This is a genomic window from Aquabacterium lacunae (assembly GCF_004310865.1).
In the GTDB taxonomy this organism is placed as follows: domain Bacteria; phylum Pseudomonadota; class Gammaproteobacteria; order Burkholderiales; family Burkholderiaceae_C; genus Aquabacterium; species Aquabacterium lacunae.
In genome coordinates, this window is sequence record NZ_SIXI01000003.1 from 399,838 (window position 1) to 456,187 (window position 56,350).

Annotated in this window: 51 protein-coding genes and 1 pseudogene (2 of these 52 running past the window's edge); 24 read left to right on the top strand and 28 right to left on the bottom strand. The window is 67.0% G+C overall.

The genetic code is table 11. The features are described 5' to 3' along the window. Positions 1–86, top strand: the end of a protein-coding gene (locus EYS42_RS09200) for a TetR/AcrR family transcriptional regulator (protein ID WP_130967855.1). 598 nt of this gene lie to the left of the window's left edge; only the last 86 of its 684 coding nucleotides appear in the window; the start codon falls outside the window, past its left edge; its stop codon occupies positions 84–86. 191 nt (positions 87–277) lie between these two features. On the opposite strand, the gene EYS42_RS09205 is transcribed toward EYS42_RS09200, so the two are convergent. From EYS42_RS09205 to EYS42_RS09215, 3 genes are all read right to left on the bottom strand, one after another. Next, a complete protein-coding gene (locus tag EYS42_RS09205) occupies positions 278–463 on the bottom strand; it encodes a hypothetical protein (RefSeq protein ID WP_130967856.1) in 186 nt (61 codons plus the stop codon). Positions 464–649: 186 nt separating this feature from the next. Further along, positions 650–1,636, bottom strand: coding sequence for an alpha/beta hydrolase (locus EYS42_RS09210; RefSeq protein ID WP_130967857.1), 987 nt, complete (start codon positions 1,634–1,636; stop codon positions 650–652). A 37-nt stretch (positions 1,637–1,673) separates the two neighbouring features. Continuing rightward, entirely contained in the window at positions 1,674–2,513 is an 840-nt protein-coding gene (locus tag EYS42_RS09215) for an SDR family NAD(P)-dependent oxidoreductase (RefSeq protein WP_130967858.1), read from the bottom strand. Positions 2,514–2,673: 160 nt separating this feature from the next. On the opposite strand from EYS42_RS09215, the gene EYS42_RS09220 reads away from it, so the two are divergent. Then, positions 2,674–3,420, top strand: coding sequence for a TetR/AcrR family transcriptional regulator (locus tag EYS42_RS09220; protein ID WP_130967859.1), 747 nt, complete (start codon positions 2,674–2,676; stop codon positions 3,418–3,420). 6 nt (positions 3,421–3,426) lie between these two features. On the opposite strand, the gene EYS42_RS09225 is transcribed toward EYS42_RS09220, so the two are convergent. After that, positions 3,427–4,413, bottom strand: a complete 987-nt coding sequence (locus tag EYS42_RS09225; RefSeq protein WP_425358880.1) for an MBL fold metallo-hydrolase — start codon at positions 4,411–4,413, stop codon at positions 3,427–3,429. Positions 4,414–4,626: 213 nt separating this feature from the next. Between EYS42_RS09225 and EYS42_RS09230 the strand changes: the two genes are divergently transcribed. Next, positions 4,627–5,880 carry a hypothetical protein gene (locus EYS42_RS09230; RefSeq protein WP_130967860.1) on the top strand — a complete coding sequence of 418 codons (1,254 nt, stop codon included), beginning with the start codon at positions 4,627–4,629 and terminating at the stop codon, positions 5,878–5,880. A 5-nt stretch (positions 5,881–5,885) separates the two neighbouring features. Here EYS42_RS09230 and EYS42_RS09235 read toward each other — a convergent pair whose 3' ends face one another. The 5 genes from EYS42_RS09235 to EYS42_RS09255 all read right to left on the bottom strand — a co-directional run bounded on the left by EYS42_RS09235 (position 5,886) and on the right by EYS42_RS09255 (position 14,173). After that, positions 5,886–7,286, bottom strand: coding sequence for an L-serine ammonia-lyase (locus tag EYS42_RS09235; RefSeq protein WP_130967861.1), 1,401 nt, complete (start codon positions 7,284–7,286; stop codon positions 5,886–5,888). 81 nt (positions 7,287–7,367) lie between these two features. Continuing rightward, the gene (locus EYS42_RS09240) at positions 7,368–8,795 is read right to left on the bottom strand and encodes an efflux transporter outer membrane subunit (RefSeq protein ID WP_130967862.1); all 1,428 of its coding nucleotides are present in this window, start codon (positions 8,793–8,795) and stop codon (positions 7,368–7,370) included. Further along, positions 8,792–11,980, bottom strand: coding sequence for an efflux RND transporter permease subunit (locus EYS42_RS09245; protein ID WP_130967863.1), 3,189 nt, complete (start codon positions 11,978–11,980; stop codon positions 8,792–8,794). Before EYS42_RS09245 ends, EYS42_RS09240 begins: the two co-directional genes overlap by 4 nt. A 15-nt stretch (positions 11,981–11,995) precedes the next feature. Beyond that, the gene (locus EYS42_RS09250) at positions 11,996–13,216 is read right to left on the bottom strand and encodes an efflux RND transporter periplasmic adaptor subunit (RefSeq protein ID WP_130967864.1); all 1,221 of its coding nucleotides are present in this window, start codon (positions 13,214–13,216) and stop codon (positions 11,996–11,998) included. A 117-nt stretch (positions 13,217–13,333) separates the two neighbouring features. Further along, the gene (locus tag EYS42_RS09255) at positions 13,334–14,173 is read right to left on the bottom strand and encodes an alpha/beta hydrolase fold domain-containing protein (protein ID WP_130967865.1); all 840 of its coding nucleotides are present in this window, start codon (positions 14,171–14,173) and stop codon (positions 13,334–13,336) included. 129 nt (positions 14,174–14,302) lie between these two features. Between EYS42_RS09255 and EYS42_RS09260 the strand changes: the two genes are divergently transcribed. Continuing rightward, positions 14,303–15,208, top strand: a complete 906-nt coding sequence (locus EYS42_RS09260; RefSeq protein ID WP_130967866.1) for a LysR family transcriptional regulator — start codon at positions 14,303–14,305, stop codon at positions 15,206–15,208. Positions 15,209–15,278: 70 nt separating this feature from the next. Further along, positions 15,279–15,935, top strand: a complete 657-nt coding sequence (locus tag EYS42_RS09265; RefSeq protein ID WP_130967867.1) for a nucleotidyltransferase family protein — start codon at positions 15,279–15,281, stop codon at positions 15,933–15,935. Between the two features lie 88 nt (positions 15,936–16,023). On the opposite strand, the gene rbp is transcribed toward EYS42_RS09265, so the two are convergent. The 3 genes from rbp to EYS42_RS09280 all read right to left on the bottom strand — a co-directional run bounded on the left by rbp (position 16,024) and on the right by EYS42_RS09280 (position 17,006). Further along, positions 16,024–16,401 carry an RNA-binding regulator gene (rbp, locus tag EYS42_RS17435; protein WP_130967868.1) on the bottom strand — a complete coding sequence of 126 codons (378 nt, stop codon included), beginning with the start codon at positions 16,399–16,401 and terminating at the stop codon, positions 16,024–16,026. Between the two features lie 91 nt (positions 16,402–16,492). Then, positions 16,493–16,756 (bottom strand): translation initiation factor IF-1, encoded by a 264-nt coding sequence (infA, locus tag EYS42_RS09275; protein ID WP_130967869.1) that lies wholly within the window; start codon positions 16,754–16,756, stop codon positions 16,493–16,495. 43 nt (positions 16,757–16,799) lie between these two features. Further along, positions 16,800–17,006 carry a hypothetical protein gene (locus tag EYS42_RS09280; RefSeq protein ID WP_130968003.1) on the bottom strand — a complete coding sequence of 69 codons (207 nt, stop codon included), beginning with the start codon at positions 17,004–17,006 and terminating at the stop codon, positions 16,800–16,802. Positions 17,007–17,437: 431 nt separating this feature from the next. Between EYS42_RS09280 and EYS42_RS09285 the strand changes: the two genes are divergently transcribed. Beyond that, positions 17,438–18,070 (top strand): cation efflux transmembrane domain-containing protein, encoded by a 633-nt coding sequence (locus EYS42_RS09285; RefSeq protein WP_130967870.1) that lies wholly within the window; start codon positions 17,438–17,440, stop codon positions 18,068–18,070. 146 nt (positions 18,071–18,216) lie between these two features. Then, a complete protein-coding gene (locus EYS42_RS17440; protein WP_130967871.1) occupies positions 18,217–20,142 on the top strand; it encodes a methyl-accepting chemotaxis protein in 1,926 nt (641 codons plus the stop codon). Between the two features lie 15 nt (positions 20,143–20,157). Here the strand turns inward: EYS42_RS17440 and chrA are convergent, their stop codons facing one another. Then, positions 20,158–21,489, bottom strand: a complete 1,332-nt coding sequence (gene chrA, locus EYS42_RS09295; RefSeq protein ID WP_130967872.1) for a chromate efflux transporter — start codon at positions 21,487–21,489, stop codon at positions 20,158–20,160. 74 nt (positions 21,490–21,563) lie between these two features. On the opposite strand from chrA, the gene EYS42_RS09300 reads away from it, so the two are divergent. Genes EYS42_RS09300 through EYS42_RS09320 form a run of 5 tightly spaced genes read left to right on the top strand, consistent with a single transcriptional unit; the run spans position 21,564 to position 24,155 of the window. Beyond that, entirely contained in the window at positions 21,564–21,890 is a 327-nt protein-coding gene (locus tag EYS42_RS09300; RefSeq protein ID WP_130967873.1) for an ArsR/SmtB family transcription factor, read from the top strand. Positions 21,891–21,901: 11 nt separating this feature from the next. Next, positions 21,902–22,438: an ArsI/CadI family heavy metal resistance metalloenzyme gene (locus EYS42_RS09305; protein WP_130967874.1), complete on the top strand. Its 537-nt coding sequence runs from the start codon at positions 21,902–21,904 to the stop codon at positions 22,436–22,438. 18 nt (positions 22,439–22,456) lie between these two features. Then, entirely contained in the window at positions 22,457–22,957 is a 501-nt protein-coding gene (locus tag EYS42_RS09310) for an arsenate reductase ArsC (RefSeq protein WP_130967875.1), read from the top strand. A 34-nt stretch (positions 22,958–22,991) separates the two neighbouring features. Further along, positions 22,992–23,495, top strand: coding sequence for an arsenate reductase ArsC (locus EYS42_RS09315; protein WP_130967876.1), 504 nt, complete (start codon positions 22,992–22,994; stop codon positions 23,493–23,495). A 3-nt stretch (positions 23,496–23,498) separates the two neighbouring features. Further along, positions 23,499–24,155, top strand: a complete 657-nt coding sequence (locus EYS42_RS09320) for an aquaporin (RefSeq protein ID WP_130967877.1) — start codon at positions 23,499–23,501, stop codon at positions 24,153–24,155. On the opposite strand, the gene metE is transcribed toward EYS42_RS09320, so the two are convergent. Then, the gene (gene metE, locus EYS42_RS09325; RefSeq protein WP_130967878.1) at positions 24,140–26,521 is read right to left on the bottom strand and encodes a 5-methyltetrahydropteroyltriglutamate--homocysteine S-methyltransferase; all 2,382 of its coding nucleotides are present in this window, start codon (positions 26,519–26,521) and stop codon (positions 24,140–24,142) included. The two genes, EYS42_RS09320 and metE, sit on opposite strands and share 16 nt — an antisense overlap. Positions 26,522–26,626: 105 nt before the next feature. Between metE and EYS42_RS09330 the strand changes: the two genes are divergently transcribed. Then, positions 26,627–27,523 (top strand): LysR family transcriptional regulator, encoded by an 897-nt coding sequence (locus EYS42_RS09330; protein WP_130967879.1) that lies wholly within the window; start codon positions 26,627–26,629, stop codon positions 27,521–27,523. Here EYS42_RS09330 and EYS42_RS09335 read toward each other — a convergent pair. The 5 genes from EYS42_RS09335 to EYS42_RS09355 all read right to left on the bottom strand — a co-directional run bounded on the left by EYS42_RS09335 (position 27,496) and on the right by EYS42_RS09355 (position 36,260). After that, positions 27,496–30,636 (bottom strand): efflux RND transporter permease subunit, encoded by a 3,141-nt coding sequence (locus EYS42_RS09335; RefSeq protein ID WP_130967880.1) that lies wholly within the window; start codon positions 30,634–30,636, stop codon positions 27,496–27,498. The two genes, EYS42_RS09330 and EYS42_RS09335, sit on opposite strands and share 28 nt — an antisense overlap. An 11-nt stretch (positions 30,637–30,647) precedes the next feature. Then, the gene (locus tag EYS42_RS17315; protein ID WP_245503577.1) at positions 30,648–32,465 is read right to left on the bottom strand and encodes an efflux RND transporter periplasmic adaptor subunit; all 1,818 of its coding nucleotides are present in this window, start codon (positions 32,463–32,465) and stop codon (positions 30,648–30,650) included. Positions 32,466–32,542: 77 nt separating this feature from the next. After that, positions 32,543–33,904 (bottom strand): TolC family protein, encoded by a 1,362-nt coding sequence (locus EYS42_RS09345; protein ID WP_130967881.1) that lies wholly within the window; start codon positions 33,902–33,904, stop codon positions 32,543–32,545. A gap of 107 nt (positions 33,905–34,011) precedes the next feature. Further along, positions 34,012–34,395 (bottom strand): hypothetical protein, encoded by a 384-nt coding sequence (locus EYS42_RS09350; protein ID WP_130967882.1) that lies wholly within the window; start codon positions 34,393–34,395, stop codon positions 34,012–34,014. A 20-nt stretch (positions 34,396–34,415) separates the two neighbouring features. Beyond that, complete coding sequence (locus tag EYS42_RS09355; protein ID WP_165456701.1) at positions 34,416–36,260, bottom strand: DUF4153 domain-containing protein; 1,845 nt, start codon at positions 36,258–36,260, stop codon at positions 34,416–34,418. A gap of 94 nt (positions 36,261–36,354) precedes the next feature. Here EYS42_RS09355 and kefC point away from each other — a divergent pair, with 94 nt between their 5' ends. From kefC to EYS42_RS17070, 4 genes are all read left to right on the top strand, one after another. Beyond that, positions 36,355–38,220 carry a glutathione-regulated potassium-efflux system protein KefC gene (kefC, locus tag EYS42_RS09360; protein WP_130967884.1) on the top strand — a complete coding sequence of 622 codons (1,866 nt, stop codon included), beginning with the start codon at positions 36,355–36,357 and terminating at the stop codon, positions 38,218–38,220. A gap of 99 nt (positions 38,221–38,319) precedes the next feature. Beyond that, the gene (locus EYS42_RS09365; protein WP_130967885.1) at positions 38,320–38,697 is read left to right on the top strand and encodes a thioredoxin family protein; all 378 of its coding nucleotides are present in this window, start codon (positions 38,320–38,322) and stop codon (positions 38,695–38,697) included. A 43-nt stretch (positions 38,698–38,740) separates the two neighbouring features. Continuing rightward, on the top strand, positions 38,741–39,475 hold the full coding sequence (locus EYS42_RS09370) for a cytochrome c biogenesis CcdA family protein (RefSeq protein WP_130967886.1): 735 nt from the start codon (positions 38,741–38,743) through the stop codon (positions 39,473–39,475). Between the two features lie 127 nt (positions 39,476–39,602). After that, positions 39,603–39,755 (top strand): hypothetical protein, encoded by a 153-nt coding sequence (locus EYS42_RS17070; RefSeq protein ID WP_165456702.1) that lies wholly within the window; start codon positions 39,603–39,605, stop codon positions 39,753–39,755. 22 nt (positions 39,756–39,777) lie between these two features. Here EYS42_RS17070 and truD read toward each other — a convergent pair whose 3' ends face one another. The 3 genes and pseudogenes from truD to EYS42_RS09385 form a co-directional block, all read right to left on the bottom strand. After that, positions 39,778–40,800 carry a tRNA pseudouridine(13) synthase TruD gene (gene truD / locus EYS42_RS09375; protein ID WP_130967887.1) on the bottom strand — a complete coding sequence of 341 codons (1,023 nt, stop codon included), beginning with the start codon at positions 40,798–40,800 and terminating at the stop codon, positions 39,778–39,780. A 70-nt stretch (positions 40,801–40,870) separates the two neighbouring features. Further along, positions 40,871–41,788 carry an alpha/beta hydrolase gene (locus EYS42_RS09380; protein ID WP_130967888.1) on the bottom strand — a complete coding sequence of 306 codons (918 nt, stop codon included), beginning with the start codon at positions 41,786–41,788 and terminating at the stop codon, positions 40,871–40,873. A 54-nt stretch (positions 41,789–41,842) separates the two neighbouring features. Then, positions 41,843–43,327: pseudogene (locus EYS42_RS09385) on the bottom strand (flavin-containing monooxygenase); the annotation flags it as partial. A 143-nt stretch (positions 43,328–43,470) separates the two neighbouring features. Here EYS42_RS09385 and EYS42_RS09390 point away from each other — a divergent pair. Further along, positions 43,471–44,502 carry an AraC family transcriptional regulator gene (locus tag EYS42_RS09390; protein WP_130967890.1) on the top strand — a complete coding sequence of 344 codons (1,032 nt, stop codon included), beginning with the start codon at positions 43,471–43,473 and terminating at the stop codon, positions 44,500–44,502. 10 nt (positions 44,503–44,512) lie between these two features. Here the strand turns inward: EYS42_RS09390 and EYS42_RS09395 are convergent, their stop codons facing one another. After that, positions 44,513–44,995: a GreA/GreB family elongation factor gene (locus EYS42_RS09395; protein WP_130967891.1), complete on the bottom strand. Its 483-nt coding sequence runs from the start codon at positions 44,993–44,995 to the stop codon at positions 44,513–44,515. A gap of 14 nt (positions 44,996–45,009) precedes the next feature. Next, complete coding sequence (locus tag EYS42_RS09400; protein ID WP_130967892.1) at positions 45,010–48,420, bottom strand: DEAD/DEAH box helicase family protein; 3,411 nt, start codon at positions 48,418–48,420, stop codon at positions 45,010–45,012. A gap of 272 nt (positions 48,421–48,692) precedes the next feature. Between EYS42_RS09400 and EYS42_RS09405 the strand changes: the two genes are divergently transcribed. Genes EYS42_RS09405 through EYS42_RS09415 form a run of 3 tightly spaced genes read left to right on the top strand, consistent with a single transcriptional unit; the run spans position 48,693 to position 50,228 of the window. Then, positions 48,693–49,217, top strand: a complete 525-nt coding sequence (locus EYS42_RS09405) for a type II toxin-antitoxin system RelE family toxin (RefSeq protein WP_130967893.1) — start codon at positions 48,693–48,695, stop codon at positions 49,215–49,217. 20 nt (positions 49,218–49,237) lie between these two features. Next, on the top strand, positions 49,238–49,714 hold the full coding sequence (locus EYS42_RS09410; RefSeq protein ID WP_165456703.1) for a helix-turn-helix domain-containing protein: 477 nt from the start codon (positions 49,238–49,240) through the stop codon (positions 49,712–49,714). Further along, a complete protein-coding gene (locus EYS42_RS09415) occupies positions 49,704–50,228 on the top strand; it encodes a hypothetical protein (protein WP_130967895.1) in 525 nt (174 codons plus the stop codon). Before EYS42_RS09410 ends, EYS42_RS09415 begins: the two co-directional genes overlap by 11 nt. A 6-nt stretch (positions 50,229–50,234) precedes the next feature. Here EYS42_RS09415 and EYS42_RS09420 read toward each other — a convergent pair whose 3' ends face one another. Genes EYS42_RS09420 through EYS42_RS09435 form a run of 4 tightly spaced genes read right to left on the bottom strand, consistent with a single transcriptional unit; the run spans position 50,235 to position 54,842 of the window. Beyond that, a complete protein-coding gene (locus EYS42_RS09420) occupies positions 50,235–50,822 on the bottom strand; it encodes a hypothetical protein (RefSeq protein ID WP_130967896.1) in 588 nt (195 codons plus the stop codon). Beyond that, positions 50,819–52,081, bottom strand: a complete 1,263-nt coding sequence (locus EYS42_RS09425; RefSeq protein ID WP_130967897.1) for an AAA family ATPase — start codon at positions 52,079–52,081, stop codon at positions 50,819–50,821. The genes EYS42_RS09420 and EYS42_RS09425 overlap by 4 nt, the downstream gene beginning before the upstream one ends. A gap of 38 nt (positions 52,082–52,119) precedes the next feature. Then, on the bottom strand, positions 52,120–53,286 hold the full coding sequence (locus tag EYS42_RS09430; protein WP_130967898.1) for a restriction endonuclease subunit S: 1,167 nt from the start codon (positions 53,284–53,286) through the stop codon (positions 52,120–52,122). Between the two features lie 5 nt (positions 53,287–53,291). Then, on the bottom strand, positions 53,292–54,842 hold the full coding sequence (locus EYS42_RS09435) for a type I restriction-modification system subunit M (protein ID WP_130967899.1): 1,551 nt from the start codon (positions 54,840–54,842) through the stop codon (positions 53,292–53,294). 137 nt (positions 54,843–54,979) lie between these two features. Here EYS42_RS09435 and EYS42_RS09440 point away from each other — a divergent pair, with 137 nt between their 5' ends. The 3 genes from EYS42_RS09440 to EYS42_RS09450 form a co-directional block, all read left to right on the top strand. Next, positions 54,980–55,603 (top strand): hypothetical protein, encoded by a 624-nt coding sequence (locus EYS42_RS09440; protein ID WP_130967900.1) that lies wholly within the window; start codon positions 54,980–54,982, stop codon positions 55,601–55,603. Between the two features lie 521 nt (positions 55,604–56,124). Then, complete coding sequence (locus tag EYS42_RS09445; RefSeq protein WP_130967901.1) at positions 56,125–56,319, top strand: hypothetical protein; 195 nt, start codon at positions 56,125–56,127, stop codon at positions 56,317–56,319. Continuing rightward, positions 56,291–56,350 carry the 5' portion of an ABC1 kinase family protein gene (locus EYS42_RS09450; RefSeq protein WP_245503578.1) on the top strand. It continues 1,311 nt past the right edge of the window, so the window shows 60 of its 1,371 coding nt (coding positions 1–60); the start codon lies at positions 56,291–56,293; its stop codon lies beyond the right edge, outside the window. The genes EYS42_RS09445 and EYS42_RS09450 overlap by 29 nt, the downstream gene beginning before the upstream one ends.

The following is a 56,350-nucleotide window of genomic DNA, read 5'->3' on the forward strand; positions in this document are numbered from 1 at the left end:
GATTGGTTGATCACACCGCCTATGCCTGGATCGGCCTGCACCAATGGTTGTCGAGTCGAAACACGGCCGAAGCGAAAACCCCCTGATTCAGGGTGGCCAACTCCTTGCAAATCCCGCTGCGGCGGGATTTTTCATGCTCGCATGAAAATCACGTGCTGGCCACAATGAGATTCAAAACTCCCATTTGCATGAATGGTCGGCCCACGCAAATGAAATCGACAAGCCAAAGAAAAACCCGCCCATCAAGGGCGGGTTTTCAATGAGGCGCCTGAAAGTATCAGGGAGCCTTGGGGAAGCCCAGCAGCGGAGCGAACACGTTGTACAGCGGACGGCCGTACAGCTTCCACTCTTGCTTGTGGATGTTGTCGATCAGGGCGATGCCGGTGCGGTTGAACAGGCCCAGTTCGGGGTCCAGGGCGGCGCCAGCGACTTGCTTGATTTGGTCTTGGTTCAGGGTTTGCATTTTGGTAACTCCAGTCAGTGGGTTCTGTAGCGGACTGTCATCCTCCACAGAAACTACTGTAATGCGCCGGCATCATTCAACCCAGAGGAATTTCCTGCGTGAATTCCACAAATCTGACGAATCAAAACATCTAATCTAACACCACCCTCAACCATATCAGACAGGCGCATTTGAAAACCCTGGGAATCAGACAGTCCAGCGCTGTTTCATGAATTGCGCCATCCGCTCCAGGGCCTGATCAGACGATTTCAGCAAACCCGCATGGGCATGGAACACGTGCCAGCGCTGCAGGTACACCTCGCATTCGCAATGGCGCCCCAGGCGGGCGGCGGCCTCGGCCAGCCACACCGAGTTGTCGTACAGCACTTCGTCGTCACCCACCTGCACCAGCGCCGGGGGCATCGTGCTCAGATCGAACCCCATGGGGTTGGCCAGCGGGTTTTTCGGGTCGGCCTTCAGGGCCTTTTCGACGTCTTCGGCCCAGGCCAGTCGGATCATGGGGTCGCGCGGGATGCGGGCTTGGGCCGTGGAGTTGGGCAGCTCGTGCAGGCTGAAGGCTGGCGAGATCATCACCAGCGACGAGGGTGCAGGCAGGCCGGCCATCTCGATGGCCTTCCAGGTGACCAGGGCCAGATGCCCCCCGGCCGAGTCACCCGCGATCGAGATGCGGTCGGCGGAGTAGCCATCGGCCAGCAGCTGACGGTACGAGGCCACGCAGTCGTCGATCTGGGCTGGGAACACATGCTCGGGCGCCAGACGATAGTCAGGGGCCAGCACCTCGGCGCCGGTCAGCACCGCCAGGCGACGGGTGATGGTGCGGTGGGTCTTGGGGCTGCCCGCCACGAAGGCGCCGCCGTGGATGTACAGGATGGCGTGCTTGGGCTTGGGGCCCGCCTTGGGGCGCACACGCTCGACGGCGAAGGGGCCGATGTGCCCCGCCTCGACCACGGCGCGCTTGTCTTGCGGCATCAGGGCCGAGCCATTGGCCAGGGCTGCGCGCTGCACGGCAAAGGGCCAGGGCGGGCCCAGGAAGGGTTTGAGGGTGACCTTCAGGGCCACGCGCAGGGCCGCGGCCATGAGCGATTCCATGGCCCCCGTGGGGGGCTGGTAATGGCGAATGACCGGGGCCTGGGCCGAGGCGGCCGGTTGGCTGGGGCTGTGAAGGGCAGACATGGGCAACTCCTGAAGACAAGACCGGTGCGAACGGGCATCAGCCCAGCATGTCGCGCTTGGCAAACGCCGTGACGATGGGCTGGTACCACGAGCCCAGGAAGCGCACCAGCTTGTCGAGGAACTTGGCGTCGAGGCCCACCAGCACGCGGCGCTTGTTGCCTTCCACGGCGGCCAGGATCTGCAGGGCCGCGCTTTCGGCCGACGTGAAATTCAGCAGCTTGTCGAACTTGGCGCGGGCGGCTTCGGCGTTGCCGGTGGCCTTCTCGATGGACTCGTCCATCTTGGCGGCACGGGCGATGTTGGTGCGGATGCCACCCGGGTGCACGCAGGTGGCGCTCACGCCGCATTTGGCCATGTCCAGCTCCTGACGCAGCGCTTCGGTGAAGCCGCGCACGGCGAATTTCGAGGCGTTGTAGGTGCCCTGGGTGGGCACCGACAGCAGGCCGAACAGGCTGGAGGTGTTGACGATGTGGCCTTCGCCGGCCTTCTTGAGGTGCGGCAGGAAGGCCTGGGTGCCCCAGACCACGCCCCAGAAGTTGATGCCCATGATCCACTCGAAATCTTCGGGCTTGACGGTCTCGATGAAAGCGCCCAGGGCCACACCGGCGTTGTTGAACACCAGGTTGACCTTGCCGTGGTCGCGCACGACCTCGTCGGCCCAGGCGTTCATGGCTTCGCGGCTGGCCACGTTGACCTTGGCTGTGGTCACTTTCACACCCAGCTTGGAGGCCATCTGGGCGGTCTCGGCCAGACCCTTCTCGTTGACGTCGCTGAGCGCCAGGTGGCAGCCACGGCGAGCCAGTTCCAGTGCCAGGGTGCGGCCCATGCCGGAAGCAGCGCCAGTGATGGCGGCCACTTTGTTCTTGAAGTCCTTCATGTGGGGGTGCTCGTCAGGAGTGGATCAGAAGAGGCAGACAAGAGGCAGACGCCCGGAACGGGGGCCATGCGGGCAAGCGCAAATGGCCGGGCTGCGACTACCATAGCGGGGCGTGCCACTTGAATTGTGACAACATCCAGTTTCAAAACTGTATTTGACAATGGATCTTTCCAAAAACAGGGTTAACCCCAGTAATGCACCTGAATCAGGGGAATCTGCCACGGGCGGAGGACGGCGTTATGGCGGGATCGACAAGGACGAGCGACAGCGTCAGCGCCGCCTGCGTCTGGTCGAAGCTGGACTGGCTGTTTTCGGAGAGGTGGGCTTCCATGGCGCCACCGTGCGCCTGGTGTGCAAGCGGGCCGAACTGACCTCGCGCTACTTCTATGAGTCGTTCGACAGCATGGAGGCGCTGTTCGAAGCGGTGTACGTGTCGGTGAGCACCGAGCTCATGCGGCGCACGATGGCCTCGCTGGCCGTGACGCCGCTCAAGCCCGACCTGCTGGCCGAGGCGTCGCTGCGCACCTTCCTGGAATACATCCGCGAAGACACGCACCGCGCGCGCGTGGCCCTCATCGAAGCGCTCACGGTGGGCGCCGGCATGCACCGCATCAGTCAGGAATCGAACAAGGATTTCGCCCGGCTGATCGCCAGCTTCATCGGCATGCTCTATCCCACGCTGGAAGAGGAAACGCGCCTGAACCCGGTCTACATCGCCAACGGGCTGGTGGGCTCGAACATCCGCATCGCCACGCTCTGGGTGGAAGACAAATGCAGCCTGCCGCTCGACGACGTGCTCCGCAACATGTTCGCGTTCTACCAGGCCGCCATCACCTACGCCGACGTGCAGCTCAAGGCAGCCCGGGAAGAGCGCGCCAAGGCCTCGGGCAAGGCGCCCAAGGCCTGACGCGGCTCAGCGGTCGCTGCGCAGCGGGCCGTATTCGATGGGCACCCAGCGGAAGGCCTTGCCATCTTTGCCCACATGGCCGATGCCCGGGAACGGCAGGTGCGCACCCGACACCCAGTAGCCCTGCTTGGCGGCTTCCTTGAACATGGCCTTGCGGGTGCGGATGGCCTGCGTGCTGTCCACGTCGAACTCGATGGCCACTTCAGGTTTGACGAACTGGGTGGCGTGGCTGTGCACGATGTCACCCCACATCATCAGGCGCTTGTCGCCACTGCCCAGCAGGTAGCTGGTGTGGCCAGGCGTGTGCCCGGGCGTGGCCACAGCCTGGATGCCTTTGGCCACTTCGTCACCGGCCTTGAAGGTCTTGAGCTTGCCGGCGGCCTGGTAAGGGGCCACGGCCTTCTGGGCCATCTCGAAGAAGGGCTTCATGCCCTCGGGCTTGCTGGCCATCACCTCTTTGCTGAGCCAGAAGTCGGCCTCGGCCTGGCTGACATGCACGGTGGCATTGGAGAACACGGGCTTGCCATCGGCGGTGCTCAGGCCGCACACGTGGTCGGCATGCAGGTGGGTCAGCAGCACGGCATCGACCTGTTCAGGCTGGTGCCCCGCAGCCTTGAGGTTGGCCACCACATTGCCCAGGGTCGGGCCGAAGCAGCCGGCCGCCCCCGTGTCCACGAGGATGAGTTGCTCCCCGGTGTTGACCAGGTAAGCGTTCACGGCGGTCTGCACGCCCTTGCTTGACTCCAGGAACATGCGGGCCAGCAGCTTCTGCACTTCACGGCTGCTGGCGCCCTTGAGCAGCTTGGGCGCCAGGTCCACGTAGCCGTCGTACAGCGCGGTCACTTCCAGGGTGCCCAGGGCCATGCGGTAGTAGCCGGGCACCTGCACCTTCTGCTGCGGGGCGGCGGCATGGGCCACGGGCGCGGTCAGGGCAGACAGCGAGGCCAGGGCCATCAGGCCAGCCAGCACAGCGGGGCGAAAGGTCGAAATCATCAGCGGGCTCCATCCTGTGAATGAGGGTTCTCGATTGTGCGCAAGGCGTTTTCCCCCTGCACAGACCCATGACTTTCGCATGCGCATGTCATCCCGCGACAGGTGCACGCGAAAACCCTCTGCAGCCTGCGCAGGAATGCCCATAAGGTCACACGCCAAATCGACAGGGGGACGACAAGACAACGACAAACACTGCACGAAACGAGAGACCGCATGAAGCTGACGCACTGGATCCATCTGCCCCTGGGGTTGCTGCTGGCCCTGGGCCTGGCCCCGGACGAGGCGCAGGCCCACGTGAAGTGGTTCTCGAAGATCGTGGACTGCATGTCGGCCCCGCTCGACCCCTGGCCCGTGCTGCTCAAGCCCCTGTTTCTGGCGCTGTGGCTGCTGACCACGGTCGTGCTGGGCTGGGTGTTCTACGCCGAGCGCCTGCTGCTGCCACTGTTCCGCCGCATGCACGTGTGGATGGCGCCCCGCAAGCCGGCCGGGCAGCGCCACATGGCCACCCTGCTGCGGCTGGGCGTGGCCGTTTACTTCGCCTCGCTGATGTCGGGGCTGGGGCCTCGCCACGCCATGCTCACGCCGGAGCTGATTCTGGCCACCCCCTGGATCCCGGCCTGCCAGAGCCTGATCATGGTCAGCGTGCTGTGGCGGCGCACCTCGCCGCTGGCGGCTCTGGGCATCCTGGCGCTGTACGCGGTGGGCATGACGCAGGCCGGCTGGTTCCACATGCTTGACTACCTGTACTTCGTGGGTGTGGCCATCTTCCTGCTGATCGATGCGCTGGTGCCGGGCCGCCATCGGCACATGGCCTACACCGCCCTGCGCGTGGCTGCCAGCTTCAGCCTGGTGTGGGTGAGCGTGGAAAAATGGCTGTACCCGGCCTGGACCTACGACCTGCTGCAAGGAGATCTGCAGGCCTTGCGCTTCGGGCTGCCGCCCGATCTGGTCGTGATGGCAGGCGGCTTTGTCGAATTCACCCTGGCCTTCCTGCTGCTGTTCGGGCGGGTGTCGGCCCAGGCCGCGGCCGCGGTGTTTTTGTTGCTGATGGCAGCCGCCATCCCGGTGGCCGGCACCATCGACGCCATTGGTCATGCCCCACTGCTGATCGTGCTGCTGATGTTCTGCCTCAGCCAGAACCGCCTGGGCTACCGCGGGCACCGAGCCCGTCACGGGCATGACCTGCGCCACGTGCTGACCTTCGTGATCGCGGTGCCCGGGGTGATGGGCCTGTACAAGCTGGCCCATCAGCTGGCCTACCCGGCCACACCCGCAGTGCCCGAAGGCTCCTGGCTGGTGGCCTGTCTCTGTGCCAGCCTGTTGCTGGTGCACCTGTTGCGCACCGCGCCCGACTGGTGGCCTTCGCGCCTGCGCACGCTGCGCTTGCGGTCGCGCCTGTCGGGCCGCGATGGCGGCCGTGTCGGCAGTGGCAGCCCCACCCTGAGCGACGAGGTGCGGCAAGCCTGAGGGGCTCAGCACGCCACGATGTTCACGGCCAGCCCACCGCGGGCGGTTTCCTTGTACTTGTGGTGCATGTCGGCCCCGGTTTCGCGCATGGTCTGGATCACCTTGTCGAGGCTGACATGGTGGCGCCCGTCACCGTGCAGGGCCATGCGCGCGGCGTTCACGGCCTTCACGGCTGCGATGGCATTGCGCTCGATGCACGGGATCTGCACGAGCCCGCCCACCGGGTCGCAGGTCAGGCCCAGATGGTGCTCCATGCCGATCTCGGCGGCGTTCTCGACCTGGGCCGGCGTGCCGCCCATCACGGCACACAGGGCCCCTGCGGCCATGGAACAGGCCACGCCCACTTCGCCCTGGCAACCCACCTCGGCCCCACTGATGCTGGCGTTTTCCTTGTAGAGGATGCCGATGGCACCGGCGGTGAGCAGGAAGTCGCACACGGCGCGGTCATGCTGTTCGGGCCGATGCGCCAGGGTGTGCACGATGTGGTGGTGCAGCACCGCGGGCACGATGCCGGCGGCGCCGTTGGTGGGCGCGGTCACCACCCGGCCCCCGGCGGCGTTTTCTTCGTTCACCGCCAGGGCCCAGAGGTTGATCCAGTCGATCACCTGCAAAGGGTCATGGGCTTGCGGGCCTGCGGCCAGCAGGCGTTCGTGCCAGGCCTTCGCGCGCCGCCTGACCTTGAAGCCGCCAGGCAACACGCCATCGGCCTGCAGGCCGCGCTGCACACAGGCCTGCATGGTGCGCCAGATGCGCAGCAGGCCCGCGTCGATGTCGGCATCGGCACGCCAGTGGCGTTCGTTGCGGCGCATCACCTCGGCGATGCTGCAATGCAGGTGCTCGGTATGTTGCAACAGGGCTGCCGCACTGGGAAAGGGATGCGGCAGCACCGTGGTGTCGGGGGCCACCACCTTGTGGCGCTGCCCATCAGAAGCCACCTGCTCGCTGACCACGAAGCCCCCGCCCACCGAGTAATAGGCCTGCGCCTCCAGGCTGCGCCCTTGGGCGTCGAAGGCCTCGAAGCGCAGACCGTTGGGGTGAAAGGGCAGGCTCTGCCGGCGGTGGAAGACCAGGTCACGGGCCTCGTCGAAGGCCACGGCATGCTGGCCGCCCAGGGGCACCGAGGCCGTGGCCCGCAGGTGCGCCAGCAAAGCCGGGATCTGGTCGACATCGACCGTCTCGGGCTCGTGGCCTGCCAGCCCCAGCCACACGGCCTTGTCGCTGCCATGGCCTTTGCCGGTGGCACCCAGCGAACCATACAGACCCACCTGCACACGGGCGCAGGCGTTCAGCACACCCAGGGCCCGCAAGCGTTCGGTGAACAGCCGTGCGGCCCGCATGGGCCCCACGGTGTGTGAACTGGAAGGACCAATGCCGATCTTGAACAGGTCGAAAACGCTGACAGCCATGACCGTACGCAAGGAGCCTGTGTGGGCTCAGCTTACGACGATCAAGGCCTCACGGCATGCGGATTTGTGCGCAATGTGCACTCACCAGCCGCCGCCCAGCGCACGCACCAGGCCCACGGTCTGGCTGGCCCAGGCGCCGCGCAGCTGCACCGCCTGACGCTCGGCCGCCAGCAGGCTGCGCTGGGTGTCGAGCAAGGTGGCGTAGCTGTCTTCGCCGGCACGGTAGCGCTTGTCGGCCAGCACGGCCGAGCGGCGGGCTGCAGCCACCGCCTCATCGACCGATTCGGCCTGCTCGCGTGTGGTGCGCAAGCCGGTGAGCTGGCCGTCCACTTCTCCGAAAGCCTGCAGCACGGCCCCCCGGTAGTCGGCCACGGTTTCGTCGAGCGCCGCCTCGGCACGGGTGATGGCCGCCCGGTTGCGGCCGCCATCGATCAGGGGCAGGTTGAACACCGCGCTGACCAGCCAGGTGCGGGCGCTCATGGCGAACAGGTCCGACAGCTCGGGCGACGCCTGCCCGCCCTGGGCGGTCAGCACCAGCGCCGGGAACAGGGCCGATCGGGCCTGCCCCAGGCGGGCGTTGGCCGCCATCATGCGGGCCTGTGCGGCGGCCACGTCGGGACGGCGCTCCAGCAGGGCCGAGGGCAAGCCAGCCGGCACACCGGGCCAGCGCACGTCGGCCGGCAAAGGGGCCGGGGTCTGCCGGAAGGCGGCAGGCGGCTGGCCCAGCAACAGGGCCAGGGCTTGCTCGGCACGCTGGCGCTGGCCTTGCGCACCTTGCAGCTCGGCCCGGGTGCTGGCACGGTCGGCCTGCGCGCGGGCCACATCCAGCGCAGACACATCCCCCGCCTGATGGCGCTTGCTCACCAGGGCCAGCGTCTGCTCGCGCAGGGCCAGGGTCTGAGCTAGCAGGGCCACCTCGGCATCGAGCGCACGCAATTGGAAATGGGCCTGGGCCACATCGGCCTGCAGGGCCAGCTGCACCGACCGGGCCGAAGCTTCCACCGCCTGTGCATCCGCTTCGGCGGCCTGCACGCCCTGGGCCACGCGCTGGAACAGGTCCACCTCGTAACTCGCGCCCAGGCCCACTTGCCAGGCCGTGCCGGGCGGCACGCGGGTGCCCGCCGGCGCACCGGCCTCGACGGCCGACAGCTTCTGCCGAGAGCCGCCTGCCTGCAGGCCCAGCTGCACCGAGCGCTCGGCCTGTGCACCTTGCCACAAGGCCCGTGCGGCCTTCACGCGGGCAGCGGCCGCGGCCAGCCCCGGGTAGCCGGCTTCGGCCTGCTGCTGCAGGGTGTCCAGCACCGGGTCCTGGAACACGCGCCACCACTGGCCGCGGGGCTGGGCCTCGGCCGGTTCTGCGGCTTTCCATCGGCCTTGTGCGGCTTCGGCCTCGCTGTAGGCGGCAGGCACATCCAGCCTGGCTTCGGGCCAGGTGGGGGCACTGCTGCAGGCACTGAGCACCGCGGCCGACACGGCCACGGCCCAAGGTTTCAACACAGAAGGGATCATGCTTGCACCTCGTGGGTCAGTGCAGCGCTGTCTGCCACAGCGCGTGCGGGGGTCGGGCTGAAGCGCTCTGCCAGCTGGCGCACCAGCACATAGAACACCGGGGTGAGGAACAGGCCGAACAGGGTCACACCCAGCATGCCGGCGAACACGGCCACGCCCATGGCGTGGCGCATCTCGGCGCCAGCACCGGTCGAGAAGACCAGCGGCACCACCCCCATGATGAACGCGATGGACGTCATCAGGATGGGGCGCAGGCGCAGTCGGCATGCCTCCAGGGCCGCGTCCACGATGCCCTTGCCATGCTGCTCCAGCTCGCGGGCGAACTCGACGATCAGGATGGCGTTCTTGGCCGACAGCCCCACCAGCACGAACAAGGCAATCTGCGTGAAGATGTTGTTGTCGCCGCCGCTCCACCACACGCCCAGCAAGGCGCACAGCATCGACATCGGCACGATCAGGATCACGGCCAGTGGCAACGTCCAGCTTTCGTACTGCGCAGCCAGCACCAGGAAGACCAGCAGCACGCACAGCGGAAACACATAGACCATGGTGTTGCCCGCCAGGATCTCCTGGTAGGTCAGGTCGGTCCACTCGTAGCTCACGCCCTTGGGCAGTGTTTCTTCGGCCAGCTGGGCCATGATGGCCTGGGCCTGGCCCGACGACACGCCTGGCGCCGCCCCCCCGTTGATGTCGGCCGACACGTAGGCGTTGTAACGCTGCACGCGGTCGGGGCCGTAGCTGTCGCTCACCTTGACCAGGCTGGACAACGGCACCATGTCGCCACTGTCGCTGCGCACTTTCAGTTGCGCAATGGCTTCGGCGTTGTTGCGGAACGGCGCATCGGCCTGGGCCACCACCTGGAAGGTGCGGCCAAAGCGGTTGAAGTCGTTCACATACAGAGAGCCCAGGTTGATCTGCAGCGTGTCATAGATCGCCGACAGCGGCACGCCGAGCTGCTTGGCCTTGGTGCGGTCCACATCGGCAAACAGCTGCGGCACGTTGATCTGGTAGCTGCTGAACACGCCGGCCAGCTGCGGTGTCTGCCAGGCCTTCATCTGCAGGGCCATCACAGCCTTGTACAGCTCGTCATAGCCCACGTTGCCGCGGTCTTCGACGAACAGCTTGAAGCCACCAATGGCGCCCATGCCGTCCACCGCGGGGGGCGGGAACACCATGATGAAAGCGTCCTGGATCGCCCCCAGGCGTTGGTTGACCTCGGCCGCGATGGCGTCGCCCGACAACCCGGGGCCCTTGCGCTGGTCGAAATCATCGAGCGTGTAGAACACGATGCCGGCGTTGGGCGCATTGGTGAAGCCATTGATCGACAGGCCCGGGAAGGCCACCGATTCCTTCACCCCTGGCACCGACTGGGCAATGTCCGTCATGCGGCGGATGACCGCATCGGTGCGCTCCAGCGAGGCGGCATCGGGCAGTTGCGCAAAGCCGACCAGGTACTGCTTGTCTTGTGCGGGCACAAAGCCCGCCGGCACCTGCTTGAACACGAAGACGGCGGCCACACACAGCGCCAGGTACGCGCCCATGGTCAGGGCCTTGTGACGCAGGGTTCCCTGCACGCCCCCGTGGTACCCGAGCGAGGCGCGGTCGAAAACCCGGTTGAACCGCTTGAAAAAACCACCCAGCGCCCAGTCCATGGCGCGGGCCAGCTTGTCCTTGGGTGCGTCATGCGGCTTGAGCAGCACGGCGGCCAGCGCAGGCGACAGGGTCAGCGAGTTGAAGGCCGATATGACCGTCGAGATGGCGATCGTCAACGCGAACTGCTTGTAGAACTGCCCGGTCAGGCCCGACACATAGGCAATCGGGATGAACACCGCGCACAGCACCAGCGCAATCGCGATGATCGGCCCGGAGACCTCCTTCATGGCCTGGATGGTGGCGTCACGCGGGCTCAAGCCCAGCGCGATGTTGCGCTCGACGTTCTCGACCACCACGATGGCATCGTCCACGACGATGCCGATGGCCAGCACCAGGCCGAACAGAGACAGCGTGTTGATCGAAAACCCGAAGGCCAGCAGCACGGCAAACGTCCCGACGATGGACACGGGCACGGCCAGCAGCGGGATGATGGAGGCACGCCAGGTCTGCAGGAACACGATCACCACGATCACGACCAGGGCCACGGCCTCGATCAGCGTCTTGATCACCGCCTGGATCGAATCGCGGACGAACTGCGTCGGGTCGTAGACGATGGCGTAGTCCACATCGGGCGGGAAGGACTGCTTGAGCTCGTCCATCAACGCGCGCACATCGGTCGACAGCTGCAATGCGTTCGAGTTGGGCGCCGCGAAGATGCCCATGCCGATGGCCGGCTTGTTGTTGAGCAGCGAGCGCAAGGCGTACTGGTTGGACCCCAGCTCGATGCGCGCCACATCGCGCAGGTGGGTCACGCCACCCGAGGCGTTGGTCTTGACGATGATGTTGCCAAACTCGGCCTCGGTGGTCAGGCGCCCCTGGGTGTTGACCGAGAGCTGGAATGGGGCGCGGGTGTCGGGCGGCGCGCCCACGGTGCCGGCGGCCACCTGCACGTTCTGCTCGCGGATGGCAGCCACCACATCGGATGCCGTCATGCCGCGCTGGGCCACCTTTTGCGGGTCCAGCCAGATGCGCATGGCGTAATCACCCGAGCCAAAGACCTGCACATCCCCCATGCCGGAAAGCCGCGACAGGCGGTCCTTCACGTTGAGCGTGGCGTAGTTGCGCAGGTAGACGTCGTCGTAGGTGCCCTTGGGCGAGAGCAGGTGCACCACCATCGTGATGTTGGGCGAGCTCTTGACCGTGGTCACGCCGATCTGGCGCACCTCTTCGGGCAGGCGGGGCAAGGCACGCTGCACGCGGTTCTGCACCTGGGTTTCGGCCTGTTCAACGTTGGTGCCGATCTTGAAGGTCACGGTCAGCGTCATCACGCCGTCGGTGGTGGCCTGCGAGGACATGTAGAGCATGTTCTCGACGCCGTTGATCTGCTCCTCCAAGGGGGCAGCGACGGTTTCGGCGATGACCTTGGGGTTGGCGCCCGGGAACTGCGCGCGCACCACCACCGACGGCGGCACCACCTCGGGGTATTCCGAGATGGGCAGCTTGAAGATGGCGATGACGCCCGCGATGAACACGAGGATGGACAGCACCGCCGCAAAGATCGGCCTGTCCACAAAGCGTGTGGAGATGTTCATGAGATGGCCTTTCGCTTACTTGGCTGCGGCTTGGGATGCGGCCGGGCCAGAGGCTGTGGCGCTTTCCATGGGCACCACCTGCGGGGCCACAGGCGCACCGGGGCGCACGCGCTGCAAGCCATCGACGATCACGCGCTCTCCGGCCTTCAGGCCTGCGGTGACCACACGCAACTCGCCGACGGTCGCGCCCAGTTGCACGGCGCGGTATTCGGTCTGGTTGTTGGCGCCCACCACATACACGAACTTGCGGTTCTGGTCGGTGCCCACGGCCTTCTCGGCCACCAGGCTGGCGGGCACGCCACCGGCCTCGGTGCCCAGCTTCACGCGGGCGAACAGGCCCGGGGTGAGCAGGCCGTCCTTGTTGTCGACGATGGCACGCAGTCGCAGGCTGCCGGTCTGCGGGTCGATCTGGTTGTCCACGAACTCCAGCTTGCCCGGGTGGGGGAAGCCTGGTTCATGCGCCAGGCCCACGTTCACCTTCAAGGCCCCTGGGTTGCGGCGCGCCAGCTGGCCCAACTGCAGGTAGGTGGCTTCGTCGCCGTTGAAACTCACATACACCGGGTTGGCCGACACCAGGGTGGTCAGCACCTGGTTGCCATTGACCAGGTTGCCCTCGGTGACTTCCGCCTTGCCCACGCGGCCATCGAACGGCGCACGCACCTGGGTCCACTCCAGGTTCAGCCGGGCGGCACTCAGCGCCGCTTCATCGGCCTTGGCCGTGGCCAGCAGCTGGCGCGCGTTGGCGGCGCGCTCGTCGTGGTCTTTCTGGGCAATCGCGTTGTCGTCCAGCAAACGTCGGGCACGCAGCAGCTCGGTCTGGGCCAGATCGGCCCGTGCCTTTGAACTGGCGGCCGCGGCGTCGAGGCGGTTCACCTCGGCCTGGTAGGCGCGCGGGTCGATGGTGAAGAGCACATCCCCCTTGCGCACCAGCGAGCCGGCCTTGAACCGCACACGCTCGACGGTGCCCGCCACGCGCGGACGGATCTCGGCACGGTCGACCGCCTCGATGCGGCCTGAGAACTCGCGCTCGTCGGCCACCGGGCGGGCCACCACGGCCGCCACGCTCACGGGGGTGGCCGGTGGGGCCGCCGAGGCCGCAGCCTGGGCCGTCTGTTCGGGGCCACAGCCGACCAGCAGGCCGGTGGCGCCCAGGGTGGCGAACACGGCCAGCACACCCCACGCCTGGCGGCGTGAGGCATGGGCCTCGGATCGATCAATGGCAGTGTGCTTGGGCATGGAGGCTCCCCAAAGTGAAAATGAAGCAGCCGCACACGCGCCTGCTCCGGGTGGCGACCACACCGGGGCAGACGTGTTGCGAACATTCAGGAGGGCCGCTGGTGCGGCCTGTCGTTGTCAGTGGCGCGGAAAGGGCGCAGGCGGCTCAGCGGGCCTGGCCAGGAAATCACGCGTGGCCAGCACGCAAGGGTCGTCAGCGGTCAGCTCGCATCGATCGGCGGCATCTCGCAAGGCATCGGGCGGTGGCAGGGCCACGTCATGGGCCACATTGCCGGCGGCACGCAACTGGGCGGCATAGGCCTTGGCCTCATCGGCCAGGGGATCGCCTTCGGTGTGAAAGATCAAAGCAGGCGGCAGGTCGGCCAGGCGGCGTGCATTGAGCGGGCTGGCGTAAGGGTGCAGCCGGTCGGCCGGGTTGGGCAGGTAGCGGCGGTAGGCCTCTTCGGCAGCCTGAACCAGCCCGCGCTGATCCGGGTCGTGCACGGCCCCGCGCATGGAGCCGCACCCCATGCGCGCATCGAGCATGGGCGTGATCAGCACCTGGCCCGCCAGGGCCGGCCCCAGGCGGTCGCGGCACACCAGCGCCGACACCGCCGCCAGGTTGCCACCGGCTTCGCACCCGGCCACGAACAGGCGTGCCCCCTTGGCCGCCAGCGTCGGGCGGTGCTGCATGGCGTGTGTCAGCACCACATGGGCGTCTTCCACCGGGGCCGGAAAGGCGCGGTCTGGCACCTCAGCGTAGTAAGGGGCCAGGATGTTGGCACCGCAGGCCTCGGCCATCACGCGCAGACAGGCATTGGCTTCATCCAGGTCAGGGGCGACAAAGCCACCGGGCGCAAAAAACACCATCAGCGCGGGCTTGGGTGCCTGGCTGCGGTACAGGCGCAGTCGCAGGGGCCCGCTGTGGCCGGCCCACCCGAACTCGCTGATCGCCGCTTGCGCATCCAACGCTGCCATTGACTGGACCACCACGTCACGCCCCTTGCATCGGCCCCATGCCGACGGTGAACGAACTGTAAAGGCCCGCTCTTTACGAATAAATACCCTTCTTTTGAAATGACTGTTCAGCCTGGCGAACAATCAAGCATGGACAAACTCAAAGCCATGGAAGTGTTCGTGCGCGTGGTCGACTTGGGCAGCTTCAGCCGGGCGGCCGAAGCCCTGGGCACCCCCAAGGCCACGGTGTCGACTTTGCTGCAGGAGCTGGAAGCCCAGCTGGGCGTGCGTTTGCTCAACCGCACCACCCGACGGGTCGGCCTGACGGCCGATGGGGCGGCGTACTACGAACGCTGCGTGCGCATCCTCGATGACCTGCGCGAAGCCGATGAATCGGTGTCATCGCGACACGGCCAGGCCGAAGGCCGGCTGAAGGTGGACATGCCCACCAGCCTGGCCAGCCTGCTGCTGCACCAGGACATCCCGGCACTGCTGGCCCGCTACCCCGGCTTGCAGCTGGAACTGGGCTGCTCGGACCGCCTGATCCATGTGGTCCATGAAGGGGTGGACTGCGTGCTGCGGGCTGGGGAGCTGCGCGACCCCACCCTGGTGGCCCGCCGCGTGGGCGAGCTGCGCATGGTGACCGTGGCCTCGCCGGGCTACCTGGCGCGACACGGTGTGCCCGAGCACCCCCAAGACCTGATGCAGGGCACCCATCGCAGCGTGGATTACTTCATGGCCAATGGCCGACTCTCGCCGTTCGAGTTCCGGCGAGGTTCAGAGCTTGTGCGGCTGGTGCCGCCCAGCGCGCTGGCCGTGAACGATTCCAATGCCTACCGGGACGCCTGTGTGGCCGGCCTGGGCTGGGGCCAGCTGCCCGACATCGTGCTCAAAGCAGTCCAGCCCCAGGGGCTGCTGCAGCCCATCCTGTCCGACTGGCGTGCCGAAGTGCTGCCCGTGCATGTGGTGTTCCCGTCCAACCGGCACCTGTCGACCCGGGTTCAGGCCTTTGTGGAATGGGCTGCCGAGGTGTTCGCACGATCTGGCCAAGCCTGACAGGCACAGCCCCTTGCCGCAGCACCTGGGGCGTGGCATGGTCGGCAGGCTTTCTGCACTACGCCATCCGATGTCAGACACCCCGATCTCGTCACACGGTCCGCCCCCGTCTCGCCCTCAGCGCATCGTCGGGCTGCTGCTGGCCGCTGGCAGCAGCCGGCGCTTCGGCAGCGACAAACGGCTGCAAACCATGCCACACCCATCGGCCATCCCCTTGGCCGTGCATTGCGCTCGCACGCTGGCGGGCGCCTGTGACGAGGTGTGGGTGCTGACCCGCGACGAAGCCCCTGCATTGCGCCAGGCCCTGGTGCAGCACCTGAGCGACACGGCCAGCCCCTGGCAACAGCTGGTGGCGCCCGAGGCGGCGCACGGCATGGGGCACACCCTGGCCGCCGGGGTGCGGGCCACACCGCAGGCCACGGGCTGGGTGGTGGCGCTGGCGGACATGCCGGCGCTTCAGGCCAGCACGGTGGCCGCTGTGGCCCGGGCTTTGCGTGAAGGGGCCCTGATCGCGGCCCCGGTGCACCAGGGGCACAGAGGCCACCCGGTGGGCTTTGCCGCCCACTGGCGAGCCAGCCTGCTGGCGCTGCAAGGCGATGCCGGCGCCCGTGACCTGTTGCGCACCCATGCCGACCGGGTCACCGCCGTGCCCGTGGACGACCCGGGTTGCCTGCTGGATGTGGACACGCCCCAGGCCTGGCAAGACTGGCTCACGCAACAAGGCTGACGCCCCAATGACAACGGGGCCCCAAAGGGCCCCGCGCTGCTCACCCCGGGGCATGACACCCTGGGGGAAGATTCACTGTGACAGTGGATCAGTAGCTGCCACGGCCACCGCCGTAACCGCCACGGTCGCCGCCACGGCCACCGCCGAAGCCGCCACCGCCGCCACCGCCGTAGCCACCACGGCCACCGCCGCCGCCACCGAAGCCGCCCGGGCGCTCTTCGCGGGGACGGGCTTCGTTGACGACCAGGTTACGGCCGTCGAACGATTGACCGTTCATGCCACGGATGGCGGCTTGCGCTTCGTCGCGCGAGCCCATTTCCACGAAGGCAAAGCCCTTCGAGCGGCCGGTTTCACGGTCCATCATGACCTTGGCGGAGTTCACTTGGCCGAACTGCGCGAAGTGCTGTTGGAGATCGTCGTCGCGCATCGAATAAGGCAGATTGCCGACGTAGAGTTTGCTGTCCATGGTGGACCCTTTCATTGCATGCCGCGGTGTCTCGAAGGCCTGCCGCGGCGTCAGGCCGGTTGCTGGGATAGCGGGTCTCGTGGCGGTCGCTTCAGCGACGGCGCGGCGGAGACGACGGGGCGCCACCGGAGCGAGGCTCCAGGTGACGGAAAGTGATGCGGCCCTTGTTCAGGTCATAGGGCGAGAGTTCCAGGCTCACCTTGTCACCGGCCAGGATGCGGATGCGGTGCTTGCGCATCTTGCCGCCGGTGTAGGCGATCAGGGTGTGACCGTTTTCGAGGGTGACGCGAAAGCGCGAGTCGGGCAGCACTTCGTCGACCTGACCGCGCATTTCAATGAGTTCTTCTTTGGCCAAAAGGCGTTCCTTACAAAGAGATGAGTGACCGTTGCCGACGCGCTCAGGCGGGCAAGGCGGGCTGACGCAGGTAACCCAGTCCCTGGCGCATCGCATAGCGGGCCGCGGCATGGGACGAGGCGAACAGTGGCGTGAAGCGGAACACCCGGTCATGGGTGGTCGAGCCATGACCACTGCGAATGGACAGCGAGGCCGAAAACTGGCCGCCGTCGATCTGCCGCGTGATGGGGGAGAGCAGGAAGCGTCCCACCTGGCGGGCTTGGAGAGAAAAATGATTCAAGAAAGCAGGGGGCCGACACACGGGGTGCGGCCAGAAGGCTCAGTGCGTGAGAGCAGGCCGGTCACTGCACAGCGCAGTGGAGAGGGGTGGTCTCAACCGAGGGGAACACAATGATTCTTGCCCCGGGTGTGTCGCCAGATGGCGTGAGCACAGAGAACATGAACCAGACGAAGCTTGCCTGGGGTCGGACACGGCGCGCGTTTGATGGCGAGATCGGTGCCCAGCACAGCTGCAGAGGTAAGCAAAACAGCAGCAAGTTAACGCACTTTAGCAGCAATCGCCGGTTCGTGCTTGTTTTTTGTGGCGCACCCGTGGCGGGCCCGGGGAAGCCCGCACACCGCTTGACGCTTCAGCCTCTCCAGGGGGTTAAATGAAGGGGTCGAAGCCCCGCCAGCCCCACCATGAGCCACGCCTGCCACGACCACTGCCACACGCCCTCCAGCGCTGCCCTCAGCCCGCGGTACCGGCGTGTGCTGTGGGCGGCCTTGCTGATCAATGCCGTCATGTTCCTGGTGGAGGTGGCCGGTGGCTTGCAATCGGGCTCGGTGTCCTTGCTGGCCGACGCGGTCGATTTTTTCGGCGATGCCGCCAACTATGGGGTGTCGCTGGCCGTGCTGGGCATGGCCGTGGTGTGGCGGGCCCGTGCCGCACTGGTCAAAGGCCTCAGCATGGCGGCATTTGGCGTGTTCGTGCTGGGCAAGGCCGCATGGGCCGCGCTGCAGGGCGTGCCGCCCGAGCCGCTCACCATGGGCGCCATCGGGGCGCTCGCGCTGGTGGCGAACGTGTCGGTGGCCGCCATGCTGTATGCCTGGCGAGAGGGCGATGCCAACATGCGTTCGGTGTGGCTGTGCAGCCGCAACGATGCGCTGGGCAATCTGGCCGTGATGGCCGGCGCACTGGGGGTGTTTGGCACGGGCACCGTCTGGCCCGACCTGGCCGTGGCCTGCGTGATGGCGGTGCTGGCGCTGACCGGCGCCCGCGAAGTGATCGCGCAGGCCCGGCAGGAGTTGGCCGAGGCCGCACACACCCATTGACCGGCCCGCGCGCGCAAGCCCTGCCGCACTGATTTCGCCTGGCGGCATGACCCTCAAGTTGTCGAGGCTTTGTCCGAAGACTCTGGACATGCACCGCGACCGGGGCGGCCCTGCCAGCCCCGGCTCTCTGACGCCGAGGACATCCCATGCTCACCTCCCTGCTTCGCACAGCCGCGCCGATCAGCCACACCTTCGACTGCCAGCGCCCTCCGCGCAGCCTCGGCGACATCGGCCTGCGCGGCGCGCGCGGCCTGCTGCTGGTGTTCGTGCCACCCCAGGCCCCCTTCGAGGCCGTGAACACCGCCTGGCAGGCCCTGGGCTCCGACGCCCTCACGGTGCTGTGCCTGTCGTCCACCGGCGCGCTGTGTGCGCAAAAGCAAGGCTCGGTGTACTGCGACGCCCAAAGCCAGCAAGGCAGCTGGCTGCACCTGCCGGCCTCGCTGGTGGCCCACCACGAAGTGCATGTGGTCGACCTGCACACCCAGGCTGCCCATTCGGCCAGGGCCCGCGTGCAGGCCATCCGCGCCGACCTCGACCGCCTGAACGTGAAGATGCCCCTGTCGGCCGAGCGGCATTTTGCGCTGGTGTATTGCGACGGTCTGTCGGCCTCTGAAGGCTTCCTGATGCAGGCCTGGTACGCCAGCGGCCGCTTCCCCTGCCTGGCCATTGGCGGCTCGGCCGGTGGCTCGCTCGATTTCAAATCCACCGAAATCGGCACGGCGCAGGGGGTGCTGCGCCAGCGCTCGGTGGTGGTGTTCTGCGAAATGGCCAAGGGCAAATCCTTTGCACCCTTCAAGAGCCAGAACTTCCAGCCCACCGAACACAGCTGGCTGGTGGCCGAGGCCGACCCGGTGGCCCGCACGGTGACCTCGGTGTTCGACCGCCAGCACCGCCCACGCCCCATTGTGGAAGCGCTGTGCGAGCACTTCCGCTGCGCGCCCCACCAGCTGAACGACCAGCTCAAGAGCTTCACCTTCGGCGTGAAGGTCGACAAGGAGTACTTCATCCGCTCGGTCTCGGGCATCAGCGACACGCACATCAGCTTCTTTTGCGACCTGGAGTTCGGCGATCGCCTGCACCTGATGAAGGCCACCCCCCTGGTCGACAGCACCCAGCGCGACTGGCAGCAGTTCATGGCCGGCAAGCCCAAGCCCCTGGGCCTGTTGCTGAACGACTGCGTGCTGCGCCGCGTGAACAACGAGCAGGCCCTGCCGGGAGCCCGTCTGTTCGAAGGTCTGCCCGCTGCGGGCTTTTCCAGCTTTGGCGAGGTCATGGGCGTGCCGATCAACCAGACGCTGTCGGCCCTGGTGTTCTTCGGCACCGACGTACGCGCCATGAGCCACTTCCCCGTGACCTATGCCGGCTACGCCGCGCACTACGCCCAGCGCGCCCTGCACCGCTGGGAGGCCATGCACACCCTGCAATCGAACACCCTGGGCCAGCTGGCCAGCTACCAGCAGGGCATCCAGACCTTGCTGCAGGCCCTGCCCCGGCTGGAGAAGGCCACGCACACGCAGAGCAGCGCCCTCGACCTGGCCGAAAGCAGCATTCGTTCGCTGAGCACCTCGGCCACCGACAGCCAGACCGCGCAGCAAAGCCTGGGCAGCGAACTGAGCGAGCTGGAGCGCATCTCCAAGAGCATCCACGAGATCACGGCGGGCATTGGCCGCATCGCCGACCAGACCAACCTGCTGGCCCTGAACGCCGCGGTGGAAGCCGCCCGTGCGGGCGACGCCGGGCGCGGCTTCTCGGTGGTGGCCGACGAGGTGCGCCGCCTGGCGCAGTCGTCCAAGGCGCAGGCCGACGCCACACGCAAGAGCATCCAGGAGGCCGTGGAGGCCATTGGCCGCATCCGCGATGTGGCCGGTCACACCGTGCAGACCACGCACGAAATGGCCCAGCAAAGCATCGATGCGGCCGAGCGCATTGCGACCATGAGCGCCGACACCGCCCACGAACGCGCCGACATCACGCACAGCCTGAGCAGCCTCAAGGACCTGTCGCACAGCGTGGAGGCCATGCACGACAGCATCGACCAGATCGCCCTGCTGGGCCGCCTGGCCGCGGTGTGAGCCCGCCGGGTGGGGTCAGCGCAGCGCCTGCCAGGCGGCGCCCACCACGGCCGACACCAGCACCACCCGGATCACGCTGAGCTCGTAGCGCACCAGCGCCACCGCCGCCGCCAGCCCCATCAGCGCAGCGGGCCAGTCGAAGGGCCCCGCCCAGCCCTGGGGCCACAGCACATGCCAGGCAAAGAACAGGGCCAGGTTCACGATCACGCCCACCACCGCGGCCGTGATGCCCGACAGCGGGGCCGTGAACTTGAGTTGCCCATGTGTGCTTTCGATGAACGGCGCGCCCATGAAGATGAACACGAACGATGGCAAGAAGGTGAAGAAGGTGACCACGCTGGCCGCCACCACGCCCGCCCAGGGCTGGGCCTCGGGCCCGAACAGCGCCTGCGTCCAGCCGCCCACGAAGCCCACATGGGCCACCACCATGATCAGCGGGCCGGGGGTGGTTTCACCCAGGGCCAGGCCGTCCATCATCTGCGGGGCGGTCAGCCACTGGAAGTGATCGACCGCGCCCTGGTACACATAGGGCAGCACCGCATAGGCCCCGCCAAAGGTCAGCAGGGCGGCCTTGGTGAAAAACCATCCCATCTGCGCCAGGGTGCCCTGCCAGCCCCACACGGCCACCAGTGCGCCCATGGCCAGGGCCCACATCCCCAGACCGAAGGCCAGCACACGCCAAAGCCGCGCGGCACTGAAGCGCGCATGGGCCGGCGTGGGGGTGTGGTCGTCGATGCAGGCCGGGCCATGCGAGGCACCGGCCTGGCCATGCGAGCCCCCTGCAGCAAAAGCCGCAGGGGCCACGCGGCCACCGATGGCCCCCACCACACCCGCGGCCAGCACGATCAAGGGGAAAGGCAGTTGCGCCGCGAAGATGCCCACGAAGGCCGCCGAGGCAATGCCCCACAGCCAGGCGTTCTTCAAGGCCCGCTTGCCGATGCGCACCGCCGCCGACACCACGATGGCCGTGACCGCAGGCTTGATGCCATACAGCGCGCCAGCCACCACGGGCACATGCCCCCAAGCCATGTACACCCATGACAAGCCGATGAGGATGAGCAGGGAAGGCAGCACGAACAGCCCACCCGCCACCAGCCCGCCCCAGGTGCGGTGCATCAACCAGCCGATGTAGGTGGCCAGCTGCTGCGCCTCAGGCCCGGGCAGCACCATGCAGTAGTTCAAAGCGTGCAGGAAGCGCCCCTCCGAGATCCAGCGTTTGCGTTCGACCAGGTCCTCGTGCATGAGCGCGATCTGCCCGGCAGGCCCGCCAAAACTCAGGAAACCCAGGCGCAGCCAGTACAGCAGCGCCTGCCAGAAGGTGGGGGGTTGGGGTGCTCGGTCGTGCATGCGCGCATGCTACGGGCCGGCCCGCACGCGATGCACCCCTTGCATGAATTCAATATTTCAATTATTGTTGAATCATGGAAGAACAAGACGTTGTCAAAGCCCTGGCCGCGCTGGCCCAGCCGGTTCGCCTGCGGGTGTTCCGCGCCCTGGTGGTCGCCGGGCCGCAAGGCCTCACGCCGGGTGACCTGAGCGCAAGGCTGGACGTGGCCGCCACGACCTTGTCCTTTCACCTGAAGGAGCTGGTGCATGCCGACCTGGTCTCGCAAGAGCGTGACGGCCGGCACCTGATCTACCGCGCCGCCTTCGACCACATGACCGCGCTGCTGGGCTACCTCACCGAGCACTGCTGCGCGGGCGAGCCCTGCAGTCCCAACCCCACACCGCGCGGCACCTGCTGCTGAAGGAGAGTCCCATGAAACGCTTCCATGTGCACATCCACGTCGAGGACCTGGCCCGCAACATCGACTTTTATTCGAAGATGTTCGGTGCCCGACCTGCGCGCGTCGAAAGCGACTATGCCAAGTGGATGCTGGACGAGCCGGCCGTGAACTTCGCCATCTCCACCCGCGGACATGGGCACCTGGGCCTGGACCACCTGGGCATTCAGGTGGACAACGAGGCCGACCTGGCCGCACTGAAGGCCCAGGCCGAACAGGCCGACCTGGCCCTGATCGACGAAGGCACCACCACCTGCTGTTATGCCCGCAGCGACAAGCACTGGGTGGTGGACCCGCAAGGCCTGCCCTGGGAGCACTTCCAGACCCTGGGCAGCATCCCCACGTTCAACGACCAGGCCCCCGCAGCACCCGCCACGACCGGCAGCGCAGGCGACAGCAGCGCCTGCTGCGCCCCTGCTGCGCCGGCCACACCCGTGGCCCTGAACCCGGCAGCCACACGTGGCAAGCCCGTGTGCGTGCCGGTCAAGGGCAGCCCGTCGTCTTGTTGCTGAGCCCACAGGAGCAGTTCCATGAGCAACCGCATTTTCAACGTGCTCTTCATTTGCACGGGCAACTCGGCGCGATCCATCCTGGCCGAGGGCCTGTTGAACCACCTGGGGCAGGGCCGCTTCATGGCCTGGTCTGCAGGCAGTCAGCCCAAGGGTGAAGTGCACCCCTTGGCCCTGGAAACGCTGGCATCTCTGCGTGTGCCCTCCCCCTCGGAGGGTTTTCGCAGCAAAAGCTGGCATGAATTCGCACAGGCTGGTTCACCGGCCCTGGATTTTGTCTTCACCGTCTGTGACAACGCCGCAGGAGAGGTGTGCCCGGTGTGGCCCGGACAGCCCATGACCGCCCACTGGGGCCAACCTGACCCCGCAGCCGTGTCGGGAAGCCCTGATGCCCAACGTCAGGCCTTCCTGTCTGCTGCACATGCCCTCAAGCGACGCATCGAACTCATGATGGCCCTGCCGCTGGACAAGCTGGCGCCGATGTCTCTGCAAGCACGCCTGGACGACATCGGTCGCCAATGATCTTCTTCACATCACCTTTGTTTCCTTCGTTGCCATGACCACCCACGTCCTCATCCTGTGCACCCACAACTCGGCCCGCAGCGTGCTGTCTGAAGGCATGCTCAACCACCTGGCCCGCCAGCGTGGCCTCGATGTGAAGGCCCACAGCGCAGGCAGCGCGCCCAGCGGCCGCCTCAACCCCTTCGCGCTGGAGGCCCTGCAGAACGCGGGCGTCGACACCACCGGCTACCGCAGCAAGAGCTGGGACGAGTTCACGTCGCCTGACGCGCCGCCGCTGTCGATCGTGATCACGGTGTGCGACAGCGCCGCCGCCGAAACCTGCCCCGTGTTTTTCGGGGGCCAGGGCCAGCCGGTGAAGGTGCACTGGGGCTACCCCGACCCGTCGAACGCCGAGGGCGGCGACGAGGGCAAGCGCCGCGCGTTCGAACTCACGCGGCAGGCCATCGGCTACAAGATGCTGCAACTGCTGAGCCTGCCGCTGGCCACGATGCCGCGCGACGCACTGGCCCAGGCCCTGGACACCATCGCCCGCAGCTGAGCCATGCCCACCTTGTTCCATCGCCTGCTGGGCGAAGCCCTGGGCACGGCCCTGCTGCTGGCCGTGGTGATCGGCTCGGGCATCATGGGTGAGCAGCTGGCCGGCGGCAACGTGGCCGTGGCCCTGCTGGCCAACACGCTGGCCACCGTGTTCGGCCTGTGGGTGCTGATCGAGCTGTTCGGCCCGCTCTGTGGCGCGCACTTCAACCCGGCCGTGTCGGCCGTGATGGCCTGGCGCGGCGAGCTGAGCCGCACGCACCTGCTGCCCTATGTGCTGGCCCAGCTGCTGGGCGCCATGCTGGGTGCCTGGCTGGCCCACACCATGTTCGACCTGCCCGTGCTGCAGTGGTCGGCCAAACTGCGCACCGGCACCGGCCAGTGGGTGGCCGAGGCCGTGGCCACCGCGGGCCTGCTGCTGGTGATCCTGCGGGCCCCCACGGCGCGTGTGGCACCGCTGGTGGCCGCCTACATCGGGGCGGCCTACTGGTTCACGGCCTCCACCTCGTTCGCCAACCCGGCCGCGGCCTTCGGCCGCATGTTCAGCGACACCTTCGCAGGCATCGCCCCCGTGTCGGTGCCCGGCTTCGTGGCCGCGCAATGCGTGGGCGCGGCCCTGGGCGTCGGGCTGCACCGCCTGCTGGGGCCTCAGGCCGCCCGTTGAACGGCATGGGCCTGCCGCAAGGCCTGGGCCGCAGCCACCATGTGGCGCAATGCCGGGATCACCTCGGCCCACTGCCGGGTTTTCAGGCCGCAGTCGGGGTTCACCCACAGCCGCTCGGCCGGGATGCGCTCGGCGGCCTTGCGCATCAGCTGCTCGATCTGTGCCTGCGTGGGCACGCGCGGCGAGTGGATGTCGTACACGCCCGGGCCGATCTGGTTGGGGTAGTCGAAATGCTCGAAGGCCTGCAGCAGCTCCATGTCGGAGCGCGAAGTCTCGATGGTGATCACGTCGGCGTCCAGCTCGGCAATGGCCGGCAGGATGTCGTTGAACTCCGAGTAGCACATGTGGGTGTGGATCTGGGTGGCATCGGCCACCCCGTTGGCCGCCACCCGGAAGGCATCGACCGCCCAGCGCAGGTAGGCGGGCCAGTCGGCCTGGCGCAGGGGCAGGCCCTCACGCAGGGCGGCCTCGTCGATCTGGATGATGCGCACGCCGGCACGCTCCAGGTCGAGCACCTCGTCGCGCACGGCCAGGGCCAGCTGCAGGCAGGTGTCGGCACGGGGCTGGTCGTCGCGCACGAACGACCAGTTCAGCAAGGTGACCGGCCCCGTCAGCATGCCCTTCATGGGCTTGTGCGTGAACGACTGGGCCAGGCGGGTCCAGGCCACGGTCATGGCCTGCGGGCGACGGATGTCGCCAAACAGGATGGGTGGCTTCACGCACCGTGAACCATACGACTGCACCCAGCCGAATCGGCTGATGGCAAAGCCCTCCAGCTGCTCGCCGAAGTACTCGACCATGTCGTTGCGTTCGGCTTCGCCATGCACCAGCACATCGAGGCCCAGGGCCTCTTGCTCACGCACGGCACGCTCGATCTCGGCGGCCATCAAGGCCTGGTAGGCCGCATCGCTCAGGCGCCCGGCCTTGTGTTCGCTGCGGGCCTGGCGAATGGCCAGGGTCTGCGGGAAAGAGCCGATGGTGGTGGTGGGGTACAAGGGCAGCTGCAATTGCTGCGCCTGCACCTGTGCACGCACGGCATGCGGGCTTTGCCGCTGCCCCCAGCGGGTGCTCGACACCGCCGCCCCCAGGGCCTCGTGCACGGCGTCGCGCACCACCGGGTGGTGCACACGGGCCGAGGTGCGGCGCGCCTGGCATGCGGCCTGGTTGGCCTGCAAGGCCGCGGCCACGGCTGCACGGCCCTCACGCAAGGCCTGGCCCAGCACCTGCAGCTCCTGCAGCTTCTGCTGGGCAAACGCCAGCCAGGGCTTGACCTCGGAATCAAGGTCGGTTTCGGTGTCGAGGTCCACCGGCACATGCAGCAGCGAGCACGACGGGGCCAGCCACAGCTGTCCGCCCAGGGCACCCTCCAGGCGCTCGGCCACGGGCTCCAGCCAGTCGAGCGTGGCGTTCAGGTCGGTCTTCCACACATTGCGGCCATCGACCACGCCCAGCGACAGCACCTTGTGCTTGGGCCACAGGTTCAGCAGCGGCTGCAGGTCCTCGCGGCCGCGCACGGCGTCCAGGTGCAGGCCCGCCACCGGCAGGTTCACGGCCAGGTGCAGGTTGTCACGCAGGGGGCCGAAGTAGGTGGTCAGCAGCAGCTTCACGGGACAGGCCTTGAGCTGGTGGTAAGCCGTCTGGAAGGCGTGTTTCCAGTCGGCACCCAGCTCGGTGGCCAGGATGGGCTCGTCCACCTGCACCCAGTGCACACCGCGGTCGGCCAGGGTCTGCAGCAGGCGCGTGTACACGGGCAGCAGGCGCTCCAGCAAGGCCAGCCGGTCGCTGCCGTCTTTCGACTTGCCCAGCGCCAGGTAGCTCACGGGCCCGAGGATCACGGGGCGCGGCTGCGGCCGGCCTTCCACCGGCGGGCAGGTTTCGGCGGCCACCTGCCGTGCTTCAACCAGCTGCTCGACCAGGCGCGAGGCGTCCAGCTCGAAGGTGGTGCCGGCATGGAACTCGGGCACGATGCAGTGGTAGTTGGTGTCGAACCACTTGGTCATCTCGGCCGCCGGGGCATCGGGCAAGGGCGCGCCATGCGGGCCCCGCGCGGTGGGCGCGGTGCGGCCACGGGCCACACGGAAGGCGGTGTCCAGCGGGTCCAGCGCCACACCGGCGAAGCGCTCGGGCACATGGCCCAGGGTCAGGCCCATGTCGAGCACATGGTCATAGAAGGAGAAATCTCCCACGGGCCAGAAATCAAGCCCTGCCTGGCGGGCCCAATGCAGGCGCCGCAGCCGTGCGCCCTGCGCTTTCAGGGTGGCGAGGCTGGCTTCGCCGCGCCAGTAGGCTTCGAGGGCGAACTTGAGTTCACGCTGGGCGCCGATGCGCGGAAAGCCCAGGGAATGGAGCTGAATCTGAAGGGTCATGGTCAGGGGCACTCGGGGTGCGTGGCTTGCAATGCCCGCAGACTAGGCGCTTGCAACCATGACGTAAAATGGTCTTTTCTCACCAATCCATGAATTTCATTCATCATGCTGGAGCGCATTCATCTGGCCATCGTGCGTGAGGTCGAACGGCAGGGCTCGCTCACGGCGGCGGCCGAGGTGCTGTGCCTGACGCAGTCGGCGCTGAGCCACAGCATGCGCAAGCTGGAACACCAGCTGGGCACCGACATCTGGCGGCGCGAAGGCCGCAGCCTGCACCTGACCCAGGCAGGCCAGTACGTGCTGGCCGTGGCCCAGAAGGTGCTGCCCCAGCTGGCCCAGGCCGAGGAGCGGCTGCAGCAGTTCGCCCAGGGCGAGCGGGGCACCTTGCGCATCGGCATGGAATGCCACCCCTGCTACCAGTGGCTGCTGCCGGTGGCGCAACGCTACCTGGCCGCCTGGCCCGATGTGGACGTGGACGTGCGCCAGAAGTTCCAGTTTGGCGGCATGGGCGCCCTGTTCGGCCACGAGATCGACATGCTGGTCACGCCCGACCCGCTGCACAAGCCAGGCGTGCATTTCGAGCCGGTGTTCGATTACGAGCTGGTCCTGGTGGTCAGCCAGGCGCACCCTCTGGCCGGGGCGCGGCAGGTCAAGCCGCGCCAGCTGGCCGACGAGGTGCTCTACACCTACCCGGTGCCCACCGACCGGCTGGACATCTTCACGCAGTTCCTGATGCCCGCGGGCATGGCCCCCAAGCGCCACAAGACGCTGGAGACCACCGACATCCTGCTGCAGATGGTGGCCAGCAACCGGGGCGTGACCGCCCTGCCCCGCTGGCTGGCCCAGGCCCACGCGCGCAAGCTGAAGCTGGCCACGGTGCGCCTGGGGCCCAAGGGCATTGCCAAGCAGATCCACCTGGGCGTGCGCGAGGCCGACCTGCACATCGGCTATGTGCAGGCCTTCATGGCGCTGGCTCAGAACAGCTCGGCCGCGGCCCCCTGACCTGCTGTCTTGGGGGTGGGGGCCAGGCGCTCGGCCGGCACACGCCCATGCCGCCAGAACAGCAGGGGCGTGAGGAAGGTGTCGAGCAAGGTGGCACTGACCAGCCCGCCAAAGATCACCACGGCCACCGGGTGCAGGATTTCGGTGCCCGGCCGCTCGGCCTCGAACAGCAGCGGCGCCAGGGCCAGGGCCGTGACGAGGGCCGTCATGAGCACGGGGCTGAGCCGCTCCACCGAGCCCCGCACGATCAGTGGCACCCCGAAGGGCTCGCCGTCCTGGTGCATCAGGTTCAGGTAGTGGCTGACCTTGAGGATGCCATTGCGCACCGAGATGCCGGCCAGCGTGACAAAGCCGATCAGGGCCGCCACCGACAGGGGCTGCCCCGCCAGCCACAGCCCCAGCACCGCCCCCACCAGCGCCAGCGGGATGTTCACCATGATCAGCAGCGACAGCCGCAAGGAGCGATAGCGGGTGTACAGCACCGCCACCATCAGGGTCAGCGACAGCACCGACAGCATCCCCACCCAGCGACTGGCCGTTTCCTGGGCCTGGAACTGCCCACCCAGGGTCACGAAATAACCTTCGGGCAGGGGCGTGCGGGCCAGCACCTGCCGCAGGTCGGCCACCACCTCGGACAGCGGCCGGCCCTGCGCATTGGCCGACAGCACGATGCGCCGGCGGCCGTCGTCGCGGCTGATCTGGTTGGGGCCCACGGTCTCTTCGATGCGGGCCAGACGGGCCAGGGGCACCGCCCCCGAAGGCGTGTCCAGCATCAGCTGGCCCAGGGCCTGTGGCGTGCGAGCCGCCTCGGGCAGGCGCAGCACCAGCGCGAAGCGGCGGTTGCCTTCGGCCACCTGCGTGATCTGCTCGCCCTGCACGTACGACTGCAGCACTTGCAGCACCTGCCCCGACGGCACGCCCAGCTGGGCCGCGGCCTCGTGGTCGATGCGCACAGCCACCTGCGGGGCCAGCACCTGTTTTTCGACCTCCAGGTCGGCCAAGCCGGGCACCTGCGCCAGGCGCGCCCGCAAGGCCTCGGCCTGCACGCGCAGGGTGTCGAGGTCATCGCCGTACAGCTTGATGGCGATCTGCGAGCGCACGCCCGACAGCATGTGGTCGATGCGGTGCGAGATGGGTTGCCCGATCGAAGTCGCCGCCGGCAGGCTGGCCAGCCGAGCGCGGATGTCGGCCTGGATCTCGTCCATGCTGCGCGACAGCTGTGCGGCGGGCAGCAGCCCCACGTCGAGCTCGCTGACATGCACGCCCTCGGCGTGTTCGTCGAGTTCGGCGCGGCCGCTGCGGCGGCCCACATGGGTGACCTCGGGCACTTCGCGCACCCGCTGCTCGGCCTGTCGGGCCAGCGCCGACGATTCGGCCAGCGTGACCCCGGGGTTCAGGCGCAAACCGATCAGCAAGGTACCTTCATTGAAGGGCGGCAGGAAGCTGGTGGGCAACCAGGCCACCGACGCACCGGCCACACCCACGGCCACGGCAGTCAGGGCCATCACGCGGCGCGGGGCCTGCAGCACCGACGTCAGCGCCCGCTGGTAACAGGCCTTGAGGGCCGCCAGCAAACGCGTGTCACCGTGGTCCAGGCGCTTCATGCGTGGCAGCAGGCTGGCCGCCAGCACCGGGGTGACCGTGACCGACACCAGCAGCGACGCCAGGGTGGACACGATGAAGGCCACGCCCAGCGGCACGAACAGGCGGCCCTCGATGCCCGGCAAGGCCAGCAGCGGCAGGAACACCAGCACGATGATGGCCGTGGCGTACACGATGCCCGAGCGCACTTCCATCGAGGCGCGTCGCACCACCTCCAGCACCGGCAGGCGGTCGGCCTGCGGCTTGCTGCGCTCCAGTCGCAGGCGTCGCAACACGTTCTCCACATCGACCACGGCGTCATCGACCAGGCCGCCAATGGCAATGGCCAGGCCGCCCAGGGTCATGGTGTTGATCGACTGCCCGAAGGCGGCAAACACCAGCACCGTGACCAGGATGGACACCGGGATGGCCGTGAGCGCGATCACGGTGGGCCGCACCGTGCCCAGGAACAGCACGAGCACCAGGGCCACGCACACCGAAGCCCCCACCAGCTTGCCCTGCAGGGTGCCGATGGCCGCTTCGATGAAGCTGGCCTGGCGGAACGTCACGCGGGGCGCCTGCATGCCGGCGGGCAAGCCGCCCTGGAGTTCGGCCAGGGCCGTCTCGATGCGGGCGGTCACGGCCAGGGTGTCGGCCGAGGGTTGCTTCTGGATGCCCAGGATCACGGCCGGCAGGCCTTCGAAACCGGCATCCCCGCGTTGCACCGCTGGTGCCACGCGCACATCGGCCACCTGCACCAGCCGGACCACCTGGCCGGCACGGGTGCCCACGGCCAGGTTCTTCAGGTCGTCCAGGCGCGAGGTCTGGCCCAGGTGGCGAATCAGGTACTCGCGGCCCTGCAGGGCCAGGAAGCCACCCGAGGTGTTCTGCGAGAACCCTTCCAGCGCAGCCCGCAACGGGGCATGGCCGATGCCCAGGGCGGCCATGCGTGCGGTGTCGGGCTGCACCTGGAACTGCCGCACTTCACCGCCGATCGGGATCACCTGCGCCACCCCGGGGATGGCCAGCAGGCGCGGCCGCAGCACCCAGTCGGCGTACTCGCGCACGGCCATGGGCGAGGTGCGCTTCACGTCGATCGGCATGGCCACCTGCAGGATCTCGCCCATGATCGAGCTGATGGGCCCCATGTGTGGCGCGATGCCGGGCGGCAACGCCGTTTCCAGCGTGCCCAGGCGCTCGGCCACCATCTGGCGGGCCTTGTAGATGTCGGTGCGCCAGTCGAAGGTGATGTACAGGAAGGACAGGCCCGCGCTCGATGTCGAGCGCACGCTGTCCACGCCGGGCAGGCCACTGAGCGCGGTCTCCAGGGGGAAGGTGATCAGTTGCTCGACCTCTTCCGGGGCCATGCCGCCGGCCTCGGTCATGAGGGTGACGGTGGGCTTGTTGAGGTCGGGGAAGACATCGACCGGCGTGCGCGACAGGGCCAGCACACCGGCCACCATCGACACCGCCGCCATGACCAGCACCAGCCACCGATGGGCCAGGCTGGTGTCCAGCAGGAACTTGAACATGGACGGGCTCCTCAGCGGGTCTGGTTGAGCAGGCTGGCACCCTGTGTGACGACGCGATCGCCGTCACGCAGGCCCGAGGTCACGCGCACCTGGGCCCCGTCCAGGGGCTCGGTGGTGACCACGCGGGGCTCGAAGTGCTCGGGGCTTTGCTTGACCCACACGATCGACAGGTTCGACGCATTGCGCTGCACGGCAGCGGCAGGCACCGGGTGCCCCGACACCGGCACCCCGGCCTGCACCCACACGCGCACGGTCTGCCCCACGGCCAGGCCCGACACGCCAGGCCCCTGCGCGGCAAAGGCCAGGGGCAAGGCCTGTTCACGCAGGCTGCGCGCCACGCCCAGCGGGCGCAAGGCCACGCTCTGTTCGCCCACCTGCACCCAGGCCCGCGAGACCGCACCGCCCGCGGCGCCCAGCAGGGCGATGTGGGCCGGGTCATGCACCAGGGCCTCGATGCGCAGGCGCTGCGGATCGACCACCTCGAACACCAGCGCCCCGGCGTCGACCACCTGCCCGGCCACCGCCTGCGCCGACGCGATCACGCCCGACACAGGGGCCCTCAGCGCATCGCGGGCCTGCAGGCCCTGGCTCACGGCGGCCACCTGGGCCTGGAGGCCCGCGACCTCGATGCCCGCAGCCTCTCGCTCCTTGGCCGGCACGGTGTCAGACAAGGCCTGCAGGCGCTGAACGCGCCGTTCGGCCTGGGCCAGGGCAGCCTTCAGGGCCGCCAGCTGGGCCTGCTGGCCACTGCGCTCCAGCGTGCCCAGTGCGGGCACCACTTCGGCCAGCAACTGGCCTTGCCGAACGGCCTGCCCCAAGGCTGGAAAGCCCTGCGGCCCGGGCTGCAGGCGCCCGGCCACCAGGGCCTGCACGCGGCCACCGGCTTGCGGGTCCATCTGCACCTGGGCGGGCAGCTCCAGGCTGCGGGCCTGGGTCACGGCGCGCACGGGCTGCGTGCGCAGCACCCACTGGCGCTGCACCGGCTTGGGCAGGAACACGCGGCCGTCGGGCAGGCGCCTGGGCGAGAGGCCATCGGCCACCGCGGCCGCGGGTGCTTCGTCATCATGGTCATGGCCAGGCGAGGCCTGAGCCTCGGGCGGCATCACAGCGCCAGCCAGGCCCACGGCCAGCCCGGCCACCAGCCAGGCCCGCGCCCCCGCGCGGCGGCGTGCACGCCAGCCCCGGAACGCCAGACCCATGCGCGCCAGGCCAATGCCTGCGAGCACCAAGGCCAACAGCCCGGCCAGCAGCCAGACCACAGCGCCGAGCCCCCATGGCCCGCGGGCCTGGATGAAAGCGGTGAACCCGTTGCCGCCATGGCCATGCGCGTGTGCCTCGTCGTGATCAGGCTCGGCCGATGCCGCCCCGGGCAGACGCAGCACCGCATCGAGCTGCTCTGATCGGCCCTCGGCCTGCACCCGCACAGACACCGCGTGGTCGCCCGCCAGCAAGGGCTCGGGCCAGTCGGCGCTGAAGGTGCCAGGGGCCTGCGCGCGCAGCGGCAATTCTCGGCCCTTCACGGTCAAGCGCACCTGGGAGGCCGAAGTGGCGCCCTCCAGGGGGCGGTTGTCGGCCGCGTGATCGATGTACAGCGTGAGCTGGCGGCCTTGCAGCACACCGACCACCTCGGTGTGGTCTGAAACGGCCACAAAGCGCCATGGCGCATCGGCCGAGCCGCCCGAGATGGCCGAGACAGCCCGCGCTTCGGCGGCCAGGGGTTCGGCATGGTCGTGGTCGTGGTCGTGGCTGTGGTCGTGATCACCACCGGCCCAGGCCGCGCGGGTGAGCAGGGCCAGGCACCAGAAAAAAGGCATGAACCAGGAAGTCATGGGGTGTTTCCCGCCGTGCCGGGCGGAGCCGGCAGGGCTTGCAAAAGTTGTCGATGCAGGGTGGAAAGGCATGGGCATCACGGGGCGGGCCGCGGCCACACCGAGGCAGCCTCAGGCATTCGCCCCTGCGCCTGAAGCCAGGCCGACCATGCGGCTCGGCACTCGATCTCGGCACGGGCCAGGGCTGCCAAGGCCTGGTGGGCCTCCTGTTCGGCCCGCAGGCGGGTGGGCAGGTCGGCCTCACCCAGTTCAAAGGCACGCACCCAGAAGCCTCGGGCCTCCTGGGCCAGGCGCGCCTGGTGCTGCGTGGCCTGCCACTGCGCCACCATGGCCTGCCAGCGGGCCTGGGCGCTGTGCCACTCGGCCTTCAAGCGGGTCGCGGTCTGGGCCGTGGCCGCTTCGGCTTCGAGCTGGTCGGCCTGGGCCTGGAGGCGGCGGGCCGGCGCCTCACCCCCGTCACCCAGGGGCCAGCGCAGGCCCACCGTGACACTCTGGCGCCAGGCCTCTCCGGCCTGCTCGCGGCCGCGGGTGCCCAGCACCGTCAGTTCAGGGGGCGCGTCGGCCGCCACGGCTTGCCACCGGGCCTGGGCAGCCGCCTCGGCCTGTTGCGCATGCGCCAGTGACAGCAAGGGGTGGCCCTCGGGCTGCGGCAGGCCTGGCTCGCCCTGAGCCTCGGGGCTCAGCGGCGGCATGCCGGGCTCGGGCTGGGGCCCGGACACCTCAGCCGGAGCACCCTGCACCAGCGGCTCGCCCGTCAAGGCCTGCAGGCTGCTCAAGGCCTGCTGGTGCCGGGCCTGCACCTCGGCCAAGGCCGCCTGGGCCTGGGCCACCGCCATGGCCGCCTGGTGCCCATCGGCCCGGGCCAGATCACCCGCGGCCACACGGCGGGCCACATCGGCATGCAGCCGCTGCAGGCCCTCCGCTCGGGCCTGTGCAGCCTGCGCATCGGCCTGGGCACGCCACACCGCCCACCAGGCCTCGCGCAGTGCCCCGGCCAGCTGCCAGCGTTCGGCCTGCAGGCGGGCGTGCCACAGCTGCAGGCTGGCCTGCGCACGCTGCTGGGCCAGGGCGCGCTCGCCCACCCGCCACACGGGCCAGGCCAGGCCGGCCTCGATCTCGCGGCGGCCAGCGGCCTGGTTGACCGCACGGGCCGGGCCGTCGCCCACGGCCTGCAGCACCACGGCAGGCGCGCCGGCCCACAGGCTCTGGGCTGCAGCCTGCTGGGCCTGGGCCGCCTGCAGCCGCGGCTGGGCGGCCACGGCCATCGGGTGGCGCGCCCAGGCCTGTGCCAGCAAGGCACCCAAGGCATGCTCGGTGTGAATGCCAGAAGAGGATGGATGGGGCGGCACAGGGGACGGGGGCGCCGCCACCGCCGGGGTGCAGGTCAGGGCCAGGCACAGACACCAGGCCACCGCCTGCGACACAACAGGTGTTCGCATGGAAAGCTTCTCCGAGAAAGAACCGCCAGGGGCGGGCTTTGGCGAAGAGGCAAGCCACCGGAGCGCCCGGCCATGGGGGCCGCGAGCGCGTGTTCACCCTTCGCCGCTCAGGCGAAGGCGTGCCAGTTGGGGCGTTCGGGGCGCGGCCCCGTGGGGGAAGGCCGCGCGGCTTCGCGGTCGGTGTTCAGGCCATGAGGCCCCACCGCAGCCAGGGGCTCGCGGGCCGCGGGCCACAGGGCCACGCCATGCCCATGGCAACCGTGGCAATGGGCGTGGTCATGGTGGCCGTTGGCCCCTGCATCGGTGCTGACGCCAGGGTCAGCAGGGGGGGCTGCCCGCTGGGCAAGGTCATGCCCGTGGTCGTGGTGCCCCAGGTGCTGAGCCACCGCAGACGTTGCCTGCGGCTCGTGCTGGCAGTACGGCGCAGCCACAGCCCACAAAGACTGCAGCGGCAACCAGACCATCAGGAACCAAGCCAAGCAACGACGCATGATGAATGTATTTTAGAGGCTCAGCGACACCCTGGTGGCAGCGGGGTGGGCGGCTGGTTCAGCCACCCGCCGTCATCCCGCACACTCACGGGCACATCGCCCAGGCGCAGCTCACGCAGCCGGGCGGGCACCACTTCGAAACGGCCCTCGCGCAAGCGCTCGACATGGGCTTCACAGGTGACCAGGTGCGCCGGCAAGGTGCCCACCAGCTGCCACACCTGCTGGGCGTCCTGGTCGAACAGCACCACCCGGGCACTGGGCAGCCGCTGCAGGATCAGCACCTCTTGCGCCAGGTCGTCGTCCATCTGCAGCAGCACGGCCTCGCACGCGGTGTCGCGCTGTGTCAGGCAGCTGGGCACGTCGGCACTGAATCGCGCCATGCGCCCCGGGGTGTTCCAGGAGGCGGCCAGGAACGAGTCCGGCAGGCTGGCTCCCTGAGGCCACACGGCCTTGACGTTGCGACGCAAGCCCGCGGCGTCCAGCGTGAGGTCGGTGGTGCGGCGCTCGGGCATGTCGTAGCGGCTCTTCCAGGCCAAGGCAGCCTGAGCCCCCCGTGCCGCAGCGGCCGCTTCGGCGGCGGGCACGCCGGCCAGCTCGCCCTTGGCCAGCGCGCGCACGGCTTGATCGCCAAACCGACCCGATTCAAAACGCAGGTAGCGGAAGTCGAGCTGGTCGGCGCGGATGCGTCCTTCTCGCAGGCGCTGCAGCTGGTCGTTCACCCCGATGCGAGACGGGTCGAGCAAGGGGGTGAACAAGGCCAGCAGGGTGACCAGGATCCACCAGCTCACGCGCACATTCACCCAGGCAATGGGCGCCAGCCAGCCGTTGGCGCGGCTGACGGCGGCCCAGGCGTAACCCAGCGCATAGCCCAAGGCCACCACCTGGCAGGCTGCGGCAATGACGCGGTCGGCGCTCCAGCCATGCTGGGCCACGCGCAGCGACAGCGCGTACACAGCCAGCCCGACCAGCGGCAACAGCAAGCAGCACGCCAGGCGGGCGCAGAACCGCACCGCACGGTTGACCTGCTCTGCCCGCTCGCCGTTTTGAAACGCCGTGTTGATGAGCACCACCAGCGACGCGGCCGTGACCAGGAGCACCGAGGTGGCCTGGCGTGTGGCCCACAAGGGCTCCAGCCCGGTGAACGGCAGGCTGGCCAGAAAGCCCGCGGTGAGCACCGTCACCACCGGCAGGATCCAGGACAACAGCACCAGCAGCAGGCCGCGGATGCCCCGCACGATGTCGGGCTTGACGTCGGTGAGGTGCAGGGCCCAGGCCATGGCCATGGCGCTGACCGGCAGGTTGAACCACAACTCGCTCAGCAAGGCCCTCAGAAACCTGAGCCCGATCAGGCCGAACAGCGCCGCACCCAACCACAGCATCAGCCACAGGGCGCCCACGAAAAACAGCGAAAACAGCAACTGGATGCCCAGCTTCCAGGCCTGGTCGAAATAGGTGGTGTAGCTGGCCACGCGCCGGCCGTCTTGGGCGGCACTGAGCACCAGCGCCTGCGCCATGAACAGGCCCGCCGAGATGAAGGCCCAGGCATTGAAACTGGGGAACACCGTGGGCGAACGGCCCTGGGGCACCGGCCCCATGCGCCACAGGTCATACACGGCCAGTGCGGCCACCACCCCGAGGGCCACGGCCACCCACTGCCCCCAGGCCAGCCCCGACAGGCGGCCCCAGGCACTGCCCCCCAGCAGCGGCAACAGCACCGACAGCATCAGCAAAGGGGCGAACCACAAGGGCTCGGTGGCGGGCCAGACCTTGAGGTCATGGCTCTGGTACAGCGCATACAGGGCCGCACCTTGCAGCAAGCCCAGCAGGAGGCGGAAACGGGGAATGTGAGGCGAGTCGGTGCGCAAGAGAGATGTCCCTGTCCAATGATGCTGCGTGGGCAGACCCCAGCCGGGGGCATTGGTTCCCGCCCGGGCGGCGGTCAATGAGAAGATCTCGGCCATGGAACACGTGCCCCACTGGCTGCTCAATGCGCTGATTTTCCTGACCGCTGCTGTGGTGGCAGTGCCTTTGTCGAGGGCCCTCGGCCTGGGCGCCATCATTGGCTACCTGGTGGCCGGCATCGCCATCGGCCCCTGGGGCCTGGGCCTGATCGCCAACGTGGACGCCATCCTCCACTTCGCCGAGTTCGGTGTGGTGCTGATGCTGTTCCTGGTGGGCCTGGAGCTGGAGCCTCAGCGACTGTGGCGCCTGCGTGGCCCCATCTTCGGGCACGGCGCAGCGCAGTTGGCGGGTTGCACCCTGGTGCTGGGGCTGGGAGGCCTGTTGCTCGGCTGGGGCCCCATGCCCGCGCTGATCGCGGCGGTGGGTCTGTCGCTCTCGTCCACGGCCATTGCCTTGCAGGTGCTGGGTGAGCGCAAGCTGCTGCCCACCCCGGCGGGCCAGACCGGCTTCGGGGTGCTGCTGTTCCAGGACCTGGCCGCCATCCCCATCCTGGCGCTGCTGCCGCTGCTGGCCACCCAGGGCCCACCGGGCCAGGCCGTGGACCTGCACACGGCCACGTGGGGCGTGGGCAAGGCCCTGCTGGCCATTGTGGCCGTGGTGCTGGGTGGGCGCCTGCTGCTCAGGCCCTTGCTGCGCTGGATCGCGGCCAGCCGCACCGCCGAGATCTTCACCGCGGCCTCGCTGCTGCTGGTGGCCGCGCTGGCGGTGGCCATGCAGGCCTTGGGCCTGTCGATGGCGCTGGGCGCTTTCCTGGGGGGCGTGCTGCTGGCCGACAGCGAATACCGCCATGAGCTGGAAACCGACATCGAGCCCTTCAAGGGCCTGCTGATGGGCCTGTTCTTCATTGCCGTGGGCATGGGCATCGACGTGGGCACCCTGATGGCTCAGCCGTGGGCCCTGCTGGGCCTGATTGCCGCGTTCATGGGCCTGAAGACGCTGGTGATCGCTGGCGTGATGCGGCGCGTGGAAGGCGACGCCCGACAGCGCCACGTGACCACCCTGATGCTGGCGCAAGGCGGCGAATTCGCCTTCGTGGTGTTCCAGGCGGCCAGCCCCGACGTGCTGCCGCAAGCGCTGGCCTCGCTGCTGACCGGTGCGGTGGCGGTGTCGATGCTGCTGTCGCCCCTGCTGCTGATGGGCCTGGAGCGCGTCTTGACGGCGCATTCGGGCGCCCAGGCACGCCCGCACACGGCGCCGACCTTTGCGCAGCAAACCCCTTGCGTGATCATCTGCGGCTTCGGGCGCTATGGGCAGATCGTGGGGCGCATGCTGGGCACGCAGGATGTGCGCACCGTGGTGCTGGACCACGACCCCGACACCATCGACAACGCGCGCGATTTCGGCTCCGAGGTGTTCTATGGCGACGCCAGGCGGCTGGACCTGCTCAAGACCGCCGGGGCCGCTACGGCATCGGTCATCGTGGTGGCGGTGGACGATGTGCAGGCCTCGCTCGACATCGTCGACACGGTGCAGGCGCATTTCCCGCAGCTGAAGATCGCCGCGCGTGCGCGCAATGTGGGCCACTTCTACCAGCTGATGGACCGGCAGGTGGACCTGATCGAGCGCGAGGTGTTCGACGCTTCGCTGATGACCGCCCGCGCGGTGCTTGAGACCCTGGGCTGGGACGCGGCAGACGCGGAACAGGCCCGCCAGCGGTTCCGCGAGGCCAACCTGCGCCTGATGGCGCTCACGCACCCGCACCACACAGATCGGGCCCGCCTGATCTCCGTGGCCAAAGAGGGGCGGCAGCAGTTCCAGGCGCAGCTGGCCCAGGAACGCGCAGAACGGGCCGAACGGGCTGAACACGTTGAACGGAACCAGACCCGGCAGAACCCGCCAAGCCTCCCTTCCGAGCAGCCCTGACCCCCCGCCCCAAAAGTTTGTCAGGTTCAGCAGGCTGGCCACGACAGAGCTCCTGCAGGCACACATGACCGCCTGTTTCCCCTGCCAAGGAGCTATTTCATGATCAAGACCCTGCTGATGACGGCCCTGACCTTTGTGGCCTCTCAAGCCTTCGCGTTGAACATCACGCCCTATTCGGCGCAGGCTCTGAAGACCGCGCAGACCGCCGGCAAGCCGGTGGCGCTGCACTTCCATGCCGACTGGTGCAGCACCTGCCGTGCGCAGGAAAAGGCCTTCCAGGGCATGAAGGGTGCCCCCGCCCTGAAAGACGTCACCTTGCTGGTGGTGGATTACGACCAGGAAAAGCCCCTGCGCAAGGCCCTGAAGGTGCGCAGCCAGTCCACCGTGATCGTCTACAAGGGTGAGCAGCAGACCGCCATGCTGGCTGGCGAAACCGACACCGCCGCCCTGCAGCAGGCCCTGAAGTCGGCCCTCTGAAACCGCCTCTGAAGCCCCCGAAGCCTCACGCACCGAGCCCACCATGCCCCTTGACCTGTCGTGGCCCCAGCTGGGCCTGAGCCTGGCCGCTGGCAGCCTGACCACCCTGTCGCCCTGCGTGTTGCCCTTGCTGCCCCTGGTGGTGGGCGGGGCCACACAGCACAACCGGCTGGCCCCGGTGGCCATGGGGCTGGGCATGGCCACCACCTTCGCCCTGATCGGCCTGCTGGTGGGCACCCTGGGCCCGCTGATCGGGCTGGACACCGACCACGTGCGCGTGGCCGGGGCCCTGATGCTGATCGTGCTGGCCCTGGTGTTCTGGATCCCGTCGTGGAGCGAGCGCTTTGCCCAGTGGGCCATGCCCCTGGCCAGTTCGGCGCAGAACGCCAGCGCGGGGCTGGATGCCAGCTCGCTGGGTGGCGCCTTCTTGCTGGGCGGTGTGCTGGGCCTGGTGTGGAGCCCTTGCTCGGGACCCTTGCTGGCCTCGGCACTGGCCCTGGTGGTGAGCGAAGGAGGTGCCCTGCCCGGGGCCATCACGCTGGGCGTGTTCGGCGTGGGTGCGGCCGTGCCCCTGGTGGCCGTGGCCTATGCCTCACGCGCCGGTTTCGCCCGCTGGCGCGACCGCGCACTCCACAGCATGGACCGTGTGAAAAAAGGCTTTGGCGGCCTGCTGGCCCTGGCCGGGGTGGCCATCTTGATGGGCTGGGACAAGCGCCTGGAAGCCTGGGCCGTGGGCTTCCTGCCCGAGGCCTGGCTGCGCCTGACCACCGCGATCTGAGCCTTCAGGGCTCAGCAGCCACGCCTGGGTCGACGTTCAGCGTCAACAGGCCAGAAATGGCCCGGCTGGCTGGCAGCCTGCGCGGGCTGGTGTTATGGTCGGCACACACTCATCAGAAAGCATGCCCATGGCCAAGCCCAACTACCAGTTTGAAAAACGTCAGCGCGAACAGGCAAAGAAGCTGAAGAAGGTGGAAAAGGCTCAGCGCAAAGCCAACGCAGCCCCCACCGACGCCGCGCCGCATGAGCCTGCCAGCCAGGCAGAGCCCACCGCCAGCTGACGCACCCCAGGGGTAGAGCACATCACGCTGCGGGCTCAGGCTCGCCCTCGGCGTGCCGCTCGGGCTCGGTGGTCTGCAAGATCTCGCACAGCACCGACGTGGCGTACTGACCCGCCGGCAGGCTGAACGCCAGCACCAGCTGATCGGCCTGCGGCCATTCCCAGGTCATGTCCTGCGGCAGGGCCACCAGGGCGCGACGCTCCTGCTCCAGCCCGGCGTGCTCCATGCCATCACACAGGGTGGCGTGGCGCTCGGCCACCTGGCTTTCCAGCGCCAGGGCCTGGTCGGTGCTGGCCACACGGCCTCGCCCCCAAAGAGGCCCGGTGGGTCGGCCTGAGGCATCGGGCACATCGCCCGGCACGGTCTGGCCCCACAGGCCCTGCGCAATGCGCAGCCCCAGCACCTCGTTGAACACGAACGAGCGCACCGCCGACAGGAAGATGCCTTTCTTCTTCGGGTTGCGCACCCGAATCTCGCGGGCCAGCATGGCCCGGCCCTGCTCGACATTGGCGCCATCAAAACCGAAGCGCTGCGCGCCGAAGTAGTTGGGCACACCCTGCGTGGCCACGGCCTTCAGGTTGGCCTCGATGGCCTCGCGAGGCCCCACCACGTCGCGCAGCACCAGGCGGAAGCGATTGCCCTGCAGATCACCCGGGCGCAGCTTTTTCACGTGGCGGGCTTGCGCCAGCACCTTGAACTCCGGGTGCTGAAGCAGGGTCAGGTCGGGCGTTTCACCGGCCTTGCCCGTGGGCAGGTAGATGCTGAACCATTGCCGCGTGATGGCGTGGCGGTCTTTCAGGCCCGCGTAGCCCACGTCTCGCTCGTCCACGCCCGCGGCCTGGGCCAGCTGCTGCGCCACGTAGGCGGTGTTGGCGCCATTCTTTTCAATGTCCAGCCAGAGGTGCTCACCCTCGCCCGAAGGCAGCTGCAGCGGCAGCTCGGTCACGATGAAGTCTTCGTTGAACTGCTTCAAGGTGGCGCTGGCGCCCGTGGCCGGGTAGGCATGGGGCCATTGCGGCAAGGCATGGCGCGATGGGGAAGACATCAGGGGGCGTGCGGCAAGGGTGCGCCGAGTTGGGGGGCAAGGCTGCATTGTCGCAGCCGCGCACGGCCATTCAGCGGCGCAAGAACTTCAGCTGATGCGCCAGCATCTCCGGGAACAGCGGGTTGAAGTAGGGGTCGAAGTGGTTGGCCGCCACCTCGATCACCTGCACGTTGGGGTTGCCCACGCGCTTGACCTTGTCGGACACGAAAGGCGCCACCGTGTCGCCCGTGGCCCCGATCATCAGCATCGGGATCTTCACGTCTTTCAGGCGCAGCCAGGGGCGGTAAAACGGCATGGTCAGCACCGAACGCGCGGCCACGCGGTTGTCGTACTTGTGATCGGGGTGGGCCGCGAGGGCCGCCCGCATCGCGTCCATGCCACCGTCGCGGTCCATGGTCCCGAAATCGCCTTCTTCCGCCAGCGTCGGGATGAAGATGGGAGCACCCGGTTTGATCTGGTCGAGCACACCCAGACCGATCATTTTCACCAGCCGGCCCAGGGGCGTGGCGAGGGTTGCCGCCAGGCCGTCGAGCATGGGCACCTGCACGATGGCGCCCTTCAGCTCGGGATGCTGGGTGGCCAGATCGACCACGTGCCCGCCACCGAAGGAGGTGCCCCACAGCGTGATGTCATGCGCCAGCACCTGCGGTTGCGCCTTCAGGTGCGCCAGGGCCGTGTCGGCCACCCGCGTGCGACGCCAGGGGTTGATGCCCTGGCGCGGAAAGCCACCGCTGTTGCCCCACCCGGGGTAGTCGAACTCCATGACCGCGTAACCGGCCTCGACAAAGCTCAAGGCAAACGACGAGGTCAGGGCCATCTGGATGCTGCCCCAGCCGCCCACCACCAGGATGGCCGGCAGCTGCACGTCATCCGGCGCGTCCTTCGGCAGGTACAGCGTGGCAGCGCACAAGGCGCCCTCGGCCATGAAGGTGGACTTGATGGTGCGGGCGCTCTCCAACGGGAGGTTGGGGTAGATGCGTGTGGTCATGGGGAACTTCCGGAAGTCGTGGGGGCGATTGGGGTGGCGCGCCGTTCAGCGGCTGGGACGCACGGCGGTGAACCGGTAGGCACTGAGCGAAGAATGCCGCGTCAGCCAGCGGTAGCCGAAGGTGAAACCCGGCCAGTTCGTGCTGTTGTGCCCGTTGGCATCGACATACCAGCTCTTGCAGCCTTGCCACACCGTGGCGCGCAGGCGCTCCTGCACGGTGGCGTTGAAGCTGGCGTGGCGCTGTGCATCGACCTCGACCTCATCGGCACCGGCATGCTGTGCAGCCTTCATGCAGCGCAGCACATGCGCGATCTGGCTTTCCAGCATGTAGATGATCGAGCTGTGACCCAGGTTGGTGTTGGGCCCGTAGAGCATGAAGAAGTTGGGAAAGCCCGGCACCGTCATGCCCAGGTAGGCCTGCGCACCCTGGCGCCAGGCGGTGTTGAGCTCCAGCCCCTTGCGACCCGTGATCAACATGGGCGCCAGGAACTCGGTGGCGGCAAAGCCCGTGCCATACACGATGGCATCGGCCGGGTGGTGCTGACCATCGGTCGTCTCGATGCCCGTGGCCGTGATGCGGCGAATGCCCTGCGTCACCAGCTTCACGTGGGGCTTGGCCATGGTGGCCAGGTAGTCGTTGGACAGCAGGATGCGCTTGCAACCGATGGGGTAGTCGGGCGTGAGTTGCGCGCGCAGTGCGGCATCGGGCACCTGGCGGCGAAGCAGGCTCCGGAAGGGCATGCCCACGGCCAGGTCCATCAGACCCTTGATGCGCGTGAAGCCGATGGCGCGGCTTTCGTACTGGGCATAGATGCGTGCGCGATGCAGCTTCATGGTGATCGGCAGGGCCCGGAACATGGCCTTGCGCCAGCTGGCGTAGGGGCCATCGGGGCGCGGCAGGATGTAGGCCGCCGAGCGCTGGAACACCGACAACTGGCCCACCCGGTCGGCAATGGCCGGCACGAACTGGATGGCCGAGGCCCCGGTGCCGATCACGGCCACGCGCTTGCCGCGCAGGTCTTGCGAGTGGTCCCAGTGGGCCGAATGGCAGACCGGCCCCTGGAAACTGTTCATGCCCTCGATCTTGGGATACACCGGACGGCTGAGCTGGCCGGTGGCCGTGACCACATGCCGCGCCTGCAAGACCTGCCCGTTGGTCAGGGTGACCGTCCACAGCGCCAGCGACTCGTGGTAACTCGCAAAGGCCACTTCACTGTTGAACCGGATGGACGACAGCAAGCCGTATTTGCTGGCGCAGTGGCGCAGGTACTGGTGGATCTCGTCCTGGCGGGCGAACACGCGCGACCAGTTGGGGTTGGGCTCGAACGAGAACGAATACAGGTGCGAAGGCACGTCGCAGGCCGCGCCAGGGTAGGTGTTGTCGCGCCAGACGCCACCGACGTCGCTGCGCTTTTCCAGGATCAGGAATTCACCCAGGCCAGCCTTCTTCAGGGCAATGGCCATGCCGATGCCCGCAAAGCCGGCGCCGATGATGAGGGTGTGGAAACTGGTGCGGACTGATGGACCGGGGCGTTGCATGTCTGGAACCTCAAGATGCGACGAGGGTGGTGTCGTCGACCGCGGATCATGCGCAAAAGCACCGACGCCGGGAATGTTGCGGCAGGTCAAAGGCTTTATGATTTGGGCCAAACCCATCGGTATTGACCCTGCACGAGCCCCTTGTGAACTTCTGGGATTTCAAGCGCAGCACCGCCAGCGTGCGGCTGCTGGTCGAATTTGGCCAAGAGCAGGGGCTGGATGCCACCCGCCTGCTGGCCCGCTCGCGCCTGAAGCCCGCAGACCTGTCTGACCCAGTCATCGAGCTGGAGGCCGAGCAGGAGCTGTGCGTGGTGGCCAACCTGCTGCGCGCCTGCAAGCAGCCCGGGCTGGGCCTGGACGTGGGCATGCGCTATAACTTTGCCCTGTACGGCCTGTGGGGCTTGGGCCTGATCAGCAGCGCCACCGCAGGCGATGCCTTGGCCCTGGCCTTGCGCACCATTCCCCTGACCTTTGCGTTTTGCCGCATCTCGGGCGCCATGGACGGCGAGCTGTTCGCCGTGAACTTCGAGCCACCCGATGTCGAGCCTGCGTTGCAGCGCTTCCTGGTCGAACGCGATGTGGCCGCCGCCTCACGCCTGATGAAGGAAACCCTGGGCCCGGCCTTTGCCCTGAGCCGCTTCACCTTCCAGCACGCGGCCGAACGCGGCGCGGCCAGTGTGGACGAGCTCACGCGCATGGCCGGCATCCGCCCCGAGTTCGGCGCCCGCCGCAACAGCCTGTGCCTCGCCCCCCAGCTGCTGGCGCTGCCACTGCCGCAGGCCAACCCCGTGACGGTGGCCATGTGCGAGCGCGCCTGCGACGAGCTGATGGCCAAGCGCCGCGCCCGCCTGGGCACTGCCGAATGCCTGCGCCAGTACCTGGCCGCCGCCCCCGCGCAAGCCATGCCCGACCTGCCCCAGGCCGCGCGTGCGCTGGGACTGAGCGAACGCACCCTCAAGCGCCGGCTGCAGGAAGAGGGCCTGAGCTACCGCATGCTGCTGGCCGACGTGCGTGGCCAGCAAGCGCAAGGCCTGCTGAACGATGGCACCTTGTCATTGACCCAGATCGCCGAGCACATGGGCTTCAGCGACCTGTCGAGCTTTTCTCAAGCCTACAAGCGCTGGTTTGGGGTGGCGCCCAGCGTGGGGCGTGGTCAGTTGCCAGCGGCCCGCTGAACCTGCGGCCTTACTTCACCCACAGCACCTCGAACACCTGCCGGCCTGCCGCACCGGGCAGGGTCACCTCATCGCCCTCGCATTTGCCCAGCAGGGCCTGTCCCAGCGGCGCCTCGGTGCTGATGACCTGCACCGCCTGATCACCGCAGGCCAGCTTCATGCTGCCCCCGTCTGGCCCCAGGAACAGCCATTGCTGCTGCCCCGCAGCGTCGACCAGGCACACCAGGGCACCCAGCGCAATGCCCTGCCCGGCGTCGTGCGGTCGCGGGCGAAACTGGCGCCACAACGCGATGGCCCGGCGAATGGCCTCTGCGCGGCGTGCCTGGCCTGTGGCCAGGTAAGCCGCTTCAAGCCCCAGCGTGTCGTACTTGTTTTCAGCGATGTTTTCTTCGTGGGTGGCTGTTTCATGGGCCACCTGCGCCGCATGCTCGGCCTGGTGCAGGGTGTCGGTCAGGTGGGAGAGCACCTGCTGCACGAGGGAGGTTTTGTCCATGGTGAGCACCGCGCTCAAGCCACCGCTCGTTCACGGATCTGCGTCAGCACACCGACCAGCTGGGTCACCCTGGCGGGAGAGAACACGCCCAGTGGGCCTTGCGCATTCACATCGGTGAAGGGTGATTCGAACAAGCGCGAAGGCGCCATCACGCCAGCCTGGGTCAGCTCCTGCACCACCAGGTTGATGAACTCGATCTGGTTCGGTGTGGCGGTGGTGCCATGGACGAACTCGCTGAACGCCTGCATGGCCGCCTCGTGGTCCAGGCCGACCAATGAGCGCACAAACAGACCAAGCCCCTGACATTGCGTCTTGGCCTCACTGATGAGGGTTGGGGTGCCACCGGCCGCCAGCAACATTTTTTCCAACTCGTCCAGATCGGTGGTCGTCAGAGGCTGGTTGCGCCGCAACCGCTGCAAAGACAAATGCGTTTCGTGAGATTTCAGGAATGCCCGGGCCTTGTCTTTGAACTTGTCCATGTTCAAGCCCGTCGTGACCTGCGGCAGCTCAATGACCGAGGCCTCCCCCAGCGAATCTTCAAAGTCGGTGTAGACGATTTTCTTCTGCCCCTTGGGGATGAGCTTGATCAAGGCGCGCAGGCGCCGTCTCACCGTCTCCAGCATGGGCACGGTCACGCCCTCCCACCACTCGTCGCTGCACAACGCCTGGATCAGCACCGCCTCGGCCTTGATGGCGGGGATGGCCATCTGCCCTTCCAACTCGGAGGCAATGCGCTGGATGCGCTCCCGCAGCGAGGCGAAATCGGGCTTGGCCTGCAGCACGGCCAACTGCGCCCGCAACACCAGCATGTCAAAGCGCTTGGCCTCTTCGTCGTCATCGCTGAAGGCCGATGGCAGGCCTGCGAGCTGGTTGCTCAACTCGTCCACATCGTCGACACCCAGGGTGCTCCAGGCCTGCGGCTTGGCAAACTTCTCGACAAGGCGCCGCTGCGGGCGCACCACGAAGTTGTCCACGTTCATGGCCTGAACCGTCTCGTGGAGCAGCTGGGCAATGTCGCTGCGCACCTGCCCCTCGGTCAGGCTGTCACCATATGGCGGCGGGTCGATCTCGGCTGCCCCCGGCGCCGATGGGCCCCGCTTGTCGAGTTCAAGCACCAGCTGCACCCGCGCCTTGAACAGCCGCGTGGACAGTGCCTCGGTGCTCGCACCCTCAGAAAACTCAGGGTTCTGACTGAAAAATTCAAGGTTGCCGCAAAAGTCAAAGATGTAGAAATCCTGCTTGTCCAGGCCGGGGCCGAACAGGTCTTTGCACAGGCGAGTGCCACGCCCCACCATCTGCCAGAACTTGGTTTTCGAGCGAACCACCTTGAAGAACACCAGGTTGACCACCTCGGGCACGTCAATGCCCGTGTCCAGCATGTCCACCGACACCGCAATGTGCGGCATCTTGTCCTTGTTCGAGAAATCGTCGATGAGGGACTGGGCGTACTCGGTCTTGTAGGTCACCACACGAGCGAAATGCCCCTTGTGCTGCGGGTAGTGAATGTTGAAACGCTCGGCGATGAAATCAGCGTGAGGGTTGTTCTTGGCAAAGATGATGGTCTTGCCCAGCCGATCACCACCCGCCACCCGGTGGCCTTGGGTCATCAGGAGCTCCAGCACCTTGTCCACCGTGTCCGCGTTGAACAGCCACTTGTTCAGCTCGGCGGGGTCAACCTCGTCGGGCACCGTGCCCTCTTCATTCCAGTCGAGTGCGTCCCACTGCTCCTTCTCGTCATCGGTCAGCTCGCTGTACTTGATGCCCTCGCGCTGGAACTTCAGCGGAACCGAAATGGGCACGGGCTTGACCAGGTGCTTGTCATCAATGGCTTGCTGCAGCGTGTAGGCATCGGTGGGCACGCCAGACTCCAGATCGAACAAGCCATACGTGTTCTTGTCGATCTCGTCTTTGGGCGTGGCGGTCAGGCCCACCAGCAGGCAGTCGAAGTACTGAAAGATGGCACGGTACTTTTGATAGACCGAGCGGTGCGCCTCGTCAATCACGATCAGGTCGAAGTGCCCCACACCGAAGCGACGCTGCCCGTCTTGCGCCTCGTCGATCAGCCCCATCATGGTGGGGTAGGTGGACACGAACACCCGCCCCTCGGTGTGCTTGTCTGTCACCAGGTTCACGGGTGCGGCATCAGGCAGGAATTTCTTGAAACTGTTGACAGCCTGGTTGACCAGGGCCACCCGGTCGGCCAGGAACAGCACGCGCTTGGCCCAGTTGCTTCGCATCAGCACATCGACCAGCGCAATGACGGTGCGAGTTTTGCCACTGCCCGTGGCCATCACCAGCAACGACTTGCGCTGGTGGTCCACCTCGAAGGTTTCGCCCACGCGACGCACCGCACGGGTCTGGTAATAGCGCTCGACAATGGCGGGGTTGATGGTGGTCTCGGCCAGCTTCTTGCGGCTGCTGCGGCGCTGCACAAGCAGTTGCAACTCGTCTTTCTTGTAGAAGCCCTGCACCGGCCTTGGCGGATAGGCCGAGTCGTCCCACACCCAGTGCTCGTAACCGTTCGAATAAAAAATGACAGGCCGCTGCCCAAACATTTTTTCCAGGCAATCGGCATACAGCTTGGCCTGCTGCTGGCCCACCTTGGGGCTCTTGGTGGTGCGCTTGGCCTCCACCAGCATCAGCGGCATGCCGTTGTCATCCCAGAACACGTAGTCGACATAGCCCTTGCCCTCGTTGTTGGGCATACCGACCACTTCAATCTCGAAGTTTTTGGCGGGGTCGAGTGCCCAGCCCGCTTCGCGAAGCAACAGGTCGATGTAGGCCTTGCGGGTCTCGGCCTCAGAGTAATCGTGCGTGTCGGGCTCGGCGGCGTTGGCCTGCTTGGCGGCGGCCACCTCGGCGCGCAGTTGCTGCAACTGCGCATCCAGTGCGGCCTTCTCGTTGCGCAACGTGGACAGGGCTTCGTTGCTTTGCGCCAGCTCTTGCGAAAGCTTCTGCAGCTGAGGCAAGGTCAAGGCTGGCGCAGGCGTTGCAGCCTTCTTGGGCACCAGCGCCGCTGTGAAGCTCAGGCTTGGGTCAGGCCGGGCGGTGCGGCCGTAGCGTCGGGCCAGCCAGAAGGCAAAGTGAAACAGCTCCCGTGTGGCCAGGAGGGCATCGGCTTGCAGCACCTTCTTCTGGCTGTGCACCGCCATGTTGCCCAGGTCTTTGATGAGCTTGGCCTTGGTCATCAGCGCGTCACCCACCTGCAAACGGAAGCTGGGCGCGTGAATCAAAGCACTGAGGGTGTCTTGATACGGCAGCTGGAACGCTGGGTCATGGGCATACAGCCATGACACCGCCAACTCCAGCGTGCGCCGGGCATAAAAGCAGGCCGCCCGGGGGTCGGTTTCAATGGCCTGTTCACCCTGGCGCGCCGACTCATGCAGAAAGCCCCACTCGGCTTGCAAAAAACTGAAATTGCTCACAGACAGCGCCCCCCGACTGCTTGACATGTTTGGGGGCAGTTTGCCAGAGGATGTGACCGCTTTGGCACAAGCGGCCCAAGCGCCTCTGGGAAAAACCCAAGCACTGCAACAACTTAGACCGACAAGGCGAGCAACATGATGGGTGTGGCTTAACATGGCAAACACATGCCGCAGGTGCGCTGAGCGCGCAGCCCGCGACACACACATTTGGGGGGAATGTCACGCTTTTCACGCGGTTATCCGTGCACGCGCGTGAACCATTCGGTTAAGCTATGACTAAACAAGCTGTTTACTACCTGACCGAGATCAGGCCGGAGGACTTCACTGGCGATGGGGATGGCGCAGCAGCACCGCTCAGCCCCCATCGCTTCAAGGTGTCTTCGGCATGCACCCAGAACGATGCCAGCACGGCCAACGTTCTGGCGGAAATCAAGGCCCTGGGTAGCAAACTGGATCGGAACAAGGCCATGCTTGGCCTTGAGTTTTTGGTGAAGGTGGCGCAAAGCGGGCCACCGTTCACCAAGTCGTTGGACAAAAAGGCCCTGCATGAAACGCACACCTTCCACAGCGCCGTGTCTGGCCAGGACGAGAAGATCTGGCGTTACCGCCGGGGCGACATCCGGATCCTGCTCTATTACGCCGACGACAAAATCGTGCTGCTGTGCGGCACCCTGAGCAAACGCAAAGACCAGCTCAGCGAAGCCGAAACGAACGCAGCCGAACAAGCCGTCAACCGCTACCTCAGCGCCCGCCAGGATGGCCGGGTGACCTGGGTGACCCCGCCGACTGAACAATGACAAGATCTCTGGAGAACGCCATGTCACGACAAGCGTTGTTTGCCGACCTGCTGGCCGACACCCCCGACCTCGCCGCCGATGTGGCCAAGGTGGCGGTGGCCGCAGACCTGACCGTGCTGCTCGCCCAAGCGGGCCTGAGCCGTGCCGAGCTGGCCAAGCTACTTGGCTGGTCGCGCGCCCGCGTGACGCAAGTGCTGTCGGGCGAAGGCAACCTGACCATCGAAACCGTGTTTGCCGTGGCCCAAGCCCTGGGCCACACCTTTGATGTGGTGTTTCGTAAGCAAGACGAGCGGCGCGTGCCCCAGGCCTGGGAGCGTGGTACGGTCATGCAACTGGCCGGTGGCAGCAAGGTGATGCATTTGCTGGCGGCAAGCCAAGAGGTCAAGCCCAAAGTGGCTTGTGCGCAGGCATGGGCGACCGCAGCCACGCTGCACACCTGGCGACAAGACACGCTGGAAGCCGCGGATCAAGACCTGGAGTGGGCCCATGCAGCCTAGTCCTTTGCAATTGCTGCAGTGCTGCTTCGAGTCGGTCAACGTGGTGGCTGTGCCCGACTTCGACAACAGCCAGCGTGATTCGTCTTTCGTGTTCAACCCCACGGGCATGGAAATGTCGTCAGAGACGGCCGTGCAAGACCTGGGGGGCGACAAAGAATGGTGCGACTACGCCATCCGGCTGGTGGTGGGCTTTGAGCCCAAGCAGCCCAACGCCACGCCCTATCGCGGGCAACTGGCCTTGCAAGGCATGGTGCGCATGCACGGCGCCAAGACGCTGCTGGAACGCAAGCAACTGGCCGTGGTCAACGGTGTGTCGCTGATGTACGGCGTGGCGCGCGACATGGTGTGCACGCTGACCAGCCGAGGCGTACACGGCCAGATGCTGCTGCCCACGCTCAACTTCCGCAGCCTGGCTGAATCGGTGGCGCTGGACGATGCGCAAGCACCGCCCGCTGCCGAGCTGAAGGACAAGCCCAAGCCCGCAGCCAAGGCGCGCAAAAAGACGAAGACTTGAGGCTGGTCACGGCGCCACGCCGCCCTTCGCCAGCACCTTGTCCACCGCCTCGGCGATCAGCGGTGCCACCTGGCGCAACCCGTCCAGCGTCAAGCCACCGCTCTTGTACATGGCATACCAAGACTGACGCCAGCGGATGATGCGTTCACCGTCGCGCAGCTTGAGCCGCTTGAGGGTGAATTCGGCCTTGGCCCGCATGGCCGCCGGCACCGCATCGGTCACCCGCATCTGCAGCGAGGGCAACAAGATTTCAAACCAGCCCGCCTGCACTTCGTAGGGATCCAGCACCGTGTCGTCGGCGTTTTTTTTGGATGAGTTCAACGTGCCTGAGGCAAACCGGTAATTGCTCCATTCGTAAGTCAACTCCCTGTGATTCTTGCAGCTGAGGTAATGGTCAACCGTGCCGCCGGTCGGGTCGAGCATGGCCGCGTAGCCGCACAGGTTGGCAAAGCCCTCGGCAAGGTCTTGGGTGTGACCACTCCACAGCGCTGGCGGTCTGTCAACGGTGGGGTTGGCCTTCAGCCAGGCGCGGCCAGGGGTTCTGACTTCGCCGTCGAAGTCATCGGGCTCAGGCACCTTGGCCACCGGGATCATGCTCGCCCCCCATCCACACCCTTGATGGCCTTGGTGCTCACCAGCCAACGCGGCCAGAACGGGTCGCCGGCCGGCAACAGCCGCTGCAAGGCAGCATGCACCGCCTTGCGCGAGCCCAGGCCAGGCACGTGCGAGCGCTCGCCGCGCATCAGAGCCTCAGCGGCCTCAATGGCCTGCTCGGCCTCCACCGAGCGGGCCTGCTCCAACCCAAAGGTCTCCGACACCAGCCAGTTGGTGGCGTCGCCCTGGGTGGCCCAGCCGCCCTGCTCGGCCACCACCTGGCCGCCTTGCAGCGAGAGGTGAATCAGGTCGTCGCGCTCGGCGTCGAACATGGGCTCCAGAGACGCAGTGACCAGCGGCGAATGCGTGGCCACGAGCATCTGAGGGGCGTGCCCACCGCTGCCCTGCAGCTTGTCAATGGCCGCCAGCAAGCTGGGTAGCACCGTGCGCTGCCAGCGGGGGTGCAAGTGGGTTTCGGGCTCGTCAAACAGGATGACCACGCGGTTCTCGGGCTGCTTGCCCAGCAGCTTGGCGGCGGTGCGGTGCTCGTGCCACGCCCACACCAGGAAGTAGGCCAGGGCCAACATGCGCCGCACACCGGCTGATGCCAGCGCCACGGGAATGGCCTGCGAGCCCATCAGCAGCGTGGGGCGGTCACGCCCCTCGCCGATGTACAGACGCTGCGGCGGCCCCACGCGCAGGCGCTCGCTGGGGGGCGACACCGCCTGCAGCACGGCTTCCAGCGCCTCGAACTGCGGCTTGCGACCCTCTTGCCAGTTGATCCAGTCGCGCTCCAGGCCTTCGCACACCCGGCGCCCCTCCATGTCCAGGCCGTTCCACACGTCGGCCGCACCGAAGTGGTAGGCCGCCGGGCGGTCGGGGTCGGTGCGCCAGTAGTTGCGTGCGGGGTCCCACACCGAGAAGCCGCCATCGATGCGGATGTAGATGACGATGCCCGGCATGGTGGGGCGGCTGGCGGGCAGGGGCCAAGAGGCGTCGGCACGGCGGTAGCTTGACGTCACCGGCGTGGCCGCCCGGGTTTTGCCCTTGACCAGGTAATCGATCGTGGCCTTTTTGTTGCCGGGTGCGGGCAGGGCCACCGGGCCCGCCCAAGTGCGTGTCAACGCCCACCACGCCAGATCCAGCAGAAAGCTCTTGCCCAGGCCGTTGTCACCGGCGATGAGGTTGATGCGCTCGGCCCAATCGACCTGCAGCGTGGGCGCCAGCCCCACCTGGCTGAGTTTCAAAGTTTTCAACATGACCCGTGGCCTCCAGTCTTGTGATTGTGCCGCCGCATTCAGAGTTCGCCACGGAAGGCGCGGTGTTGGAGGGAGGCGAACATGGCATCCAATTGCTTGGCCGACCTTTCACCCGAATTCGCCAGATTCATTTGTACTCGAAGTGCTTGGCCAAAGTGCTCTCGCAATTCGATGGGTGGGAGAGGGATGTCCAGGCCACGCAAGATGGCCAGGTTGATGTTCTTCTGCGCAGACTCTGGTGCATTTTCTTCAAGCGTCTTTTGCAAGAATGAAAGCCAGACCCGCACGTACTCAACGGTTGCCTCTTCGTTCGCGCTGAACCCTACAACGCTATCAGGGAAGCAGGCATCGAAAGTCAGGATGCCTGTCTTTGCGATGTTGGCCGCAATGGTGATGCACAGGGTGCCACGTGGCCACAGCTTGCTCTGTCGTACCCCGAGGTCCGAATAGGTGCTTTTATAAGCACGAATGTATCCGCCGGAATTGGCTACATCGCCTGTTTGAATAAGAGGATGCGCTCCACCAAGCAGTGCAGGGTCGTTTCGCGGCCTGTGCTTTGAAATCCCCCGATCCAAATTTCCAACGTCACCAAACTTGACGACCGGCCACCCCTTCGGGTTGGTGAGCGGATCGCCAAACATCTCCACAAAAATCGACTGGGCGAGGCTGTCGAGTTGGGCCAGGGCCTCGCGGCGCTTGATGCGCAGGGCGTCGGCTTGGTCGAGGATGGCGGCGATGCGGCGTTGTTCCGGGAGAGGGGGAAGCGGGATTTGCAGGTCACCAATTTGAGAAAGACTCAAGTTTTGAATCGTCCCGGTCACCGTGGCACCGCGCATCTGCCGCTGGGCTTCTACACTTTCAAGCCAGTGTCGAAGATATGACTGATCGACCTTCTCTGTAGTTCGAAGAATCGCAACGGCTTGATTGCAGTTCAGTTCCGGCGCATCGTCAGGAACAATCCCAGTACGCCCGATGGTTCCCGCAATTGAAATAAGGACGTCTCCAGGAGCTATCTGAGAGCGCTTCAATACCTTGTGGACGTCAGCACTAATGAAAAGTGTGTCGTCGGCATAGTTCACCTTGCCATCAAAAATGTTCTGAACCCGGAGGAATTTGACGCCGCTATCGGAGAACTCGAAGCCGACAGAAGTAGGTGTTGTCCCCTTGGTAATAAGGGAACAAAGTTCGCCAAGCTTAGTGGGCATTGAAATCACTTCAACATCCCCTCCAACGCCGCCATCCCCTGCTGAATCTCCTCTTCCAACTGCTTGAGCTTGGCCAGGATGTCCAGCGGCTTGTCGTGCTTCACCACCGCATGCACCACCTCCTTGTAGCGGTTGAGGCTCAGGTCATAACCCTGCGCGGCAATGTCCGCCTTGGGCACGCAAAAGCTCTGCGCGGTGCGCGGGCGGGCTTGCTCGGCGCCATCGCGCTGCGCCCAGCGGGCCAGGGCATCGGGCAGGTTGTTCTTCGCGTGTTCGGCCTCGGTCAAGGGCTGCGCCGGGCGCACGCCCAGCTTGTCGCCGTCCAGCAGGGGCTGGCGCTTGTCGTCCAGGCTCCAGCCGTCGGCCTGCAGGTCGTAAAACCACACGTGGTCGGTGCCGCCCGAGTTGGTTTTGGTGAACAGCACGATGGCCGTTGACACGCCCGCATACGGCTTGAAGGCGCCGGCCGGCAGCGAGATCACGCCGTCGAGCTTTTGCTCTTCCACCAGCATTTGCCGCAGCACCTTGTGCGCCTTGCTGGAACCAAACAGCACGCCGTCGGGCACGATCACGGCCGCGCGGCCACCGGGCTTGAGCAGCCGCAAAAACAGCGCCAGAAACAGCAGCTCGGTCTTCTTGGTCTTGACGATGGCTTGCAGGTCTTTGGCGGTGTTCTCGTAGTCCAGGCTGCCGGCAAAGGGCGGGTTGGCCAGGATCAGGCTGTAGGCCTCTTCGTCGCCCGCGTGGTCTTGCGCCAGCGAATCCTTGTAGCGGATGTCGGGGTTGTCCACCCCGTGCAGCGCCATGTTCATGCTGCCAATGCGCAGCATGGTGTGGTCGAAGTCGTAGCCGTTGAACATGCCGTGGTGGAAGTGCGCACGGGCCACCGGGTCGTTGAACAGCTGGGGGTGGACCTCGCGCAGGTATTCGCCCGCCGCCACCAGAAAGCCGCAGGTGCCGCTGGCCGGGTCGCAAATGGTGTCTTTGGGCGTGGGCTGGGTCAGGGCCACCATCAGCTGAATGATGTGGCGCGGCGTGCGGAACTGGCCGTTCTGGCCCGCCGCCGCAATCTTGCCCAGCATGTATTCGTACAGGTCGCCCTTGGTGTCGCGGTCGTCCATGGGCACCTGGTCGAGCATGTCCACCACCTTGGTCAGCAAGCCCGCAGTGGGGATGGTGTAGCGCGCATCTTTCATGTGCCGGGCATAGGTGGCGCCGTCGCCCCCGCCCGTCAGCAGGCCCGAGCGCAGGAAGGGAAACACGTGCTCACCCACCACGGTGTGCATCTCGGCCGGGGCAAAGTGCTTGAAATGCGACCAGCGCAGGTCTGAATACGGGCGGCCCTTGGCGTCCCCCCCCACCGGGAAAATGCGTTTGGCCATGGGCTGACCCAGCACGATGGCTTTGGATTCTTCCAGCGAGTGGGCGTCGTCCAGGCGGCGGATGAACAGCAGGTAGGTGATCTGTTCCAGCACCTCCATGGGGTTGGAGATGCCGCCTGACCAGAAGGCGTTCCAGATGGCATCGACTTGGCTGCGCAGTTCACCGGTCAACATGGTGTGGGGTTCTCATCAAAGGTCTTGGCGCGGGTTCAGCCCGGTGCGGGCCTGCCCATCAGAGCGGCGATACTACACACGTCGCTGAGCGCGGTGCATCCGCCACGCAGCGATCAGTTCAACACACAGGGACACCCATGCGAATTTTGACGACCCTTCTGGCCGTGGCCATCGGCCTGACCGGCTGCGCTTCTTCCAAACTGGCGGCGGACCAACGCTCGGCCATCAAGCGGGTCAGCGTGGCTGAGCCCACCATGCCGGAAAAGCCCACGGTGTTTGGCAACGGTTCGGGCGTGGGTTTCCTGCTGGGTGGTGCCCTGGGTGTCGGCCTGGCCAATGCCGGCAATGACCTGCCCACCCTGTACGCCCAGACCCTGGGCAAGTACAACATCGACGTCGCAGGCATTGCCAAGGCCGACCTCGAAGCTCAACTGCGCAAGCAAGGCTTCACGGTGGTGCCTCAGGGCCAGCCGGCCGATGCGGTGCTGCAACCCAAGGTGCAGGTGTACGGCCTGACCGGCAACATCTTCTCGTCGCCACCGGTGCGTTTCCCGCAACTGTGTTTGCGGGTCGACCTGGTCGGCGCATCGGCACAGAAGCCGGTGTGGGGGCAACTGGCGTGTCTGCATGTCATGCAGGATGCCATCCCGCAGATGGACGCCCGCTCGATCGAAGAACTGCTCCAGAACAAGGCCCTGCTCGACAGCGAAGTGCACAAGGCCTCCAGGCTGGTCACCGCCGAGATTTTCTCGAAGATGTGAGCGTGCAGCCCTTTAAACCTGCACTGTGAAAGTCTCGCTCGCCACTTGCCTTGGCGGCGAGCGTGGTAACGCCGGTGGCGATGATGACTGTGGCCAACAGGCCCACTCTGGTATAGCGGTACATGGTGTCTCTCCGAGAGAACGCGACATTTGCGTTCTCGAGAGACTACGAAACGATACTTAGCAGCGAATGAGGGCCGTAGCCTCGGTGTGCCTGCTCAATGTCCGCAATGGAGCCGAGACCGTGTATTCAGGGCTTGAATGCCAATGGCAGCTACCAGCCTCAAGCCGACATCCGCCACGCCATGTGGCAGCACCTCACACGCGCCTGCCACCACGCCTGCCACCACGCCTGGCTCACGCCCTAAGCCGCCCGCGGCACCCGCCCCACCCTCTCCCCGGCGTGGGTGCGTCAAGTCAGCGTCAAATCAGCGGCAAAACCGGGACAAGCCGCCATGGCCCACACCGCAGGGCCTGGGGGGCGCAAGATCAGGCTTCGTTGACTTCACCCCCAGGCCGCCATGACCGACGACCCTCGCTGCTGCGGCAGCGGCACCTGCATCATCGACAACGACGGGCGCTGCTGGTGCGGCCAGCGCTGGGACGGCCAGCGCATGGTCGGCCCTGACCGCGGCTGTGCCACGCCTGCTCCCGTGCCCACGGGCGACACGCCCGCCGAGGCCCTGCGTGCCCCCACCCACCCTGCCCCGCACTGAGCCCCCGGCTTCGGCGCCAGCGCGGCACGCC

Bases quoted from the DNA above. Each gene is read 5' to 3' on its own strand.
- EYS42_RS09205 (WP_130967856.1), bottom strand. From the start codon at position 463: ATGCAAACCCTGAACCAAGACCAAATCAAGCAAGTCGCTGGCGCCGCC.
- EYS42_RS09210 (WP_130967857.1), bottom strand. From the start codon at position 1,636: ATGTCTGCCCTTCACAGCCCCAGCCAACCGGCCGCCTCGGCCCAGGCC.
- EYS42_RS09215 (WP_130967858.1), bottom strand. From the start codon at position 2,513: ATGAAGGACTTCAAGAACAAAGTGGCCGCCATCACTGGCGCTGCTTCC.
- EYS42_RS09220 (WP_130967859.1), top strand. From the start codon at position 2,674: ATGGATCTTTCCAAAAACAGGGTTAACCCCAGTAATGCACCTGAATCA.
- EYS42_RS09225 (WP_425358880.1), bottom strand. From the start codon at position 4,413: ATGATTTCGACCTTTCGCCCCGCTGTGCTGGCTGGCCTGATGGCCCTG.
- EYS42_RS09230 (WP_130967860.1), top strand. From the start codon at position 4,627: ATGAAGCTGACGCACTGGATCCATCTGCCCCTGGGGTTGCTGCTGGCC.
- EYS42_RS09235 (WP_130967861.1), bottom strand. From the start codon at position 7,286: ATGGCTGTCAGCGTTTTCGACCTGTTCAAGATCGGCATTGGTCCTTCC.
- EYS42_RS09240 (WP_130967862.1), bottom strand. From the start codon at position 8,795: ATGATCCCTTCTGTGTTGAAACCTTGGGCCGTGGCCGTGTCGGCCGCG.
- EYS42_RS09245 (WP_130967863.1), bottom strand. From the start codon at position 11,980: ATGAACATCTCCACACGCTTTGTGGACAGGCCGATCTTTGCGGCGGTG.
- EYS42_RS09250 (WP_130967864.1), bottom strand. From the start codon at position 13,216: ATGCCCAAGCACACTGCCATTGATCGATCCGAGGCCCATGCCTCACGC.
- EYS42_RS09255 (WP_130967865.1), bottom strand. From the start codon at position 14,173: ATGGCAGCGTTGGATGCGCAAGCGGCGATCAGCGAGTTCGGGTGGGCC.
- EYS42_RS09260 (WP_130967866.1), top strand. From the start codon at position 14,303: ATGGACAAACTCAAAGCCATGGAAGTGTTCGTGCGCGTGGTCGACTTG.
- EYS42_RS09265 (WP_130967867.1), top strand. From the start codon at position 15,279: ATGTCAGACACCCCGATCTCGTCACACGGTCCGCCCCCGTCTCGCCCT.
- rbp (WP_130967868.1), bottom strand. From the start codon at position 16,401: ATGGACAGCAAACTCTACGTCGGCAATCTGCCTTATTCGATGCGCGAC.
- EYS42_RS09285 (WP_130967870.1), top strand. From the start codon at position 17,438: ATGAGCCACGCCTGCCACGACCACTGCCACACGCCCTCCAGCGCTGCC.
- EYS42_RS17440 (WP_130967871.1), top strand. From the start codon at position 18,217: ATGCTCACCTCCCTGCTTCGCACAGCCGCGCCGATCAGCCACACCTTC.
- chrA (WP_130967872.1), bottom strand. From the start codon at position 21,489: ATGCACGACCGAGCACCCCAACCCCCCACCTTCTGGCAGGCGCTGCTG.
- EYS42_RS09300 (WP_130967873.1), top strand. From the start codon at position 21,564: ATGGAAGAACAAGACGTTGTCAAAGCCCTGGCCGCGCTGGCCCAGCCG.
- EYS42_RS09305 (WP_130967874.1), top strand. From the start codon at position 21,902: ATGAAACGCTTCCATGTGCACATCCACGTCGAGGACCTGGCCCGCAAC.
- EYS42_RS09310 (WP_130967875.1), top strand. From the start codon at position 22,457: ATGAGCAACCGCATTTTCAACGTGCTCTTCATTTGCACGGGCAACTCG.
- EYS42_RS09315 (WP_130967876.1), top strand. From the start codon at position 22,992: ATGACCACCCACGTCCTCATCCTGTGCACCCACAACTCGGCCCGCAGC.
- EYS42_RS09320 (WP_130967877.1), top strand. From the start codon at position 23,499: ATGCCCACCTTGTTCCATCGCCTGCTGGGCGAAGCCCTGGGCACGGCC.
- metE (WP_130967878.1), bottom strand. From the start codon at position 26,521: ATGACCCTTCAGATTCAGCTCCATTCCCTGGGCTTTCCGCGCATCGGC.
- EYS42_RS09330 (WP_130967879.1), top strand. From the start codon at position 26,627: ATGCTGGAGCGCATTCATCTGGCCATCGTGCGTGAGGTCGAACGGCAG.
- EYS42_RS09335 (WP_130967880.1), bottom strand. From the start codon at position 30,636: ATGTTCAAGTTCCTGCTGGACACCAGCCTGGCCCATCGGTGGCTGGTG.
- EYS42_RS17315 (WP_245503577.1), bottom strand. From the start codon at position 32,465: ATGACTTCCTGGTTCATGCCTTTTTTCTGGTGCCTGGCCCTGCTCACC.
- EYS42_RS09345 (WP_130967881.1), bottom strand. From the start codon at position 33,904: ATGCGAACACCTGTTGTGTCGCAGGCGGTGGCCTGGTGTCTGTGCCTG.
- EYS42_RS09350 (WP_130967882.1), bottom strand. From the start codon at position 34,395: ATGCGTCGTTGCTTGGCTTGGTTCCTGATGGTCTGGTTGCCGCTGCAG.
- kefC (WP_130967884.1), top strand. From the start codon at position 36,355: ATGGAACACGTGCCCCACTGGCTGCTCAATGCGCTGATTTTCCTGACC.
- EYS42_RS09365 (WP_130967885.1), top strand. From the start codon at position 38,320: ATGATCAAGACCCTGCTGATGACGGCCCTGACCTTTGTGGCCTCTCAA.
- EYS42_RS09370 (WP_130967886.1), top strand. From the start codon at position 38,741: ATGCCCCTTGACCTGTCGTGGCCCCAGCTGGGCCTGAGCCTGGCCGCT.
- EYS42_RS17070 (WP_165456702.1), top strand. From the start codon at position 39,603: ATGGCCAAGCCCAACTACCAGTTTGAAAAACGTCAGCGCGAACAGGCA.
- truD (WP_130967887.1), bottom strand. From the start codon at position 40,800: ATGTCTTCCCCATCGCGCCATGCCTTGCCGCAATGGCCCCATGCCTAC.
- EYS42_RS09380 (WP_130967888.1), bottom strand. From the start codon at position 41,788: ATGACCACACGCATCTACCCCAACCTCCCGTTGGAGAGCGCCCGCACC.
- EYS42_RS09395 (WP_130967891.1), bottom strand. From the start codon at position 44,995: ATGGACAAAACCTCCCTCGTGCAGCAGGTGCTCTCCCACCTGACCGAC.
- EYS42_RS09405 (WP_130967893.1), top strand. From the start codon at position 48,693: ATGACTAAACAAGCTGTTTACTACCTGACCGAGATCAGGCCGGAGGAC.
- EYS42_RS09410 (WP_165456703.1), top strand. From the start codon at position 49,238: ATGTCACGACAAGCGTTGTTTGCCGACCTGCTGGCCGACACCCCCGAC.
- EYS42_RS09415 (WP_130967895.1), top strand. From the start codon at position 49,704: ATGCAGCCTAGTCCTTTGCAATTGCTGCAGTGCTGCTTCGAGTCGGTC.
- EYS42_RS09420 (WP_130967896.1), bottom strand. From the start codon at position 50,822: ATGATCCCGGTGGCCAAGGTGCCTGAGCCCGATGACTTCGACGGCGAA.
- EYS42_RS09425 (WP_130967897.1), bottom strand. From the start codon at position 52,081: ATGTTGAAAACTTTGAAACTCAGCCAGGTGGGGCTGGCGCCCACGCTG.
- EYS42_RS09430 (WP_130967898.1), bottom strand. From the start codon at position 53,286: ATGCCCACTAAGCTTGGCGAACTTTGTTCCCTTATTACCAAGGGGACA.
- EYS42_RS09435 (WP_130967899.1), bottom strand. From the start codon at position 54,842: ATGTTGACCGGTGAACTGCGCAGCCAAGTCGATGCCATCTGGAACGCC.
- EYS42_RS09440 (WP_130967900.1), top strand. From the start codon at position 54,980: ATGCGAATTTTGACGACCCTTCTGGCCGTGGCCATCGGCCTGACCGGC.
- EYS42_RS09445 (WP_130967901.1), top strand. From the start codon at position 56,125: ATGACCGACGACCCTCGCTGCTGCGGCAGCGGCACCTGCATCATCGAC.